The 57671-nt window shown below is 59.1% G+C and carries 42 protein-coding genes, 2 tRNA genes and 2 rRNA genes (1 of these 46 only partly in view); 16 read left to right on the top strand and 30 right to left on the bottom strand.

Features of this window, described 5'->3' with window-relative positions; all coding sequences use genetic code 11:
* Both AMK00_RS00550 and AMK00_RS00545 read left to right on the top strand, forming a co-directional pair.
* Positions 1–814, top strand: the 3' portion of a protein-coding gene (locus tag AMK00_RS00550) for a DUF4747 family protein (protein ID WP_335720560.1). It extends 53 nt beyond the left edge of the window; only the last 814 of its 867 coding nucleotides appear in the window; its start codon lies off the left edge, out of view; the stop codon is at positions 812–814.
* Position 815: 1 nt separating this feature from the next.
* On the top strand, positions 816–1376 hold the full coding sequence (locus AMK00_RS00545) for a hypothetical protein (protein ID WP_064809202.1): 561 nt from the start codon (positions 816–818) through the stop codon (positions 1374–1376).
* A gap of 87 nt (positions 1377–1463) precedes the next feature.
* Here the strand turns inward: AMK00_RS00545 and AMK00_RS00540 are convergent, their stop codons facing one another.
* From AMK00_RS00540 to AMK00_RS00510, 7 genes are all read right to left on the bottom strand, one after another.
* The gene (locus AMK00_RS00540) at positions 1464–4145 is read right to left on the bottom strand and encodes a DEAD/DEAH box helicase family protein (protein ID WP_064809201.1); all 2682 of its coding nucleotides are present in this window, start codon (positions 4143–4145) and stop codon (positions 1464–1466) included.
* Positions 4145–6430: a site-specific DNA-methyltransferase gene (locus AMK00_RS00535; RefSeq protein ID WP_064809200.1), complete on the bottom strand. Its 2286-nt coding sequence runs from the start codon at positions 6428–6430 to the stop codon at positions 4145–4147. Before AMK00_RS00535 ends, AMK00_RS00540 begins: the two co-directional genes overlap by 1 nt.
* Positions 6431–6785: 355 nt before the next feature.
* Entirely contained in the window at positions 6786–7121 is a 336-nt protein-coding gene (locus tag AMK00_RS00530; RefSeq protein ID WP_064809199.1) for a DUF2958 domain-containing protein, read from the bottom strand.
* Positions 7122–7969: 848 nt separating this feature from the next.
* On the bottom strand, positions 7970–8812 hold the full coding sequence (locus AMK00_RS00525; protein WP_064809198.1) for a DUF3800 domain-containing protein: 843 nt from the start codon (positions 8810–8812) through the stop codon (positions 7970–7972).
* Between the two features lie 125 nt (positions 8813–8937).
* On the bottom strand, positions 8938–9813 hold the full coding sequence (locus AMK00_RS00520) for a TIR domain-containing protein (protein ID WP_190241289.1): 876 nt from the start codon (positions 9811–9813) through the stop codon (positions 8938–8940).
* A gap of 143 nt (positions 9814–9956) precedes the next feature.
* A tRNA-Ala gene (locus AMK00_RS00515) sits at positions 9957–10032 on the bottom strand.
* Between the two features lie 151 nt (positions 10033–10183).
* Positions 10184–10567: a TIGR02300 family protein gene (locus AMK00_RS00510; RefSeq protein ID WP_038686030.1), complete on the bottom strand. Its 384-nt coding sequence runs from the start codon at positions 10565–10567 to the stop codon at positions 10184–10186.
* Positions 10568–10945: 378 nt separating this feature from the next.
* On the opposite strand from AMK00_RS00510, the gene cmk reads away from it, so the two are divergent.
* Both cmk and rpsA read left to right on the top strand, forming a co-directional pair.
* On the top strand, positions 10946–11593 hold the full coding sequence (gene cmk / locus AMK00_RS00505; RefSeq protein ID WP_064805815.1) for a (d)CMP kinase: 648 nt from the start codon (positions 10946–10948) through the stop codon (positions 11591–11593).
* Positions 11594–11768: 175 nt separating this feature from the next.
* Positions 11769–13472, top strand: coding sequence for a 30S ribosomal protein S1 (gene rpsA / locus AMK00_RS00500; RefSeq protein ID WP_064800204.1), 1704 nt, complete (start codon positions 11769–11771; stop codon positions 13470–13472).
* A gap of 76 nt (positions 13473–13548) precedes the next feature.
* Here the strand turns inward: rpsA and AMK00_RS00495 are convergent, their stop codons facing one another.
* From AMK00_RS00495 to AMK00_RS00485, 3 genes are all read right to left on the bottom strand, one after another.
* On the bottom strand, positions 13549–15066 hold the full coding sequence (locus AMK00_RS00495; RefSeq protein ID WP_064809196.1) for a hypothetical protein: 1518 nt from the start codon (positions 15064–15066) through the stop codon (positions 13549–13551).
* Between the two features lie 225 nt (positions 15067–15291).
* On the bottom strand, positions 15292–15918 hold the full coding sequence (locus tag AMK00_RS00490) for a ribonuclease D (protein ID WP_064800202.1): 627 nt from the start codon (positions 15916–15918) through the stop codon (positions 15292–15294).
* Between the two features lie 84 nt (positions 15919–16002).
* Complete coding sequence (locus AMK00_RS00485; protein WP_064800201.1) at positions 16003–16812, bottom strand: MerR family transcriptional regulator; 810 nt, start codon at positions 16810–16812, stop codon at positions 16003–16005.
* A gap of 158 nt (positions 16813–16970) precedes the next feature.
* On the opposite strand from AMK00_RS00485, the gene AMK00_RS00480 reads away from it, so the two are divergent.
* Both AMK00_RS00480 and AMK00_RS00475 read left to right on the top strand, forming a co-directional pair.
* Positions 16971–18251, top strand: coding sequence for a 4-aminobutyrate--2-oxoglutarate transaminase (locus AMK00_RS00480; RefSeq protein ID WP_064800200.1), 1281 nt, complete (start codon positions 16971–16973; stop codon positions 18249–18251).
* 63 nt (positions 18252–18314) lie between these two features.
* Positions 18315–19796, top strand: coding sequence for an NAD-dependent succinate-semialdehyde dehydrogenase (locus tag AMK00_RS00475; RefSeq protein ID WP_064800199.1), 1482 nt, complete (start codon positions 18315–18317; stop codon positions 19794–19796).
* A 47-nt stretch (positions 19797–19843) separates the two neighbouring features.
* On the opposite strand, the gene AMK00_RS00470 is transcribed toward AMK00_RS00475, so the two are convergent.
* The gene (locus tag AMK00_RS00470; protein WP_064805813.1) at positions 19844–20053 is read right to left on the bottom strand and encodes a SlyX family protein; all 210 of its coding nucleotides are present in this window, start codon (positions 20051–20053) and stop codon (positions 19844–19846) included.
* 180 nt (positions 20054–20233) lie between these two features.
* Between AMK00_RS00470 and uxaC the strand changes: the two genes are divergently transcribed.
* Both uxaC and AMK00_RS00460 read left to right on the top strand, forming a co-directional pair.
* Positions 20234–21649: a glucuronate isomerase gene (gene uxaC / locus AMK00_RS00465; RefSeq protein ID WP_064809195.1), complete on the top strand. Its 1416-nt coding sequence runs from the start codon at positions 20234–20236 to the stop codon at positions 21647–21649.
* Positions 21646–23103: a mannitol dehydrogenase family protein gene (locus AMK00_RS00460; protein WP_064809194.1), complete on the top strand. Its 1458-nt coding sequence runs from the start codon at positions 21646–21648 to the stop codon at positions 23101–23103. Before uxaC ends, AMK00_RS00460 begins: the two co-directional genes overlap by 4 nt.
* A gap of 66 nt (positions 23104–23169) precedes the next feature.
* On the opposite strand, the gene AMK00_RS00455 is transcribed toward AMK00_RS00460, so the two are convergent.
* The 7 genes from AMK00_RS00455 to AMK00_RS00425 form a co-directional block, all read right to left on the bottom strand.
* Positions 23170–25620 (bottom strand): GcvT family protein, encoded by a 2451-nt coding sequence (locus tag AMK00_RS00455; protein WP_064809193.1) that lies wholly within the window; start codon positions 25618–25620, stop codon positions 23170–23172.
* Positions 25621–26496: a phosphotransferase gene (locus AMK00_RS00450; RefSeq protein WP_064800195.1), complete on the bottom strand. Its 876-nt coding sequence runs from the start codon at positions 26494–26496 to the stop codon at positions 25621–25623.
* A gap of 109 nt (positions 26497–26605) precedes the next feature.
* Positions 26606–27682, bottom strand: a complete 1077-nt coding sequence (locus AMK00_RS00445; RefSeq protein WP_064800194.1) for an ABC transporter ATP-binding protein — start codon at positions 27680–27682, stop codon at positions 26606–26608.
* Between the two features lie 27 nt (positions 27683–27709).
* Positions 27710–28807, bottom strand: a complete 1098-nt coding sequence (locus AMK00_RS00440; RefSeq protein ID WP_189636989.1) for a Gfo/Idh/MocA family protein — start codon at positions 28805–28807, stop codon at positions 27710–27712.
* Entirely contained in the window at positions 28807–29694 is an 888-nt protein-coding gene (locus tag AMK00_RS00435; RefSeq protein ID WP_088396864.1) for a carbohydrate ABC transporter permease, read from the bottom strand. Before AMK00_RS00435 ends, AMK00_RS00440 begins: the two co-directional genes overlap by 1 nt.
* On the bottom strand, positions 29687–30646 hold the full coding sequence (locus AMK00_RS00430) for a carbohydrate ABC transporter permease (RefSeq protein WP_064800191.1): 960 nt from the start codon (positions 30644–30646) through the stop codon (positions 29687–29689). Before AMK00_RS00430 ends, AMK00_RS00435 begins: the two co-directional genes overlap by 8 nt.
* A gap of 6 nt (positions 30647–30652) precedes the next feature.
* Positions 30653–31939: an ABC transporter substrate-binding protein gene (locus tag AMK00_RS00425; RefSeq protein ID WP_064809192.1), complete on the bottom strand. Its 1287-nt coding sequence runs from the start codon at positions 31937–31939 to the stop codon at positions 30653–30655.
* Between the two features lie 263 nt (positions 31940–32202).
* Here AMK00_RS00425 and AMK00_RS00420 point away from each other — a divergent pair, with 263 nt between their 5' ends.
* The 5 genes from AMK00_RS00420 to AMK00_RS00400 all read left to right on the top strand — a co-directional run bounded on the left by AMK00_RS00420 (position 32203) and on the right by AMK00_RS00400 (position 37510).
* Positions 32203–32880, top strand: a complete 678-nt coding sequence (locus tag AMK00_RS00420) for a TetR/AcrR family transcriptional regulator (protein ID WP_064809191.1) — start codon at positions 32203–32205, stop codon at positions 32878–32880.
* Between the two features lie 131 nt (positions 32881–33011).
* On the top strand, positions 33012–34160 hold the full coding sequence (locus AMK00_RS00415) for a Gfo/Idh/MocA family protein (RefSeq protein WP_064809190.1): 1149 nt from the start codon (positions 33012–33014) through the stop codon (positions 34158–34160).
* Positions 34161–34163: 3 nt separating this feature from the next.
* A complete protein-coding gene (locus tag AMK00_RS00410) occupies positions 34164–35327 on the top strand; it encodes a dihydrodipicolinate synthase family protein (RefSeq protein WP_064809189.1) in 1164 nt (387 codons plus the stop codon).
* 29 nt (positions 35328–35356) lie between these two features.
* Positions 35357–36187 carry a sugar phosphate isomerase/epimerase family protein gene (locus AMK00_RS00405; RefSeq protein WP_064809188.1) on the top strand — a complete coding sequence of 277 codons (831 nt, stop codon included), beginning with the start codon at positions 35357–35359 and terminating at the stop codon, positions 36185–36187.
* A 45-nt stretch (positions 36188–36232) separates the two neighbouring features.
* Positions 36233–37510: a Gfo/Idh/MocA family protein gene (locus tag AMK00_RS00400; protein ID WP_064809187.1), complete on the top strand. Its 1278-nt coding sequence runs from the start codon at positions 36233–36235 to the stop codon at positions 37508–37510.
* A gap of 18 nt (positions 37511–37528) precedes the next feature.
* Here AMK00_RS00400 and AMK00_RS00395 read toward each other — a convergent pair whose 3' ends face one another.
* From AMK00_RS00395 to AMK00_RS00385, 3 genes are read right to left on the bottom strand one after another with little or no spacing between them, the layout of a single operon-like run.
* Positions 37529–38539 carry a hydroxyacid dehydrogenase gene (locus AMK00_RS00395; RefSeq protein ID WP_064809186.1) on the bottom strand — a complete coding sequence of 337 codons (1011 nt, stop codon included), beginning with the start codon at positions 38537–38539 and terminating at the stop codon, positions 37529–37531.
* Positions 38536–40392 (bottom strand): DUF2264 domain-containing protein, encoded by a 1857-nt coding sequence (locus tag AMK00_RS00390; RefSeq protein WP_064809185.1) that lies wholly within the window; start codon positions 40390–40392, stop codon positions 38536–38538. The genes AMK00_RS00395 and AMK00_RS00390 overlap by 4 nt, the downstream gene beginning before the upstream one ends.
* 9 nt (positions 40393–40401) lie before the next feature.
* Positions 40402–41430, bottom strand: coding sequence for a LacI family DNA-binding transcriptional regulator (locus AMK00_RS00385; protein WP_064809184.1), 1029 nt, complete (start codon positions 41428–41430; stop codon positions 40402–40404).
* 143 nt (positions 41431–41573) lie between these two features.
* Here AMK00_RS00385 and AMK00_RS00380 point away from each other — a divergent pair, with 143 nt between their 5' ends.
* Positions 41574–42860, top strand: coding sequence for an ABC transporter substrate-binding protein (locus tag AMK00_RS00380; RefSeq protein WP_064809183.1), 1287 nt, complete (start codon positions 41574–41576; stop codon positions 42858–42860).
* Positions 42861–42926: 66 nt separating this feature from the next.
* Here AMK00_RS00380 and AMK00_RS00375 read toward each other — a convergent pair whose 3' ends face one another.
* From AMK00_RS00375 to AMK00_RS00355, 5 genes are read right to left on the bottom strand one after another with little or no spacing between them, the layout of a single operon-like run.
* A complete protein-coding gene (locus AMK00_RS00375) occupies positions 42927–43898 on the bottom strand; it encodes a glycoside hydrolase family 26 protein (RefSeq protein ID WP_064809182.1) in 972 nt (323 codons plus the stop codon).
* A gap of 3 nt (positions 43899–43901) precedes the next feature.
* The gene (locus AMK00_RS00370) at positions 43902–44420 is read right to left on the bottom strand and encodes a DUF995 domain-containing protein (RefSeq protein ID WP_064800179.1); all 519 of its coding nucleotides are present in this window, start codon (positions 44418–44420) and stop codon (positions 43902–43904) included.
* Between the two features lie 36 nt (positions 44421–44456).
* On the bottom strand, positions 44457–46316 hold the full coding sequence (locus AMK00_RS00365) for a glycosyltransferase family 2 protein (RefSeq protein ID WP_064809181.1): 1860 nt from the start codon (positions 46314–46316) through the stop codon (positions 44457–44459).
* Positions 46313–47296, bottom strand: a complete 984-nt coding sequence (galE, locus tag AMK00_RS00360) for a UDP-glucose 4-epimerase GalE (RefSeq protein WP_064800177.1) — start codon at positions 47294–47296, stop codon at positions 46313–46315. The genes AMK00_RS00365 and galE overlap by 4 nt, the downstream gene beginning before the upstream one ends.
* Position 47297: 1 nt before the next feature.
* Complete coding sequence (locus tag AMK00_RS00355; RefSeq protein WP_064809180.1) at positions 47298–48320, bottom strand: UDP-glucuronic acid decarboxylase family protein; 1023 nt, start codon at positions 48318–48320, stop codon at positions 47298–47300.
* A gap of 383 nt (positions 48321–48703) precedes the next feature.
* On the opposite strand from AMK00_RS00355, the gene AMK00_RS00350 reads away from it, so the two are divergent.
* Entirely contained in the window at positions 48704–49027 is a 324-nt protein-coding gene (locus AMK00_RS00350) for a hypothetical protein (RefSeq protein ID WP_064809179.1), read from the top strand.
* 96 nt (positions 49028–49123) lie between these two features.
* On the opposite strand, the gene AMK00_RS00345 is transcribed toward AMK00_RS00350, so the two are convergent.
* Positions 49124–49906, bottom strand: a complete 783-nt coding sequence (locus tag AMK00_RS00345) for a helix-turn-helix transcriptional regulator (protein ID WP_064809178.1) — start codon at positions 49904–49906, stop codon at positions 49124–49126.
* A gap of 638 nt (positions 49907–50544) precedes the next feature.
* Between AMK00_RS00345 and AMK00_RS00335 the strand changes: the two genes are divergently transcribed.
* Complete coding sequence (locus tag AMK00_RS00335; RefSeq protein WP_064809176.1) at positions 50545–53964, top strand: DEAD/DEAH box helicase; 3420 nt, start codon at positions 50545–50547, stop codon at positions 53962–53964.
* A 48-nt stretch (positions 53965–54012) separates the two neighbouring features.
* Here the strand turns inward: AMK00_RS00335 and AMK00_RS00330 are convergent.
* The 3 genes from AMK00_RS00330 to AMK00_RS00320 form a co-directional block, all read right to left on the bottom strand.
* Positions 54013–54089 (bottom strand) — tRNA-Met (locus tag AMK00_RS00330).
* Between the two features lie 105 nt (positions 54090–54194).
* A 5S ribosomal RNA gene (gene rrf, locus AMK00_RS00325) occupies positions 54195–54309 on the bottom strand.
* 214 nt (positions 54310–54523) lie between these two features.
* Positions 54524–57402 (bottom strand): 23S ribosomal RNA (locus AMK00_RS00320).
* Between the last annotated feature and the right edge of the window lie 269 nt (positions 57403–57671).

The following is a 57671-nucleotide window of genomic DNA, read 5'->3' as shown; positions in this document are numbered from 1 at the left end:
TCACCCACACTCGCCTAAAATCTATTCTGATTTCATACACGACGTTTATCGATTGAAGGTTCCAGTGAATATCCATGGCGACCGCTACGCCATGATATCGATGCTCGATAGATCGAGCGAAGAGAGCAACGAAGTTTCTGGAACCATCACGACGTTTACCCGCATAGAAACGGACGGATCATGGTTCGATGCTGCAAATCTGCAGGAGGCAACGAGCAATCAGGTTTCTGAAATTAGCATCCCTGATAATTTGTATCCCAACGCTGCTGGCTTCTATTTTTTGTTCGACACCAAGGATCACAAGATATACGTACAGCAGTATTCTAAGGGAAAACAAATGACCTCAAACTCCGTTTTGAGGTTCTTTCAGAATCTTTCTCAAAATCTAGAAATACTTTCGAAATACAACAGCGCAAAGGTATCGATTGTTCAAAGTAAAGCAGGGCTAGACGCGATTTTTGATCTAAAGAAAATCAACGAGATCAAAATTACGATCATGAAGCCAAATTCCGATATTTTTGCCGATGACTTCGAAGCGAAGGTAGAAGCACATTTGGCTGCGACTCACTCGCAGAAGCTCGTGTTGACGTACGACGCGGAACCTGGTCATTCCATCGTCCCAAATGATGAGATTAGGAGCGTAAGCGGAGCCGCGCTTGAGAATGGAAGCGTTCAGGTCAAGGGTCGAGACGACACGGGGGCGGTGACGAGGTCGACCGAACAGTTTCCCAAAATTCTCCAAGACACCTATGATCCTGATGAGATTTCTGAGAAGGAAGCTTTCCGCCGTATCCTGGCGGGTAAGGGTAAATAATTTGTCCTTCCTCAACCAATTTGTCGCATTCGGTCGACGCATTCGCCGGTACTTCAAGGGGTATGGTGGATGGGGCGCGGTGTTTGGGTCGCCGCTTTTCCTGATTTCTTTGGCCGTAACCGGCGTTAGCTATTCCAATTGGATTGAGCCCAAATGGGTCTCAAAGTCCTTTGACATGATCCCTGACCTTCTCGGCTTCAGCCTGGGCACGTATGCGATACTGTTTAGCCTAATGACAGGTCGCCTCAAGAGAGCGCTGAAGGCGGTAAAAAACCCCCAGGGCGTGAACTACCTTGAGGAAATAAACGCCACCTTTTTTCATTTCATTTTTGTGCAAATCTTATGCCTGATGTGGGCGTTCCTGTTCGACGGAACCGTTCTTTATGACGTCGCCCGCTTCATGGTCAGTTATTATAGTGGATCGATGAAATTGTTCCGGGTTGCAATGCTAACGGGTTCATTCACGGGCTACCTTCTTTTGGTCTATTCATTCCTTCTCATGCTCGCGGCAGCCCTCGCAGTGTACCGGATCGCGTCGATTACCGATCCGGCGGACGAATAAACGGTTCTGAGATTTCTAACTATCGACACGCCAGTCATGTGCCCCCTCCATTCCGAAATGCGGCAATACCGCAGATGTTCGGCAAGTTTACACCTTATGTTGTGTGAAGTTTTTCATAAGCTCTGAAAATGATTTGGGTCCGTATTTTTCAAAACTTTGCTGGTCCACGTAAACAAAATCGTAAGTCACGGCGGATTGTACCCGATTGATGTCCTCGCACCACTGCCGCAGGCGCTCCATTTTCAGCGGCACGTCTAAGTCTTGAAGGCCCTTGGTTTCGACGATCACAATGCGCTTGTCCGTCAGCTTCACAAGAAAATCGGGGTAGTAGTTTGAAATGCTCCCTTCGGCATTGACATAGTCAATCTTGAAATGCACCGCGAGGTAGTTCTTTCCGTAGGCCACGACGTCGGCGCAGGACTCAAGGAAGCTGGCGAAGACAAGCTCAAGATGGCTGTCGCCGATAATTCGATTGAAGACACTCTTCTTCGGCACTAGATAACCCTGCTCCTTTGTCACGAATGGGCGGGTCTGCCGCAGCTTGATGGTGTCGCGGATTTCCGCGTCGCCCTTATCCCTTACCGTCAGGGCGTTAATGGCCTTCTTAAAATTCTCGATCAGCGTTTTCGTCGCGGACAATTCGGATAGATTCCGCAAGGTGTTCGCGCTGTCGAGGTCAACTTCGCAGTCAAACAATTCCGATTGCACGAAGGCTTTAATTTTCCCGTATAGAACGTCGTACCCGCTGATCAGCCGCAATTCCTTCATCACGGTCTGGGCGAAATATCCCAAGACACTGCGGTAATCGGCGATCCCAGCCGTGTCGAGTACGGTGGTGTGCGTTATCGCCCCGGTCGTGATGTCCTTGAACACAATCTCGCGCTGTTCCTCCTCGCTGAAAGCTCGATAAGGAACGCGCTCATGGCCGAAGGCTGTTATATCAAGGTCGCCGAGTGACTTGTACTCGCGGTAGATGCGCGGGGTCATCACCGGTATCTCTATGTCGAGGGCGTCCATGTCCTTCTTGTCGTTGTCCTTCTCGACCTCGATTACCAGGGGGGTCTTGGGCTTTGTTCCTTCGCCCATTGCCTTGCGCTCAAGTTCGACGCCCTCGGCTTGGATGGACTCTACAAATTCCATGAAGGCGTCAGTGCCGATAACGCTGACATATTCCTCGATGCCGCCCGGATACATTTTTCTTAGGCCGCGTCCTAGCGTCTGCTCTGGGAGAATGTTGCTCTTGGCGGTATAGGCCCGTAGCCCGACAATGGTAGTGACGTTCCGTACGTCCCACCCCTCTTTCAGCATTAGGACTGATACAATGGCCTTGTAGGGGCTAGTGACATCGTCGATTTCATTCGCCTGCTTGCGGAGTTTTTCTAGTTCTTCCTTGGCCTTACCTGAGGTGGATTCGGAGATTTCGCCGTTGGCTTTGGTGTGGATGACCAGAACTGCGCCTTTGAGATCGGGGTAGTTACCTTCAAGGTAATCCGCAACATCATCGCAGTTGCGCGTGTCGTCAGTCATGATGAACAGGATAGCTTTCTTGCCCACCTTCTCGTGTTCAGCATGGGCCTTACGCCATTCGATCACGCCGAGGTCGATATAGTCAGCGTGTTTCTCGGTGTATTTTGCGCTCTGGCGCTCGGACAACTTGGCTCGACTGGCAGCGTCTGGAAGCACGGGATGCTTCACGACATTCTGCGAAATGGCCTCGACTAGCGGATAATCGGCTACGGTCTGCACAAAGATCGCGCCGTTGCTGTGCTTCGGGGTCGCCGTCACGTCGACCTGCAGCGACAGAGCGGACCCTTTCTGCAAGAGTCGGTTGTGAATGTCCTGAATCGACTTGAACCATGCAAGGCGCGAGTCATGAATATGATGGGCCTCGTCGTTCAGCACCATCAGTTCATCAATGTCACGGACGATCATACCAAGGTCCACCTTGGAATCCGTCGTCGCACCGGTCGGCCGGGTGCCAAGGAAATAATCCATCGAGTTGTCGTCGTCTGGCGATGCAGGGATATCCTCGCCCCCGTAAACCCGATGAATGTTGGTGAGGAAGATGTTGCCGGTCGGGTGCGTAATGCGCACCTCGTCCTGCACATGCAGCGTTAGTTGGAAATCATCGCGCCAGCTACGGCCATCAAAACCGTTGTCGGGAACAACCGGATCATCGAAAAACAACCGCAACCCCTGGAAGTCCTTATAGATGCGGTCCAGCACGATGATATTAGGCGCGATCACAAGGAAGTTGCGGGCCAGCCGAGAGTCCGGCTCGTAGAGCTTGTGGTAGAAGCTCCACGCGAGGGCCAAACTAAGCACCTTGGTTTTGCCCGCGCCGGTCGCCATTTTCACGACGAAGCGCCGCCATGTCTCGTCGAACATGCTGGCTGAAATCGCCCCACTGCTATCGAAGCGCATCAGATCAAATTTATCGCTCACGCCCACAACGTCATGAAGAAAGACAATCGTTTCGACCGCCTCCCTCTGGGCGAAGAAATACTGAAACTCGACCATGTTGCCGTCAGCCTGATGTGTTAGATGGGGCGTTTTGAACCACCAATTAAGCAGGCTCCGGCTGGTGTCGGTTGCGCCGACATAACCGCCGTCACGAAAGTCCTTCACCTTCTGACGAAGCGCCGCCACTAGCGGCGGCATGAGTTTGTCCATGCTGGTTTCGCGCATAGTTTCGTCGGCCGGAAACCATCGGATCGAAGGGTCGAGAACGGTGTGTGGATCGTTCGGAAAGTCCGGATGCAGCGCCATTATTTCCTCGCTCCCACTGTCACTTCGGCAATAGTCATTGTGTCGTTGCCAAAGATGTCCACGACCTTGACACCGATCTTGCGCCGTCCTTGCGGGCACTCGTGAAAAACGCTGATCATCTCAAGCTTACGGTCTTTCTTAGTGCGGAAAGACTGCCATTCATTCTCGAAAATGTAGTCCCCGGTCCACGCCTCTTCCCATTCCTTCGTGTCGGGATTCTGAGTGCGGATGATTTCACGCTTGTTTTCAAAATCGAAGTCCACGGACCAGTAGTCAATCCAGTCGGTCCAATTCTGGGTTAGCGTTTCGCGGGTGACGATACCATTCTTGTCCTTGCTGACTTTGACAATCTGACCTTTTTCAACGACGATTTTACTGCCCTTGTCCTTGAGGGTAGCTTCGGCGTTGGCGATGGAATCTTGCGAATAGAAGACAGAAAAATCCGTGAGTTCGACCGCAACACTGCCGCTTTTGACGTGCGGCTTCACCTCAATGAACGAAACGTCATGGAACACGACCTGATTCTTTTCGACAGCCCGCTTGTCGAAGACGTCGGCTGGAATATACTTCGGGGCGATGTCGATCCCCTTGCCGCGAGCCTCATCCAGCACATTCGGGAAGAGGCCCATTTCAAACTCGAAGCCGAGAATGTCGACCTTAGTGATATGTTTCTTTCGGCATTCAAGAATGACTTCTTCGACGAATAGCCGCGATACCGGCATGTTGACTGGACCTACAGCGACAAGTCGTCCAGCTCTTTTGCCGTGGAAACTTGCGAATCCATCAGTCCGCTCCGCGCGATAGGCTCGCAAAATAAGGTCCAGGAAGGCTGCTTCCTTTTCCTCAAGTTGCTTTTGACGTTGTTCGTCGCGTAAATTCGGATTCACACCAACATAATGCTGGCGCTCGTATCGGCCCAAGTTGAGTATTTCAAAGGCACGGTAGTCCTTGCCCTCAGCCTTCAGCGCACGCTGTATGCCAATCATACGCTTGCGTGTTGTGTGTATTCCAAATTTACCGAGGTCACCCGCAATCCATTTGCGGCCCAATCTTTCGGCGACCGCGACCGTCGTCCCCGATCCAACAAAGAAATCTGCAACGAGATCGCCCTCTCTGGACGAGGCTCTTATAATTCTTTCAAGTAGTGCCTCTGGCTTCTGGGTCGGATAGTCAACATTTTCCCCGCTCTGCTTCACGGAGTTTCCGCTAATGTCAGACCAGACGTTAGGTCGCTGCTTACCTTTTTCTAGGCGTTCCAAAAGATAGTATTTTTCTCTGATTGAGCTTTCTGTGAAATACAATCGATTGTCATCGTCTAATTGTCGCATTCTACTTTCGTTAAAACGCCATCCTTTCGTGGGCGGTGGAACGCTGCGGCCATTGTTAGCGACGTATGTATATTTCAGATTTTCTCGATGAGCCGGATTGATGATTGGTTGTGTATTGTAAGGTCCGCGACCATCATCGTCGTCAAGCGTGAATGTCTTAACATCTTGGTCCGACAAGCCCTCAATCATGGGTGTGAAAACATACTGATCGCTTTTCGTGTACCACATTATGTAGTCTGCATTTTTCGGCAGGTTGTTATAAACGGGTTTTCCCGCAGACGTGCGTTGCCAAATGATCTCGTTGCGAAATCTTTGCTCCCCAAAAATCTCGTTTAAGACCAGCCTTAAATGTGCACTAAGGCGTGAGTCGCAATGCACGTAGATGCTTCCATCACTGGCAAGAAGGTCGCGCATAAGGACCAGGCGTTCATAAATCATAGCGATGAATGAATCTGCGCCTTTCCCCCAAGTATCCCGGTAGGCTATTTCTTCGAGAATGTTCGGCTTCTTGGTGAATGTGTCGCCGCCAACTTCAATATCTACGGAAAAATCGGCTCCAACGTCAAACGGCGGGTCAATATAGATCAACTTCAAGCCACCCTGGCGCTCGATTTCCTCGCGAAGCGGCCCGTTTTTCAGAGATGACAAGATAAGTTTGTTGTCACCCCAGATGAGTTTGTTGGTCCAACCCCTAAGTTGCCGCCCTCGGCTATCCGTTGAAAACAAGTCTTGTTGCGCAGCGGTATCTTCGGGCTTCTCGGCCCGAGGCTCATCTACCTGTTCAATAGTCTGGAAGGGGAGAACGACATTGCAGACCTCATTAGTCTTGCCATTCCATACAAGCTCCACCTCTCGTTTGCCATCGAAAAGCAGGAAGCGGTACTTTTCCGGCAAAGGCTTATCGGCTTCGATGAAGCGAATGATTTCTTGCTGTTCTTGCTCTGTCAATCGCGCCACAGAATCACCTTTTCAAATCGCCCGAGGGAGCTTCTTTAGATCAAGGATTTCATCGACAATGCAACCCTCGAATAGTGGCAAAGTGCCGCTTCAGCTTGCGTGGAGCGCCCTCAAGTTGGGCCTCGTTAAAGTGAGCATATCGGAGCGCTGAGCATAGCGGCGGCAAAAGCCGCAGCGCGGGAATTCGCGCATGCAGAAATCGGAAATAAGGAAGCCGCAGGAGATGCCAAGTGAGTATCGGGACCGACTGCCGTCGATTTTGCATTCCGTATCTACCACGCGGGTTGAGTGGTCTGGCCTGCTTGCTCGGCTGTTCGGAGTTTTGTCGCGTTAATATGGCAAAGTGGATCGCCGACTAGGCGACGATCCTGCCACGAGTGCGAGCGGCCTCGGCATAAGCCGACAAAGGCTTGTCGGCTTTGAAATGGTGATCGCGCTCGACCAGAAGGCCAAGGCGTCCGCGAAGCGTCAAGATTTCGACCAAGCTTGCATAGCCCAATTCGGGGTAACCATGGCCGAGATCACAAAGGCCAAAGAGGGTGTCACCGTCTGCAGCCAATTCCGAGAAAAGCCAGGTCGCATTCGCGTCCGGGGTGAAGAATTTGACGGCCGGTTTATGGTCACGCTGCTCGGCCTCCGAGATATCTGCGTTTCGACGCAGTTGGTTGGTGATTTCGCGAGTTAGAAGCATGTCCTTAACCTCCGTTCTCGGTCGCACCTTGCGACCGCTCTGGAGGCGGAAAAAACATCGGACTTAGGAGAGACTAGCTGGATGCCTTAGGCACGCTTGCGCTTGTCCATGAGCGGCAAATCCGGCCGATGTAAATGCTCGCAAGAAGCGGGGAGGTGCTTACGAGGGTCTCGGAGGTTAGGGTCTAAATGCGTATGCCTTCGAATTCACCTTATGCTGCGAACCCATAACTTCGCGAGAGGAGAAGCGTCTGCTCAATCGAGTCTGGAGATGCGGTGAGCCACGATGGAAATCTATCACCTTTCGCACCGGAGCTTCTTACCTTGACCGGTTGTCAGCGGACAATTTGGTAGGGAGAAACCGAACTACGAATAGAAATAGGTTAGCCGTGGTTGGATACCGACACCACCCTCTTGGGTCACGTTTCAGGGCTTGCACGAGCGCCTTCGCTATTCTCTTCTATGCAAGGTCACAATCGCGAGTCTTCAGGGCAGAATTGATGAACGCCCTTTGATCAAAAGGCGCAGCTTGGTCGCGTGCCGAATAAACCCCTCGTCAGCGGTCCCGCCGATAATATCGCAATCTCGGCGGAGCAGTCCACCGCCCAATGCCCATGCTTTATGCTCAGTACCATTCGATGTTTCTGTTAATTCGGCTTGATTTTGAAGCCGCTGAATTTTCCACAAAGAAAAGCTCCAACAAAACGAATCGGTTAGGCTGGATTTAAGTAGAGTCAAGGGTCAAGCAATTGAAACTTTGCGTGATTCGCACTATGTTTTTGTGGAAGCCCTGCCATTTCCGAAGCCTCGCGTTTATACGTGGGGTACTGATGTAGGATTTGGTGGGGCTTACTTTTTTCCCTTAGCGCGTTTCAAATCCTGGACGCTGTTGTTCGGTTTGAAAAGCCAGTGCCTGTACGGGTGCAGCCATCTATCAGTCGGCGTCTCGGTACCCGTGCTCGCGCCTATGTTGAAATTTGGATAGATGTCCCAAATCTCGTCCTTTACTGCCTTATATACTGCTTCTTTTCCGCGTGCCCGCTTAGAGCGCCGCTTGGCTGGGGGGACCGGCTTGGTATGCTTTTCGTTTAACCGAGACTGAATCGCGCCAAGAGTGATATCCAGGCCTTGTAAGATCGGATGCTGCTTGGAGTTGATCGAGGTGATGCCATCGCGCGGCAACTTAATCTTCGCGGCGTTCCATATTGGGAAAGTCGAGAGCGAGGACATGTAGTCTTTAAACGACTCGAATTTCGCGCTCGTCTGAGGGACGTCGTCCATCAGGAGTTGGACAACCGCCGAACCGCCATCTTCGTTGCAGTATCGCAGACCAAATGCGTGCTTGACGAACTGATAGTAAAGAAGAAAGTAATCATTTCCAATGTGCTCGTCTGTCAGGCCGACTACCTGATTGATGTTCTGAGTGAACATAATCCGCAGCTTAATCCGGCCATCCTTAACGAATGAGAAGAAGTATTTGATGAACTCGATGTATTTTTTCGCATATGGCGCAGTTACCCTGTCCCACTTCATCTCAGCGGCGATATTCAGCTCGGCTTTCTTTTGATTCAATAGACGATCCAACTCCGCTTGATCGCGAGCATTGATCAGTGCCCCACCATAAAAATGGGAAAAGAAAATGCCTTTGTCGTCGGACTCGTCGCAATAGAGAACAAAAGATTTGTTGGCCATTCTTTTCGACTCGGTTTCCGGCCACATTGCGCAGATGTCCGAGCCAAGGCAAGCCTCAGTATCGGCAGTGTTGACCAGGCGTGTCTCTTGGGGGTACCGGGATTCGTCTGATAATAGAGCCACCGTCACAGCTTGTCGCTATCGAACCTCAGTCCTGCTTCCCTTAATTCATTGGCAAGCTTCAACTTCCAGCCGCCATGTGCATCGAACGGTTCCCAAGCAACTCCCACAACATCAGTCGGCAGTGAAATGTCCCCCTTCTTTAGGGCGATGACATTCTGTCGGCCGAGCTTTCCAATGAAGTAACCCCACTCCAGAATAACATTCTGGCGAGCGCGGGGCTCCATTTCGGAGGATTCTGCCAGTCCGCCCAAGTCGTCTGCGGAGAGCAACACGACGGCGAAGGCTACTTCGCTTGATGCAATAAATTTTTCGATAATTGTAGCGCCTCGATTCGCTTGCTCATGAAGAATGATTGGCTCGAAACCCAACCGTTCTAAAAACCGGGCTATCTCAAGCTTCATCGCCTCGTCCCGGCCGTGAACAATGAAAATCTTAGAATTCGCCACTGAGCTGGTGCCTTGTTTTGACGTTGCAAGCTGAGAAACAAAGGAGGCCTTCTGCACCTCGGCCGGTCTGTCAATCGGTGGCGCTAACGAAGAAACGGTAGCAATTTCTGTCGTGAGAGACTGAACAAATTTTTCGCGCTCCTCGTGAGACACGTTATTCAACTGTATCTGTTGCGGACGACCGCGTTCCAACTCTATAGCGCGATCCACAATAGCGTTCCAAAGCAGCTCGCCCTCGGCCGTCTCTTCTGCGGGATTGTCAATCGCATATTTGGCAAGAGCGTTGGCCCGGTCTTGCAGGCTGCCCATGTCGAGCGAAGAACCACTTATCCCGAATTCCAGTATCAGTTTCTGAAAGCCAGAATGCCCCAAGCTTTTAAGAATGTTCGATCCTGCCAACATTGCTTTTCGCGAAAATTTTTTGTCCGTCATAAGCGTATACCCCCGCTTGGCTTGATATTCCCACCAAGGTCTTAATTTTCGGGGCCACGCTTCCCCGGTGCTTCCCCACCAATTAGCAGGGAGGAAAAGCGCCTTCAGGTTCAAGATAAGTAATTGATATAACGAAGAAGATTTGGTGGAGCTAAGCGGGATCGAACCGCTGACCTCTTGCATGCCATGCAAGCGCTCTCCCAGCTGAGCTATAGCCCCATCAAGATGGTCCGGCTCAGGGCCGGTCCTGGGATGCTCCGAAGGCGCGTGCCCTGCGGAGTGGCGGCTTATTACTTCCGGTTTTCGGAGATAGCAAGCCTAAAAAATTCGGCCCGGAGAATTTTTTCCTCGCCGGGCCGGAATGCAGCCGTCAGACTTCGTCTTCGTCGCCGGTTACGCCGATGATGTCGCTCATGTCGTCATCGTCGTCGTCTTCGTCGGGCGTGAGGAAGGTGTCGTCATCGTCGTCGCCTTCGATTTCGACGTCGTCGTCGCCCATATCGGGGATGTCGTCGCCGCCGGCGGCGTCATCGGCATCCTCGAGCGAAACCAGTTCGACTTCGGTGTTTTCCGTATCGACTTCCGCAACCTCGTCTTCCTCGGCAACATCAGCGATCGCCGAGGTTTCCTCGAAGAAGGACAGGGGATAGGACTTGCCGGTATAAGGGGAAACGATCGGATCCCGGTTCAGATCATAAAACTTCTTGCCGGTTTCCGGATCGGTGCGCTTGGTTCCAAGTTCCGCTTTCGCCACTATAAGCCTCGTGAGAATGGCCGAATCCGCGATTCGGCAAAATGCCGTGCAAGCCGGCGTTCCATCGGAATTTATAAGCCGGTCCCCTTAATCGCTGTGGCTTCCCATGTCAAAGCCAAACTTTATCATCTCCGTGCGGCCGTTTTCGCCGGCTGGCGGGTGACCGCTGACGGCGTTTGTGGTAACGAGCCGCGGCAGGAGAAAAAGCGGGCGAAGGCAGCAGCCGGCCAAACCGAAGCTTCGGAAGAAATACTCTGCAGTTACAGGGGATTACGCGATATGCACGGCTCTGCGCCGCAGTCCGCCGCCAACTTCGAGATCTTCCGGCGCATTTCGGCAACACGGGCTCCTTCACCCATCATCGCAGGATTGATCCCCATGGCAACCAAGGCTTTCACCATCGCCATCGACGGCCCGGCGGCGGCCGGCAAGGGGACGCTCTCGCGTCTTATCGCTGAACGATACGGCTTTCACCATCTCGACACGGGGCTCACCTACCGCGCGACGGCCAAGGCGCTGCTCGACGCCGGCCTGCCGCTCGACGACGAGGCGGTGGCGGAAAAGATCGCGCGGGAGGTTGAACTTGCCGGATTGGATCGCGATATACTTTCCCGACACGAAATCGGCGAAGCCGCCTCGAAAATCGCCGTCATGCCGGCGGTGCGCCGGGCCCTGGTCGAGGCGCAGCGTCGGTTTGCGGCAAAGACGCCGGGCACGGTGCTCGACGGACGCGATATCGGCACGGTTGTATGCCCGGATGCGCCGGTGAAGCTCTATGTGACGGCGTCGCCGGAGGTGCGGGCCAGACGCCGTTACGACGAGATCCTCGGCAAGGGGGCGACGGCGGATTTCGATGCGATTTTCGAGGACGTCAAGCGGCGCGACGAACGCGACATGGGACGGGCCGACAGCCCTTTGAAACCAGCCGATGATGCACACTTGCTTGATACGTCGGAAATGAGTATAGAGGCCGCGTTTCAAGCTGCTCAATCGATCATCGATGCGGCCTTGAACCGAAATGCCTAAATTCAAGCGATTTTGCATGCTCAGACGCATGGATCGCTTTAATGCAGCCTGAAATTCCGTCCAAGCGCCGGATTGCCTTCGTGAAAGAAGGCGGACTGGGTTCAGGCCCATTCAACACGAACCAACCGGCGCATACGTGGGCCTTGAAGCTATCGTAGGCCACGCAGGAGATTTTATGTCAGTAGCAACTCCCTCTCGCGAGGATTTCGCGGCCCTTCTCGAAGAGTCCTTTGCCAAGAACGATCTGGCTGAAGGCTATGTCACTAAGGGTATCGTCACGGGCATCGAAAAGGATGTCGCCGTTGTCGACGTCGGCCTCAAGGTCGAAGGCCGCATCGCGCTCAAGGAATTCGGCGCACGCGCCAAGGACGGTTCGCTGAAGGTCGGCGACGAAGTCGAAGTCTATGTCGAGCGCATCGAAAACGCGCTTGGCGAAGCCGTTCTGTCGCGCGAGAAGGCTCGCCGCGAAGAAAGCTGGATCAAGCTCGAAGCCAAGTTCGAAGCCGGCGAGCGCGTCGAAGGCGTGATCTTCAACCAGGTCAAGGGCGGCTTCACGGTCGACCTCGACGGTGCGATCGCCTTCCTGCCGCGTTCGCAGGTCGATATCCGCCCGATCCGCGACGTAACGCCGCTGATGCACAACCCGCAGCCCTTCGAAATCCTCAAGATGGACAAGCGCCGCGGCAACATCGTGGTTTCCCGCCGTACGGTTCTGGAAGAGTCCCGTGCCGAGCAGCGTTCTGAAATCGTTCAGAACCTCGAAGAAGGCCAGGTTGTTGACGGTGTCGTCAAGAACATCACCGATTACGGTGCGTTCGTCGATCTCGGCGGCATCGACGGCCTGCTGCACGTCACCGACATGGCATGGCGCCGTGTGAACCATCCGTCGGAAATCCTGAACATCGGCCAGCAGGTCAAGGTTCAGATCATCCGCATCAACCAGGAAACCCACCGCATCTCGCTCGGCATGAAGCAGCTCGAGTCCGATCCGTGGGATGGCATCCAGGCCAAGTATCCGGAAGGCAAGAAGATTTCCGGTACCGTCACCAACATCACCGACTACGGTGCATTCGTCGAGCTGGAGCCGGGCATCGAAGGCCTGATCCACATCTCGGAAATGTCCTGGACCAAGAAGAACGTTCACCCCGGCAAGATCCTGTCCACGAGCCAGGAAGTCGAAGTCGTCGTTCTCGAAGTCGATCCGTCCAAGCGCCGTATCTCGCTCGGCCTCAAGCAGACGCTGGAAAACCCGTGGGCAGCATTCGCCCGCAGCCATCCGGCCGGCACTGAAGTCGAAGGCGAAGTCAAGAACAAGACGGAATTCGGCCTGTTCATCGGTCTCGACGGCGATGTCGACGGCATGGTGCACCTCTCCGACCTCGACTGGAACCGTCCGGGCGAACAGGTCATCGAGGAGTACAACAAGGGTGACGTCGTCAAGGCCGTCGTTCTCGACGTCGATGTCGAGAAGGAACGCATCTCGCTCGGCATCAAGCAGCTCGGCAAGGATGCTGTCGGCGAAGCCGCTGCCTCCGGCGACCTGCGCAAGAACGCCGTTGTTTCCTGCGAAGTCATCGCCATCAACGATGGCGGTATCGAAGTGAAGCTCGTCAACCACGAGGACATCACTTCCTTCATCCGTCGCGCCGATCTCGCCCGCGACCGCGACGAGCAGCGTCCTGAGCGCTTCTCGGTCGGCCAGGTCGTCGACGCCCGCGTCACCAACTTCTCCAAGAAGGACCGCAAGATCATGCTGTCCATCAAGGCTCTGGAGATTGCGGAAGAGAAGGAAGCCGTCGCTCAGTTCGGTTCGTCCGATTCGGGCGCTTCGCTCGGCGACATCCTGGGCGCAGCCCTGAAGAACCGCGGCGGCGAATAAGCCTCGCATCCGCTTTCGAATTGAAGAACCCGCCGGAGCGATCCGGCGGGTTTTTATTTTCAGGTAATGAAATCCGCTATTCCCAGCCGACCATGCGCTGATAGAGCGCGTAGACCGGATCGGCCGCCGTGTCGGGCCGATACGCCGAGGGCTCGGTGTCGATCATCCTCGGCGTCCTCAACTCGGGTGCCGCTTCCGCCCCTTCGGCATCCGGCTCGGCATCCTCGCCGCCGGATTGCGCCTGCTGCTCTTCCTGCGGCGCACCGTCCTGTTGATGGTGATGCTGGTGGCTCGTTTCACCCGCCTTCTCGTTCGACGGTGTATCCTTGGCGAATTGATAAGGCAGCTGGGCATAGGCAAAGCCCTCGGGCAGCTTGGCCGCCAGCGGCACATAGGAGGCCTCGGCCATCTCGGGAAGCGGCATCGGTTGCGGCTGTGCGGCGATTTCTTTCGGCTGTCGGGCGGCCGGAGCCGTGGCCCCGGTTTCCATCTGCGACGGGCGGGGCGCTGCGGATTGTCGAGCATCGGCGGCGAGGTCTGCCGGCTGTCTCGTCAACGTCTCCTTCGCTTCGCTGATGACGACCTCGTCGAGAATGGCGTCGATCGCCACCGCCGCCTCGACAGCACCAGCCTCCAGCACGTTTTCAAGGTCCTGCTCGCGGATGATGGTGACGATCATCTCGGAGACCTCTTCGGTCATCGAGGCGACGATTCCCGTCCAGTTCCGGGGAATAACCGGATCGGGTTTTTCCGACGTTGCGCGAGGCTGAATGACCGGCGGCTCCGTCACTTCGGCCGTATCGTCACCAGGCTTCCCCGGCGCCGATTGCCGAGCTTCGACCTTCGGGGAAACCTCTGCTTTTGTCACCGAAGTGGAGCGAATCCGGTTTTCAGGCGACGAAATTTCGGGATCAGCGGCCTCCACGGCTGCGGCGGTCACCGCTTCCTCGGTTATCGCAAGCAGGGCGGTCTCGATCGTTTTGCCGGCTGGTGCAGTTCGCTTTTCCGCCGGTTGGCGGATCGCGGCGGGCAGGCTGTCTTCGTGCAGCTGGATCTCGGGCCGGGCCTCGGCGCGCATTGGCGAAGCGTCGTTCTGACCATAGGATCGGACGACGGCGCGCGCGGCGAGATCGCGGTCCTTGTAGCGCACGATTTCCAGATAGGCGACGATACGCGCCGCCTCAGGCCCCGTCGGATTCTTCAAGGCTTCGGCGATCGTCCGAAGCGGCAGACTGTGCCCCTGCGTACTCAGCTGGCGTTCGACCTCATCGATCTTGGCGGCCGGCAGCCCGCGGATGGCATCGGCGAGCCGAGAGGCGAAGGCGGAATTGCTCTCGTCCTCGCCGCGATCGAGCGAGATCGAGCGGCCAGCCGCATCGATGACATCGAAAAGGGCTTCGACCATGCGCTCGCGCGCCGCAAGGAGCAGAATATTGAGTTTGCCGGCAATGGCCGAATTCAGGTCAGCGGTTTCGACCGCGTTGACGGGCGCGGGGGCAATCACCGAACGGTCAAGACCGCCGGCAACGATCGCTGCAGTCTGGCCTTGAGACGAAAAGCTTGCATTGGACGCTGCACGAACGGGGGTCAGCATGGCATGCCCTTTCGTAAAGTGACGATGAAAGCAGGCTCTATGAAAGGACCGCGCTCATCCGGTCCCTTGCATTCCGAGCAGATCCTCCCGTCCGCATGACGCAAGCGGCGCCATCGAATGCATAAAAATTAAATCGAATATTAAGAAACAGAGATTAACGAATCGCTAACGCCCGCGGATCAGTCCATCCGCGGCTGCAGACAGTGAAGACTGACGGCAATTCGCTCAACTGTGAGCGAAGATGTCGGCCTCTTCCCAGCCGAGAAGATCGAGCTTGGCGCGGGTCGGCAGGAATGCAAAGCAGGCCGTGGCATGGTCGAATCGGCCGTCGCGGATCAGGCGGGCCGTCAGCTTGTCGCGAAGCGCGTGCAGATAAAGTACGTCGGAAGCGGCATATTCGAGCTGGGCCGGCGACAGCGTCTCGGCCGCCCAATCGGAAGATTGCTGCGCCTTGGAGACATCGACGTCGAGCATTTCCTTGAGATTGTCCTTGAGGCCGTGGCGATCGGTGTAGGTGCGGCAGAGGCGCGAGGCGATCTTGGTGCAGAACACCGGGTTGGTCGTGACGCCGAAGGTGTGGAAGAGCACGGCGATATCGAAGCGGCCGTAATGAAAGATCTTCTGGTGCGTGGGATCTTCGAGAAGAGCGACGAGATTGGGTGCCTCTTTCTGGCCGGCGGCGATGCGGATGATGTCGGCGGTGCCGTCACCGGGAGAAAGCTGGACGACGCAGAGACGATCCCGCCGCGGCACCAGGCCCAGCGTCTCGGTATCGATCGCAATCGCGCCGGTGTAGCGGGCCGCGTCGGCCGCGGAAATATCGCCTTCGTGATAACGGATGGTGGCGGCCATGAGACTGTCTTTCGTTCGGATATTCTCCACTCGCGCTATAGCGCAAAGGCACACATTGCGAAACTGCTTCCTGCTGCGGCTGGTTCAGAATGTCGGCGGCGTGTTGATCCATAAAAGCACGGTTTCGCCATCGTGGCGGTTACGCCAGGAATGGTAGCGGCGGCTTTCGAAATACAGTGAATCGCCCGGGCCGAGATCGAAGAACTGATCGCTGTCGAGCACCAGTTCCAGCCGGCCGGACAGGACATGCATGAATTCCTCGCCTTCGTGGCGATAGGCGCCCTCGCTGGCAGCGCCCGGCGCCAGCACGAAACGATGGCAATCCATCATCCTGCGGCCTTCGGCAAGCAACTGCACCGTAACCCCGGGGGTTGTTTCCGGCCAGGTGCGCCACTCGCCGGCGCGTATCACTGCCGGCACCTCCTCGTTTTCCTCGCCGGAGAGGCGGGAGACGGTGGTGGCGTAATATTCGGCGAGGTCGTGCAGCGTCTTGAAACCGACGCCTTGCGAGGTGCGCTCCAGCGTCGAGAGCGTCGAAGCGGTGATGCCGATATCGCTCGCCACCTGATCGAGGGTCTTGCCTGCGGCGTGGCGGAGGCTCCGCAGTTTCCGGCCGAGGCCGGAACTCTGGCCGGTTTCGGCACCGTCGGCGGAAGGTTCCTCGCTCTCCAGCGCCTCGCGAATGGCCGCCGGATTGAGACCGCGCTCGACCCGGTACCACGAGACGCGCTTCAGCCGCGCCACGTCGTCGGCGCTGTATTGGCGATGGCCGGTTCCGGAGCGGCCGGGAACGACCAGACCCTGGCTTTCCCAGAGGCGCAGCGTCGAGGCGGAGACGCCCGCCAACCGCGCGGCCTCCGCCACCTTGTAGCGCACAGGCCCGTTGTCACTCATCAGCCAATACCCCGATTCTCGTTGCGCGAGCATTCATCAAATCGCGTGATGTTTGAAGCAAAAAATGCCGCTTGTTTTCTTGCAGAAAAAATGTAGGAATTTCTCATTACAGAAATTATGCAAGATAATTCCAAAACCTTCAACATGGGAACAGATCGATGACCGCGACAAGCCTTACCGACCGGAAGAACGCCGCGATTTCACGCGGTGTCGGCATGACCACCCAGATTTATGCGGACCGCGCAGAGAATGCCGAAATCTGGGACAAGGAGGGCCGCCGCTATATCGATTTCGCCGCCGGCATCGCCGTGCTCAACACCGGTCACCGCCATCCCAGGGTCATTGCTGCGGTCAAGGATCAACTCGACCGCTTCACCCACACCTGCCATCAGGTGGTGCCCTACGAGAGCTACGTGCATCTCGCCGAACGGCTGAATGCGCTGGTGCCCGGCGACTTCGAGAAGAAGACCATCTTCGTCACGACAGGTGCCGAAGCGGTCGAAAACGCCGTCAAGATCGCGCGCGCCGCCACCGGCCGCTCGGCCGTCATCGCCTTCGGCGGCGGCTTCCACGGCCGCACATTCATGGGCATGGCGCTGACCGGCAAGGTCGTGCCCTACAAGGTCGGCTTCGGCGCGATGCCGGGCGACGTCTTCCATGTTCCCTTCCCTGTCGAACTGCATGGCGTCTCCGTCGATCAGTCGCTTGCGGCGCTGAAGAAACTCTTCGCCGCCGATGTCGATCCGCAGCGCGTCGCGGCCATCATTCTCGAGCCGGTACAGGGCGAAGGCGGCTTCTATCCGGCGCCCGCAGCCTTCATGAAGGCCCTGCGCGAACTTTGCGACCAGCATGGCATCCTGCTGATCGCCGATGAGGTGCAGACCGGTTTTGCCCGCACCGGCAGGATGTTCGCGATGGACCACCACGAAGTGGCGGCCGATCTGACGACGATGGCGAAGAGCCTTGCCGGTGGCTTTCCGCTCGCTGCCGTCACCGGCCGCGCCGAAATCATGGACGCGCCGGGGCCGGGCGGGCTCGGCGGCACCTATGGCGGCAATCCGCTCGGTATCGCCGCTGCCCATGCCGTCCTCGACGTCATCAAGGAGGAGGATCTCTGCAACCGCGCCAACCTGCTCGGCGGGCGGCTCAAGCAGCGGCTGGAATCGCTGCGCGAGAGCGTACCGGAGATCACCGATATCCGCGGGCCGGGCTTCATGAACGCCGTCGAATTCAATGACCGGACGACGGGATTGCCGAGTGCTGATTTCGCCAACAAGGTGCGGCTGACAGCGCTCGACAAGGGGCTGATCCTGCTCACCTGCGGCGTCCATGGAAACGTCATCCGCTTCCTCGCGCCGATCACCATCCAGGACGAGGTCTTCGGCGAGGCGCTCGACATTCTCGAAACCTCGATGCTGGAGGCGAGTGCCGCCAGCTAGCGCCGATCGAACCCGGATTTCAATGGCGCCGGCGATCGGCAGCCGCTCCCAAGGAGATATGACATGGCTTTCACCACCGCTCTGACCAGGCATGTTGCCTTTTCCTCGCCCCTTCTGCGCGATGCCGGCTATATCAACGGTGTCTGGACATCGGGCGATGCCGCAAAGACCTTCGACGTGCTGAACCCGGCTACCGGCGAGCTGCTCGCGTCGCTGCCCGATATGGGCGCAGCCGAAACGCGGGCGGCGATCGATGCGGCCTATGCCGCCCAGCCGGCCTGGGCTGCCCGCCCGGCCAAGGAACGCAGCCAGATCCTGCGCAAATGGTTCGACCTGATCGTCGCCAATGCCGATGCGCTCGCGGCGATCCTGACCGCCGAGATGGGCAAGCCCTTCCCGGAAGCGCGCGGTGAGATCCTTTATGCCGCGGCCTATATCGAATGGTATGCGGAAGAGGCAAAGCGCATTTACGGCGAGACGATCCCGGCGCCGTCCCAGGACAAGCGCATGATCGTTATCAAGCAGCCGGTCGGCGTCGTCGGCACAATCACGCCGTGGAATTTCCCGGCGGCGATGATTGCCCGAAAGATCGCGCCGGCGCTTGCCGTCGGCTGCGCTGTCGTGTCGAAGCCGGCCGAGCAGACGCCGCTGACGGCGATTGCCCTTGCCGTGCTCGCCGAACAGGCCGGCATTCCCGCCGGCGTCTTCAATCTCATCGTCGGGCTCGATGGCCCGGCGATCGGCCGCGAGCTCTGCAGCAATGAAAAAGTGCGCAAGATCAGCTTCACCGGCTCGACCGAGGTCGGCCGTATCCTGATGCGGCAGTGCGCCGACCAGATCAAGAAGGTGAGCCTGGAGCTCGGCGGCAACGCGCCGTTCATCGTCTTCGATGATGCCGATCTCGACGCCGCCGTCGAGGGCGCGATCGCCTCCAAATACCGCAATGCGGGCCAGACCTGCGTTTGCGCCAACCGCCTCTACATCCAATCGAGTGTCTATGACGCTTTCGCCGCGAAGCTTGCCGCCAAAGTCGCCGAGATGTCGGTCGGCGATGGGTTCAAGCCCGGTGTCGAGATCGGGCCGCTGATCGACGAGCAGGGTCTTGCCAAGGTGGAGGACCATGTCGGCGACGCGCTGGCCAAGGGCGCCAAGGTTCTCACCGGCGGCAAACGCATCGACGGCGCCGGCACCTTCTTTGCGCCGACAGTGCTAACCGGCGTGACGCGCGGCATGACGGTGGCGCGCGAGGAAACCTTTGGGCCGGTGGCGCCGCTCTTCCGCTTCGAGACGGCCGAGGACGTCATCGCTGAGGCCAACGACACCGAATTCGGCCTTGCCGCCTATTTCTATGCCGGCGATCTGAAGAAGGTCTGGCGGGTGGCGGAAGCGCTGGAATATGGCATGATCGGCATCAATACCGGCCTTATGTCGTCCGAGACGGCGCCTTTCGGCGGCATCAAGCAATCCGGCCTCGGCCGCGAGGGTTCGCGCCATGGCGCCGACGATTACCTGGAAATGAAATATCTCTGCATCGGCGGCGTCTGATCCGTCGCCCCTAACAGGACAAGCACGCGGCATTGCGCCGCGTGCTTTTAATAATGCGGCGGACGGGTGATGGCCGGGGCTTCCAGCGACTGCTCCTCCAGCGACAGGAAGCGTTCTGTCAACCGATCAAGCTTGGTGCGCATCTGCTCCACGATCTTCCATTGTTCGGCGAGCTGATCGGAAAGCTCCTCGATCGTCTTTGCCTGATGCGCCAGCATTTCCTCCAGCCGGGTGATGCGGTTGGTCTCGTCGGACATCGATCCTCCTTTGCCGACACCGGCAGAACAGATGGTTTTTCCAAAGCCGAAATAGACCGCCGCGTCAATGTTTTCGACCCCCGGCGCGGCCATGCGCAAAACTGAACCGTTTGGTTACTAAAAGACCTTGCCGTGCCCGATGTAGTGGGGTAGGCCCTAATCCATCAGGGAGGAATACTGATGGATGCAGGCAACGGCTTTCTTCATCCGGACCGGCTCTTTCCGGCCGACCCGGCGACACGGACCATCGCGCGAGACCTCTACGAGACGGTGCGCAATCTTCCGATCGTCAGCCCGCACGGGCACACCGAACCGTCCTGGTTCGCCGACGATAAGCCCTTTGAAGACGCGGCTTCGCTGCTGGTCATTCCCGATCACTATCTCTTCCGCATGCTGCACAGCGTCGGCGTCACCTTGGACAAGCTCGGTGTTCCCAGGCTCGACGGCAAGCCGGTGGCTGAGGGGCGGGCGATCTGGCGGACCTTTGCCAGGCATTACCATCTCTTCCGCGGAACGCCTTCGAGCCTCTGGGTCGATCACGCCATGTCGGCCGTGCTCGGCTGCACCGAGCCGCTGACGGCGGATAATGCCGATGCGCTCTACGATCACATCAATGCCCAGCTCGCCCGTCCCGAATTCTGCCCGCGGGCGCTGCATCAGCGATTCGGCATCGAAACGATCGCGACGACCGAAGGTGCGCTCGACCCGCTTGTCCATCACCAGAAGATGGCGGCAGAGGGCTGGATCGGCAAGGTGCGCACCACCTACCGGCCGGACAGCGTCACCGATCCTGATGCCGTCGGCTTCCGCGACAATCTCCTCAAGTTCGGAGAGATCACCGGCGCCGACGTCACGAACTGGGACGGCCTGATCGAGGCTCATCGGCGCCGGCGCGCCTATTTCCGCCAGTTCGGCGCCACTGCGACCGATCACGGGGTGCCGACAGCCTTCACCGCCGATCTGCCGCTTGGGGAAAAACAGGCGTTGCTCGACAAGGCATTGAAGGGCCGGCTTTCGGCTGTTGATGCCGAGCTTTTCCGCGGCCAGATGATGACCGAGATGGCCGGTCTATCGGCCGAGGACGGCATGGTGATGCAGATCCATGCCGGCTCGCGACGCAATACCGACAGCGGGCTCTTTGCCACCCGCGGTCCCAATATGGGCGCCGATATCCCGACACGCACGGACTGGGTCGGCGGCCTGAATGCGCTGCTTTCCAAATATGGACATGCGCCGGGCCTGCGCATCCTGCTTTTCACGCTCGACGAGACGACCTATGCCCGGGAGCTGGCGCCGATGGCCGGCCATTGGGCCTGCCTGATGGTGGGCCCGCCCTGGTGGTTCCATGACAGCCCGCTTGGCATCCGCCGCTATCTCGACCAAGTCGTCGAGACGGCCGGTTTCGCCAATATGGCGGGTTTCAACGACGACACGCGCGCGCTGCTGTCGATCCCGGCCCGCCACGACGTCTGGCGCCGTGAAGTCTGCCGCTTCCTCGCTGGGCTCGTCGCCGAGCACCGGATTTCCGGGCAGGATGCCGAGATCGTGGCGCGCGAACTCTCCTATGACAATGCGAAGAAGGCCTACAAGCTGTGAGCGACAGACTGCAGAACGTGACCGGCCTTGCGCCGACGGCGAAGCTTCCCGCCTATAACAGGAATGCGCTGAAGGCCGGCATCCTGCATCTCGGCCCGGGCGCCTTCTTCCGCGCCCATTTCGCACCCTTCACGGATGGCGCGCTCGCAGCCGCTGGCGGCGACTGGGGCATCGAGGTGGCGAGCCTGCGCACGCCCGATGTCGCGGACAATCTCTCCGCCCAGAACGGGCTCTATACGGTGCTGATCCGCGACACGTCAGGCACGACGGCCGAAGTAATCGGCTCGATCCTGAAGGCGCATGTGGCACCGCGCGATCCGGCCGGGCTGCTGGCGCGGCTCGAGGACCCTGCCATCCGCATCGTCAGCATGACGGTGACGGAAAAGGCCTATGGTTTCGATCCCGCAACGGGCGGCCTCGACCTCAAACATCCGGATATCGTCGCCGACCTCGCCAACCGACATGCGCCGCGCGGCGTCATCGGCTATCTCGTCGAAGGCCTCGCGCGCCGCCGGCAGAAGGGCATAGCGCCCTTCACCCCACTCAGCTGCGACAACCTGCCGAGCAACGGCGCCGTGCTGAAGCGCCTCGTGCTCGAATTCACTTCGCGCATCGATGCCGAGCTGCATCGCTGGATCGAAGCGAACGTGCCCTTCCCGTCGACGATGGTCGACCGAATCACGCCCGCCAGCACCGACGCGACCTATGTCGATGCCGAGCGGCTGACGGGCCGCGCCGACATGGCGGCGATCGAGACGGAGCCCTTTACGCAATGGGTCATCGAAGACCATTTCGCCAATGGCCGTCCGGCTTGGGAAAAGGTACGCGGCGCGCTGATGGTCGAGGAAGTTTCGGCCTACGAAAAAATGAAGCTCAGGATGCTGAACGGCGCCCATTCGCTGCTTGCCTATCTCGGTTATATCGGCGGCTATGAATTCATCCGCGACGTCATGGATGACGTGGGTCTAGCGGCGCTGGCCTATCGCCACATGCATGCGGCGGCACGCACCCTCGACGCTGTGCCGGGTATCGATCTCGATGATTATGCCAATGAATTGATAGCACGCTTTGCAAACAAGGCGATCGCCCACCGCACCTATCAGATCGCCATGGACGGCACGCAGAAACTGCCGCAACGGCTGCTGGAGCCGGCATGCGAGGCGCTTGCCCTTGGCGACCGGGCGGAGACCTACGCGATCGCCGTTGCGGCATGGATGCGCTATGCGATTGGCGAACGCGGCAATGGCGAGCGCTATGAGCTGCGCGACCCCCGCGCTGCCGAGATCGCCGCGCTCATCGCCGACATCCCGCGCACTGGTCCGGCGATCTCGGCGGCTCTGTTCACCCTGCCAGGCCTTTTCCCGTCGGCTTTGACAGGGCATCGGGCCTGGACGCAGGATGTCTCGGACAAGCTCGAGATCCTCATCCAGGACGACCGACTGCCGCTGTTTTGAGAGCCTGAAGTCTTTTCAGCAGAGGGGGGTGTCCCACGGCACGCCCTCTCTTTGCGTCACTTCATGTCAGCCCTTCACGCGCGCCATTTCGGGATCATAGAGCGGCGCCAGCGACACCTTGCAGGGAATGCGTTGCCTCGCGACGTCGAGCTCATAGACGCCGGCGAGGACGAAATCTTCCGTCACACCTTCCGGGTTGCGAACATAGCCGTAGCCGATCGCCTTCCCAAGCGTATAACCGAAGCCACCGCTCGATAGCCAGCCGACACGTTTGCCGTCGCGATAGATGGTTTCGCGGCCGAGCAGCACGGTATCGGGATCATCGGGAACGAAGCAGGCGAGGCGCTTCTTCACACCTTCCTTGAGCTGCCGCTCGATTGCTTCGCGGCCGCGGAAGGGAATGTTCTTGCGGGTCTTCACCGCCCAGCCGAGGCCGGCTTCGACAGGCGTGTGATCGGGGCCGATATCGGAGCCCCAGGCGCGATAGCCCTTTTCCAGGCGGCAGCTTTCGATGGCGCGGTAGCCGGCGTTGACGAGGCCGAATTCGCCGCCTGATGCCATCAGCACGTCATAGACGGTGGTGGCATATTCGATGGGCACATGCAGTTCGTAGCCGAGTTCGCCGACATAAGTGATGCGCAGCGCCCGCACCGGGCAGCCCGATATGCCGATCGTTCTGACCTGGCCGAAGGGAAAGGCCGCGTTCGAAACATCGCTGCCGGTCACTTTTTCCAGCACGGCGCGCGCATTCGGCCCCATCAGCGACAGAACGGAATAGGCAGAGGTGACGTCGACCAGTTCGGCATGCATCTCGGCCGGAATATTGCGCGCGATCCAATCGAAGTCGTGCGTGGCGAAACCCGTGCCGGTGACGATGTAATATTCGTTCTCGGCGATCCGGGCGACCGTCAGGTCGCACTCGATGCCACCCCTGTCGTTCAGCATCTGTGTATAGATGAGCGATCCCACAGGCTTGGCGACATCGTTGGCGGCGATCCAGGAGAGCGTCGCCTCGGCATCGCTGCCCTTCAACACGAATTTGGCGAACGAGGTTTGGTCGAAGATGACCGCCCCCTCGCGCACTGCCCTGTGCTCCCGACCGACGGCCTCGAACCAGTTCTGCCTCTTGTAGCTATAGACATCCCTCGGCTCCTCATTGGCGAAGAGATCGGCAAACCAGTTCGGCCGCTCCCAGCCGAGTTTTTCACCGAAACAGGCACCCTGCGCCTTCAGCCGATCGTAAAGCGGCGATTTGCGGCAAGGGCGGCCGTTCGCATATTCCTCGAAGGGGAAGGCCAGCGTGTAGTGTTTGCCATAGGCTTCCAGCGTGCGGGTGCGCACCCAGTCGGTATCGAAATGCGGGCGTCCGAAACGGCGGATGTCGACCGGCCAGAGATCATAGGGCGGCTCGCCCTTCGTCACCCATTCGGCAAGCGCCATGCCGGCGCCGCCGGCAGACGCGATGCCGAAGGCGTTGAAGCCGGCGCCGACGAAAAAGTTCTTGAGTTCCGGCGCCTCGCCAAGAATGAAATTACCGTCGGGCGTGAAGCTTTCCGGGCCGTTCAAGAGCTGCTTGACGCCGACATTCTCCAGCGCCGGAACGCGGCCGAGCGCCTGTTCCATGATCTGCTCGAAATGCTCGAAATTGCTGTCCAGCAGCGTGTAGTGGAAATCCTCGGGAATGCCTTTCTCCGCCCAGGCGATCGGGTTCGGTTCGTAGCCGCCCATGACGATGCCGCCGACCTCCTCCTTGTAATAGGTCAGACGATCGGGATCGCGCAGCGTCGGCAGGTTGGAAGGCACGCCGAAAGATTCGGTGATGATATATTGATGTTCGACCGAGACCAGCGGCACGTTGACACCGAAGCGGGCTGCAAAGGCGCGGGTCCATTGGCCGGCGCAGACGACGACCCGCTCGCATTCGATGCGCCCCTCTGCGGTGATGACGGCGCGAATCTTCCCCTTGTCGATTTCGAGGTCGAGGACTTCGGTATCCTCGAAGATCGAAACGCCTGATATGCGGGCGCCTTTGGCGAGCGCCTGGGTGATGTCGGAAGGGTTGGCCTGACCGTCTGTGGGAAGGAAGGCGGCGCCGACCAGATCGTCAATCGTCATCAGCGGCCAGAGATCGAAGGCTTCCTGCGGCGTCAGCAACTGCATGTCGAGGCCGAAGGACTGGGCGGTGGTCGCCTGGCGCTTCACTTCCGTCCAGCGCTCCTCGTTGCAGGCAAGCCGCAGGCCGCCATTCATCTTCCAGCCGGTGCCAAGGCCGGTTTCCTCTTCCAGCCGCTTGTAGAGATCGACCGAGTAACCGAGCAGCTGGGTAATGTTGGCGCTTGTGCGCAGCTGGCCGACAAGGCCGGCGGCATGAAAGGTGGTGCCGGAGGTCAGCTTCTTGCGTTCCAAGAGAACGGTATCGGTCCAGCCGAGCTTGCCGAGATGATAGGCTGTCGAACAGCCGATGATGCCGCCGCCGATGACCACGGCCTTTGCCGTCTTCGGTAATTGTCTCGTCATTTATTGATCCCGTTCAAAGGCTTGATAGGCGCGCTCGAAACGAGCGAGATTCTCTGCCGTATAGGCGGCATAGTCGAAATCGATCGTGGAATGGATTTCCGAAATCATGCTCCAGAGCGTCTCGCGCAGCAGCGAGGCGCATTTCATCGCAGCGTAGCGTCTGATGAGTTCATCGGTTGGCGGCCGGCCGAAATAGATTTCCAGCATCATCCGCTCGGCTGCTTCCGGCAGTTCGTTGTTGGAGGCCAATCCACCGAGATCGAAAAGCGGCGTGTTGAAGCCCGCATAATCCCAGTCGATCAGCCAAAGCCGCTTGCCGTCATCGAGAAAATTGGCTGCCAGCAAGTCGTTGTGGCCGAAGGCGATGTCGAAGGGCCCTGCCGCTTCTTCCAGCGTCTCGGCCCTGGCGAGGAGTTTCGCAAGCAAGGGAAGGTGGGCGCTGCCCGCCGCCCTCAGGCTGGCGGCATAATCGCGGATGACGTGGAAGACCCAGAAGATCATCGCCGGGCCGCGGAAATGCCGGGCGATGTCGTGGTGACAGGCACGCATCAGCGGCACCACCCTGGCAAGCATGTCAGGCGCCCTGATATCTTCCGGCACAAGTGCCCTCGCCTCGATATATTCGAGCACCAGCACGCCAGGCGAATGGTGGATGACGGCCGGCGACAGGCCGGCGGCATGTGCGGCGCGGCTGGCGGCAAGCTCGTTCTGGCGGCTGATGTGATGGATCGGAATGTCGGTGCCCAATCTCACCACGCAACGCGCGACGGCATCGCTGACCAGATAGTTCCTGTTGGTGATGCCGCCCGCGATCGGCGATATTTCGATTGAGCCCTGCCAGATGCCAAGCGCATGAATCCTATCCTCAGGCGTCATGCTCACCCCTCCTTGCGGCCCCTTCCGAAATGATGGGACAGAGCAGGATCGGCTGTCAAGCAGCGGCGGCAGCGCTACGCGTCCTTCTGGACTCGCGGGAGCGCAAGAGTCAGATCGTTTTACCGGCGGCGTCGAATACGTGGCAGCGGGCGGGATCGAAGAAAGTCTTCACATTGGCGCCCCGCTCGACCTTCTGCTGGCCGTCAAGGGCGATCGTCAAGAGCTGCCCATCCGGCGTCGTGGTGTAGAGCATGGTGGCGCCGCCAAGATTTTCGACGAGATCGACATTGACCGTCGAGAGCGTGATGGCGCCCTCTGTAAGCGAAAGATGTTCGGGGCGAATGCCGAAGGTGACCTCCTGACCGGCTTCGCCTTTCAGCCGGCGCGGCAGGCGGACGGAGTTGCCGCAGACATGAATGCTGGTTTCGGCCTCGCCGACCTGTTCGATACGCGCCTTCAGGAAATTCATCTTCGGACTGCCGATGAAGCCGGCAACGAAGCGGTTGGCGGGATTGTTGTAGAGATCGAGCGGCGCACCAACCTGCTCGATTCGGCCCGAATTCAAGACGACGATCTTGTCGGCCATCGTCATGGCTTCGACCTGGTCATGAGTGACGTAGATCATGGTGTTGCCGAGCTGCCGGTGCAGGCGGGAAATCTCGACCCGCATCTGCACTCGCAGTTCGGCATCGAGGTTCGACAGCGGTTCGTCGAACAGGAAGATACGTGGCTCGCGCACGATGGCGCGGCCGATCGCGACACGCTGGCGTTGGCCGCCGGAGAGCGCCTTCGGCTTACGCTCAAGGAGCTTTTCTATCTGCAGGATCTCGGCGGCGCGTTTCACCTTCGGCTGGATATCGGCCTTCTTGTAACCGGCCGTCTCCAGGCCGAAGGCGAGGTTCTTGTAAACGGACATATGGGGATAGAGCGCGTAGGACTGGAAGACCATGGCGATGCCGCGCTTGGCCGGCGCCACCTCGTTCATGCGCTCGCTGTCGAGCAGCAGCGCGCCGCCCGAAATCTCCTCGAGGCCGGCGATCATCCGCAGAAGCGTGGATTTACCGCAGCCCGAGGGGCCGACGAAAACGACGAATTCGCCGGGATCGATCGTCAGGTCGATGCCATGGATCACATCCATTGCGCCGTAGCGCTTCTCGACCTTCTGAAGAACGACACTGGTTGCCATCGTCTCAAAACCCCTCTCTTTTACAGGTTACTTGGTTCTTGCGCGCCAATCGGCGTATTTGGGACTGTCGGGACCGACCGGCAGCGGCACTTCGGCGCCGCTGTCGGAAGACTGGTAGATGGCGGTGACGAGTTCGAGCGCGCGGCGCGCATCCTTCGTGGTCACCGGCAGGGGTCCAGTGCCGCTGAGGAAGGCGTGGAACTGACTCATCTGGGTGGTGAAGCGCGGCGCAACGGGCTGCCAGTCGCCGACCACGCGATCGATCTTTTCCTGAACGTCGTCATTGGCGGCGATGATCTTCCAGGGATCCTTGCCCGGCGTATAGGGTTCGTGGGTGCTTTCGAAGGTGACGTTTTCGAAATGCAGTCTCAGCCGGCTGATCTGCTCCTGCGAACCGAGGGTGCAGGACAGCGAGACGAAGGCACCGCTTTCCATCAGCAGGCTGGCGGAGGCGCAATCCTCCACTTCGATATCGTTGACGCGGGTGGCGACGCGGCCGAAGACCCTTGCGGCCGGGCCCATCAGGTGCATCAGCATGTCGTGCAGATGCAGGGCATGGGTGACGAGCACACCGCCGAGTTCGGTCGCCCATTTGCCCCGCCAGGGCACGGCGTAATATTCGGGCTTGCGCAGCCAGAAGGTTTCGACGGAAGCCGTATAGGGCTTGCCGGCAATGCCGGCATCGATGATCCGTTTGGCCTTCTGGATGCCGTCGCCGTAGCGGTACTGGAAGATCGGCATCAGCACGCCTTTGGCGTTCTTTTCCGCTTCCATGATCGTATCGACCCCGGCAAGGGAGCCCGTCAGCGGCTTTTCGCAGACGACATGCTTGCCGGCACCGAGAGCGGCGACCACCTGCTCCAGATGAATGCCGGGAGGGGTGCAGATATCGATGATGTCGATCGTTTCGTCGGCCAGCAGCGCCTCGAAAGAGGTGGTGCGGCGTTCGATACCGAACTCGTCGCCGACGACCGCCAGGCGTTCTTCGTTCAGATCGCAGATCGCCGTCACCTTGAACTTGTCGGAATGCGGCAGATAGCCTTCGACGATATGCGAACGGCCGATGCCGCAGCCGACGATCGCGACGGTCTTGATGCTCATGTCACTCTTTTCCATTGCTGCCATCAGCGTTTCATGCCGGTCGTGGCGATGCCCTCGATCAGCAGGCGCTGGAAGAACAGGAAGAAGAAGAACACCGGCACCAGCGTCAGGGTCGACATGGCGAACAAGCCGCCCCAATCTGAAGCGCTGGTGGAATCCACGAAGGTGCGCAGACCGAGCTGGATCGTGTAGGTGTTCATGTCGTTCAGGTAGATCAGAGGTCCGAAGAAATCGTCCCAGGTCCAGATGAAAGAAAAAATGGCGGCCGTTGCCAGCACCGGTAGCGACAGCGGCAGCATGATCTTCCAATAGATCCGCCAGGCGCTGCAGCCGTCCATCATCGCCGCCTCGTCGAGTTCGCGCGGGATGCCGCGGAAGAACTGCACCATCAGAAAGATGAAGAAGGCGTCGCTAGCCAGGAACTTCGGCACGACGAGCGGCAGGATGGTGTTGACCCAGCCAAGATTGAGGAAGAGCACATATTGCGGGATCAGCGTCACGTGATAGGGGATCATCAGCGTGCCGAGCATGATCGCGAACCAGAAGTTCCGGCCGGCAAAACGCAGCCGCGCAAAGGCGAAGGCCGTCAGCGAGCAAGCGATGACATTGCCTGTCACGACCAGCAGCGAGATGACGAGCGAATTCCAGAAGAACCGGCCGAAGCTGACGTCGAGGCCGACCCACCCGCGGGCATAAGAGGAAAAATCGATCGACGACGGAATGAGCGAGGTCGACGAGAATATCTCGGTTTCCGGCCTGACCGATGCCGAAACCATCCACAACAGCGGATAGACCATGAGAAGCGAAGCGGCGATCAGCAGGGCGTGGACAATGAGCGACCCGGGCAGGCTGCGTTTGGTGATATCCGATGGCGGCCTGGCCGCAGTGACGGAAGCGGTCATCTCAGTCATCGTAGTGCACCCAATAACGCGAGCTTAGGAAGGAGAAGGCGGTGAAGATGGCGATGATCACCACCAGGATCCAGGCGAGCGCCGAAGCGTAGCCCATGCGGAAATTGCCGAAGGCTTCCTGATAGAGGTAGAGCGTATAGAACAGCGTCGAGTTGATCGGACCGCCGGTGCCGCCCGATATGATGAAGGCGGGCGTGAAGGCCTTGAAGGCTTCGATCGTCTGGACGACGGCGTTGAAGAAGATCACCGGCGTCAGCAGCGGCAGCGTGATCTTGTAGAACTGCCGGAATTTCGAGGCGCCGTCGAGGCTTGCCGCCTCATACATATCCTGCGGGATCTGGCGCAGGCCGGCGAGAAAGATGATCATCGGCGAACCGAACTGCCAGACGGACAGCGCCACCAGTGTATAGATCGAATAATTCGGATGCGAGATCCAGCTTGGCCCCTCGATGCCGATCTGGGCCAGTGCGGCGTTGACGAGGCCGTCGCTGGCGAAGAGCTGGCGCCAGAGAACGGCGATGGCAACGCTGCCGCCAAGCAGCGACGGCAGATAGAAGATGGCACGGTAGATGGGCAGACCGCGCAGGCCGCGGTTCAGTGCCATTGCGACCAGCAAGGCAAAGGTCAGTTTGAACGGCACCGAGAAGACGACATAGGTCAGGGTGACGTGCATTGCGGCGGAAAATTTCGGATCCGCCGTGGCGATGCGCACGTAATTCGCAACTCCCACCCACCGCGGCGACTGCAGCATGTCGAAGTCGGTGAAGGACAGGTAAAGCGAAATCAGGGCCGGCCCGAGCGTCAGCCCGAAAAAGCCGATGAGCCACGGAAGGAGGAAGAGATAGCCGGGAGCATTGGCATTCCAAAGACGCCGGAAGCGTCCTTCGGCCACGGCCCCCTGATATCTTTCCACTGATATGGCCCCTGCGGGCGTGCGCATCGCATTGCTCATACGGCATCAGCCTCGTGCGAGAATCTGCGTAATTTCGGTGACAAGCTGCTTGCCGCCGTCGGAGGGAGAGAGTTGTCCGAAACCGACCTGTTCGGCAATGTTGCGCAGCATCAACTCGCCTTCGCCGGCGCCTGGCGGCGGCGGCGGCGGCAATTTGCCGGCGAGATCGCCAAGGCCGCTGACATAGGCCAAGGCAACCTTGCCGTTGTCGTCGAGCTTCGCCGCGACGACCTCGCGCATGGCAGCCGATTCCGGAATGCCGCGCTCGACATCCAGGAGCAGCACAGCCTCGGGGTTCTTGACGAAGAAGTTGATGTAATCAACCGCCTGATCGATCGACTTCGACTGCGCCGAGACCGAGAAGAACATCGAAGGCTTGCGATAATGGCCGCCCTTCGAGTCCGGCTTGATGCGCATGTAGTTGGTGAGCGCCAGCTTGTCCTTGTTCATGGCCTGATAGGCGACGAACTGGTTGGAATGGGCAAAACCGGCGGCAGCCTTGCCGAGCGACACCGTGTTGGTTTCGATATCGTTCTTGTCGAGAGCTTGGATATCGGCAGGGACGCAGGCGCCGGCCGCACGGAACTTGGCCCACATATCGTACCATTCCGATGCGTCGTCCACACCGAAACCGATCTTGCCGTCGGCGGTATAGAGCGCCTTGCCGCGCTGGCGCAGCCAGTTTTCGAACAGCGGTTCACCGCCGCTGCCGTCGGCGAGGCCGAACATGCCCTTGCGCTTGCCCGCCTTCGTGATTTCCGCACCCATGCGGGCGAATTCATCCCAGGTGGTCGCCTGCGTCGGCAGATCGACGCCCGCCTCTTTGAAGGCCGTTGTATTCAGCACCGTTGCAGCCGAATTGGCGCCCAGGCTAACGCCATAGAGATGGCCGTCGACGCTGCCGCCTTCGATCTGCGCCTTGTCGAAATCGTCGAGATTGAGCTTGGCCGGCATATAGGATTCAAGCGGCGCGAGCGCGCCGCGCCGCGCGTATTGAACGATGTAGCGATAGTCCATCTGAATGACGTCGGGCGCGTTGCGGCCCGCGACCTGGGTCGCCAGACGCGGCCAGTAATCGCCCCAGCCAAGGAATTCGCCGGTGATCGAGGTGCCCGGGTTCTTCGTCTGATAGAGCTGCGACACCTTGTTGGTGCGGTCGGCGCGCGGCTGCGAGCCCCACCACAGGAGACGCAAGCGCGTTTCCTGTGCCAAAGCGCTGGTTCCGAGCGCCGACAGCGACAGAAGTGCTGCGCTTCCTGCAACGAAATTACGTCTGCTAACACGTAGAGTCATTTTTTCCTCCTCCAAAGGGAAGCGCCTCCACACGCTTCCAATTTAGTTTTGCTTGCGCAAATAACTAATTGGTTACAAGCTACGAGCAAAGCGGCAAGCCTGTCAAGCGGTGTCGGTCAGAGCATGATGTCGAAAGCGTCAGCGGTTTTCGGCGACATCATGCTCTCAGCATTCCGTTCCAGCGGGCCGCCCTTCCAAATTCGGTTTTTACAATTTCGCACCGAAGGCTTATGAGCGCAACACGTGAAGACAGAGGTGGAGCGATGCACGACAGCGGGGGAAACAGAGAAAAGAAACCGGCCCGGCGACCGTCAACGGAGCGGACGGCGCAACGCGATCCGGAGCGGACACGCGCCGCCATCCTCGAGGCAGCAACCCGCGAATTCGCCGAAAACGGCATGGGCGGAGCCCGTGTCGACGCCATCGCCGAACGTGCCGGCACCAACAAACGCATGCTCTACCACTATTTCGGCGACAAGGAGCAGCTCTACCTCAAGGTGCTCGAAGAGGCCTATGTCGGCATCCGCACGGCGGAACGCGCGCTGCATATCGGCGACCGCAGCCCCGAGGAAGGCATCGGCGAACTGGCGCTCTTCACCTGGCGTTATTTCCTCCAGCATCCGGAATTCCTGAGCCTGCTCGGCACCGAAAACCTACACCGCGCCCGCTGGCTGCGTCAGTCCATCCGGCTCAAGGAACTGCATTCGCATCTGATCGGCGAGCTTTCCCAAGTGCTCGAGCAGGGCAAGAAGCAGGGCGTTTTCATCGAGACCGCCGATCCCCTGCATGTCTATCTGACGATCGCCTCGCTCGGCTATTTCTACCTTTCCAACCAGTATACGCTTTCGACGATCTTCGGCCGCGACCTGATCGAGCCGGCCAATCTCAGTGCCTGGGAAAGGCATATCGTCCACGTCACCCTCGCCTCGATCAAGCGCTGAATAGCGAAAGCAGGATTTGACTATTGACAGGCTCGCCGCTCTTCTGCCATCAAGTAACCGTTTAGTTACCGGCTTGGGAGGGCTGGGCCAGGACGCCCGCTCCCGCCATAAAAGATTGCAGGGAGGAAAACATGGCACGCTTGGGGATCATCTTGCACGGCGTCACCGGCCGCATGGGTTACAACCAGCACTTGGTTCGGTCTATCCTGGCCTTCCGCGACCAGGGTGGCATCACGCTGAAATCGGGCGAAAAACTCGAGATCGACCCGATCATCGTCGGCCGCAACGGCGCGAAGATGGAAGAGCTCGCGAAGAAGCATAACATCAAGCGCTGGTCGACCGATCTCGATGCCGCTCTCGCCAATCCCGACGACATGATCTTCTTCGATGCCGGCACGACGCTGATGCGCGCCGAGCTACTGTCCAAGGCGCTCGACGCCGGCAAGCACGTCTATTGCGAAAAGCCGATTTCCGACGATCTGCAGGTGGCGATCGATCTCGCCCGCAAGGCACGGCGCTCCGGCCTCAAGCACGGCGTCGTGCAGGACAAACTGTTCCTGCCGGGCCTGCGCAAGCTGGCGCTGCTGAGGGATTCCGGCTTCTTCGGCAAGATCCTCTCGGTGCGTGGCGAATTCGGCTACTGGGTCTTCGAGGGTGATTGGGGCGTGCCCGCCCAGCGCCCCTCCTGGAACTACCGCAAGGGTGACGGCGGCGGCATCATCCTCGACATGCTCTGCCACTGGCGTTACGTGCTCGACAATCTGTTCGGCGAGGTCAAGGCCGTCTCCTGCCTCGGCGCCACGCATATTCCGCGCCGCATCGACGAGCAGGGCAAACCCTATGATTGCGACACCGACGATGCGGCCTATGCAACCTTCGAACTTGAAGGCGGCGTGATCGCGCAGGTCAATTCCTCCTGGGCGGTGCGCGTGCGCCGCGACGATCTCGTCACCTTCCAGGTCGACGGCACCCATGGTTCGGCCGTCGCCGGCCTGACGAAATGCTGGAGCCAGCACCGCGTCAACACGCCGAAGCCGGTGTGGAACCCCGACCAGCCGCAGACAATCGACTTCTACAAGACCTGGGACGAGGTTCCCGATACGCAGGCCTTCGACAACGGCTTCAAGGCGCAGTGGGAAATGTTCATCCGCCATGTCGTCGAAGATGCGCCGTGGCCCTACGGGCTGGAAGCCGGCGCCAAGGGTGTGCAGCTTGCCGAACTCGGGCTGAAATCCTGGGCCGAACGCCGCTGGCTCGACGTCCCCGCACTGGAGTTCTGAGCCGTGACAACGATCAATCTCCCCCTCGACGGCAAGATCGTTCCCTATACGCTGACCGGTACGCCGATCGAACTGAAGAAGCGCGACGCCAAAAGCTTTCCGCGCATCGCCTTTGCCGCCGCCCATGTCGTCGCCGACCCGCTCGCCGACAACGACCCATGGCTGACGCCGGCGATCGACTGGGAGCGGACGCTCGCCTTCCGTCATCGGCTCTGGGATCTCGGCCTCGGGGTCGCCGAAGCCATGGATACGGCGCAGCGCGGCATGGGCCTCGGCTGGCCGGAAGCGCGCGACCTCATCCGCCGGGCGCTTGCCGAGGCGGCCGGCCGCAAGGACGCGCTGATCGCCTGCGGCGCCGGCACCGACCATTTGCCGCCCGGTCCCGATGTGACCGTCGATACGATCATCAAGGCCTATGAAGAGCAGATCGAAACGGTGGAGGCGGCCGGCGGCCGCATCATCCTGATGGCAAGTCGGGCGCTTGCCGTCGCGGCCAAGGGGCCGGACGACTATATCAGGGTCTATGACCGCATCCTTCGCCAGGTCAAGGAACCCGTCATCATCCACTGGCTCGGAGAAATGTTCGATCCGGCGCTCGAGGGATACTGGGGCAATGGCGACCACCTCAAGGCAATGGAAACCTGCCTTGGCGTGATCGAAGCCAATGCCTCAAAGGTCGACGGCATCAAGATCTCGCTGCTTTCCAAGGAGAAGGAAGTGACGATGCGCCGGCAACTGCCGAGATCCGTGCGCATGTATACCGGCGACGACTTCAACTATGCCGAACTGATCGCCGGCGACGAAGAGGGCCATTCCGATGCGCTGCTCGGCATTTTCGACGCCATCGCGCCGGCGGCTTCGGCAGCACTCGACGCGCTCGGCCGCAAGAGCAATCACGAATTCTTCGACCTGCTGGAGCCGACCGTGCCGCTGTCGCGCCACATCTTCAAGGCTCCGACCCGCTTCTACAAGACGGGCGTCGTCTTCCTCGCCTATCTCAACGGGTTGCAGGACCATTTCACCATGGTCGGCGGCCAGCAGAGCACCCGCTCGCTGACGCATCTGGCCGAACTCTTCCGGCTGGCCGACAAGGCGCGGGTTTTGGCCGATCCGGAACTCGCAACCGCGCGCATGAAACAGCTGCTTGCCGTCCACGGCGTCAACTGAAACACGACACCGCACGGGAGAAGAATGACATGAAGGTCGAAGGACTCTCGATCAACCTGGCGACGATCCGCGAGCAGTGCGGCTTCGCGGAAGCCGTCGATATCTGCCTGAAGCACGGCATTACCTCGATCGCGCCCTGGCGCGACCAGGTCGCCAAGGCCGGTCTCGACGAGGCGGTGCGGATCGTCAAGTCGAACGGCATCAAGCTGACCGGCCTTTGCCGCGGCGGCTTCTTTCCGGCGGCAACCGAGGCCGACTGGCAGAAAAACCTCGACGACAACAGACGCGCGATCGACGAGGCGGCGGCCTTTTCCGCCGACTGCCTCGTGCTCGTCGTCGGCGGCCTGCCGGGCGCTTCGAAGGATATCGTCGCCGCCCGTCAGATGGTCTTCGATGGCATTGCCGCGGTGCTGCCGCATGCGCAGGCATCAGGCGTGAAACTTGCGATCGAGCCGCTGCATCCGATGTATGCGGCCGACCGAGCCTGCGTGAACACGCTCGGCCAGGCGCTCGACATGTGCGAGCCGCTCGGCGAGGATGTCGGCGTCGCGATCGACGTCTACCATGTCTGGTGGGATCCCGATCTTGCCAACCAGATTGCTCGCGCCGGACGCATGAACCGTATCTTCGCCCATCACATCTGCGACTGGCTGGCGCCGACGAAGGACATGCTGCTCGACCGCGGCATGATGGGCGATGGCGTCATCGACCTCAAGGGCATAAGACGGATGATCGAAGCCGCCGGATTCTTCGGCGCGCAGGAAGTGGAGATCTTTTCGGCCGAAAACTGGTGGAAGCGTCCGGCCGATGAGGTGATCGCCACTTGCGTCGAGCGCTTCCGGAACTGCTGCCAGATCTGATTTCAAATCCAATTGTTTCATCACGTATGAAAGAGGAGTCATTCGATGGAGAAACGCCGTCTTGCCCTGATCGGCACCGGTAACCGCGGCACCACCATGTGGGGCAAGGACCTGCTTGCCGGCTGGCGCGAACATGTCGATCTCACAGCCATCGTCGAAAAGAACTCGCTTCGCGGCGAGCGCGCTCGCAACATGATCGGCAGCAATGCGCCGCTCTATGACAACATCGATTCCATGCTTGCCGAGCAGAGGCCGGATCTCGCCATCGTCTGCACGCCTGACCATACACATGACGATATCATCGTGCGGGCACTGGAATCCGGCATCGACGTCATCACCGAGAAGCCGATGACCACCTCGATCGAGAAAATTCGCCGGATTCTCGATGCCGAAAAGCGCACCGGCCGCCGGGTCGACGTCTCCTTCAACTACCGCTATGCGCCGACGGCCGCCAAGATCAAGGAACTGCTGAATGCCGGCGAGATCGGCCGGGTGACCTCGGTCGATTTTCACTGGTATCTCAACACCAAGCACGGCGCCGACTATTTCCGCCGCTGGCATGCCTATACGGAAAATTCCGGCAGCCTGTTCGTCCACAAAGCCACCCACCATTTCGATCTGCTGAACTGGTATCTCGACAGCGATCCGGAGTCTGTCACCTCTTTTGCCGACCTGCAGAACTACGGCCGCAAGGGCCCGTTTCGCGGGCCTCGCTGCAAGCTCTGTCCGCACGCGCATGAATGCGACTATTATCTCGATATCGAAAAGGATCCGTTCCTCGATTCACTTTACGAGGATCCTTCTGAGATCGACGGCTATTTCCGGGACGGCTGCGTCTTCCGCGAAGATATCGACATCCCCGACACGATGGTCGTGTCCATCCGCTACCGCAACAACGTCCACGTCTCCTATTCGCTGAACACCTTCCAGCCGATCGAGGGCCATCACCTGGCCTTCAACGGAACGAAAGGCCGCATCGAAATCCGCCAGTATGAGGCGCAGCCCTGGGAAGAGCCGAAGCAGGATACGATCCTGCTCATTCGCAATTTCCCGAATGGGAAGGAGGCGGTGGAGCGCATCGTCGTTCCGCATTTCACTGGCGGCCATTACGGCGGCGACGACCGGATGCGCAATATGATCTTCAAGCCCGACATGGAAGACAGGCTCGGCCAGCGCGCCGGCACACGGGCGGGCGCCATGTCCGTGCTCTGCGGCATCGCCGCGCTGACGAGCTCGCGCACCGGCAAGGTGGTCGACATCGCCGAGCTGATGCCCGAGCTCGCCAATGACGGCTCGCCCAATTCGTGGAGGACGTCGCGCTGACGCACGCCATTGGTTGCGTCAGGCGATGTTTTCGAGATCCTGACGGCGGATCTGGTAGAGCAACGGCCGGCCGGTCGTAAAACGCTCGACCTCATCCGCCGCCATCGCGCCGAGACGCGCCCGTTCCAGGCCGATGGCGCCGGCGATGTGCGGTGTCAGGAAAACATTCGGCAGATCGTAGAAGAGCGAGCCCGCCTCCGGAATTTCCGGATCGGTGACGTCGATGACCGCATCGATGCGGCCGGTCTTCAGCTCCGAAAGCAACGCGGCCTCATCGATGAGGATGCCGCGCGCGGTGTTGATCAGCGTTGCCCCGTCCTTCATCAGCGACAGTCTTCGCGCATCGATCATATGCTGCGTCGACGGCAGTGACGGCGCGTGCAGGGAAACGATATCCGCGCGCCGCATCAATTCGTCGAGATCGACCTTTTCGGCTCCCAGGCCGGCGGCTTCGGCGGCATCGAGCATGGGATCGAACAGCAGCAGCCTGTAGTCGAAAGGTTTCAGGAGCTCGATCACCCGCCTGCCGATGCGCGAGGCGCCGACGATGCCGAGGGTGCGGCCATAATTCCCGATCGCTTCACGCTGCATCGGATAGGTCCGATCACGGTTGCGGTCGCCGACGTAGAGGTCGCGGAAACGGAAGGCACGTTTGCCGGCGAAAATAATCGCGGCAAGCGTGAACTCGGCAACGGGCACGGCATTGGCCTCGGCCGCGTGGCTGACCGCTATGCCGGCTTCGAAGATGGCGTCATCGATGATACCCTTCACCGTGCCCGCCGCATGGACGATGAGGCGAAGTCGCGGCGCGGCAGCCGGAATCTCAGGCCCGACATAGGGCGCACCCCAGCCGGTAATCAGGATCTCCGCTTCTGAAAGCAGGCGCCTTGCCCGCGCGTCGTCGAGGCGCTGCAGCGGCTCGGGATCGAGAAGGCGGCCGATGGCATCGAGCCGGCGCAGGATCTCATCGGGCAGGACATGTTCCGTGCGCGACGGCTCCATGGCAAGGACGATGGCCGGACGGCTCATGGCATCTGACCCGGCGCTTCGATGGCGCTGACGGTCACGCCCTTTTCCCGCACCAGGGCCTCCAGCGCCGCAATATCAGGCGCTTTCGGCGGCCGTGTCCAGGCTGACGAAACAGCGGCGGGATCGGCGAGCGCCAGCACCGCCGTCACCAGAATGGTCTCGCCGGCCGGAATCTGCCCGCGCAGTTGCGGCACGATGGTCTTGGCGACGATCACATTGGTGTTGGGCTGGGCCTTTTGGGCAAGTCCGACACGTTTGATCGAAGAGCCGAGGTCGAGAATGCCGGTGAAATCGGCTTCGCCGATCGCATAGGCCGCCCCCTCCGAGGCCGACAGCCGATCCTGCTCGAAGTCGCGGCGGCCGATGGCAAAGCCGCCTTCGGCAATCCGCAGCGGCCGGCCCGACCTGATCCGGTGGAGGCGGATATGCCAGGGGGCGGCGGGCACGAGCCAGGTTTCGACTTCGGCATCGGGGAAGGGCGGCCATTTCGAATGAAGCACATCACCCGCGAGCCGGGCTTCCTCATTCGTTTCACGCACACGGTAGTGCAGGCCGTCATCGCTGAAGGCCAGCATGGAATCGAAGGCGGCAAGCGCAAAGCCGCGTTCGTCGGACTCGACGCTGAAGCCGTACCGCGTGGAATAGGCGAATTTTGCGTATTTCTCGGTGCCGAAACGCATCTGCAGGTTTTCCTGGCCGGAAGAAAGGGCCACGACATCGCGGCCCGCCCGCATGAGAACCACGCCGGGATGGCGCTGGGGAACGACCTCAGGCGCCTGCTCCGGCGGCTTCTCGCCGGCGCTCCAGAAGGGATGGTTCTCCGCGATCGCCAGCGGCAGGAAGGCCTTCAAGGCCCAATAGGGCGAGCCGGCGGAATTGTAGCTCTCCGACATCAGCAGGTTCGGGTAGCCGAAACCAATCGAGAGAACGCCGTCGCGGTCGGCAATCGGCTTGTCCCTCCACCAGCGCAGATGCTGCAGGCAGAGATGCTTGACCTCGCCCCAGGGTAAAGCCTCGATATCGGCAAAGGCGAGCGCCGACCAGAAGCCGGCGCAGGCAAAGCGATAGGTCAGGCTGCGGCCGAAGGGGATCGTCGCGCCGTCGGCGGCAAACCAGTGGCGGAAATCCCGCGCGAAGAGGATGGCGCGCTCGCGATAGCGTTTCGCATAATCGTCATCGACGAGCTTCGAATAGATCAGCCCATAGAAATGCATGGCAAAGGGAATGTAGTGGTCGATACGACGCACGTTTCCGTCGCGATACCAGCCGTCGCCGATATAGAAGCCTTCGAGCTCCTGCAGATATTGCCGCGTCAGGCTGCGGTCGAAATCGACGCCGAGACGATCGAGGGCGATATCGACGAAGATGCGGAAAAATTTCCAGTTGTTATCGGCATAGTCGAACTGTCTGGCATGTTTGAGATAGGCGACGACATTGCTGCGGGCGCGCGCATCAAGCGGCTCCCAGATCTTTTCCGGCACCAGCGCCAGGGCAAAGCCAAGGGCAGCAAGCTCGACCATCCGCTGATCCCGGCCATTGACTGTTCCCCAATATTCGGGATGGGCGGGGTCGGTGCCGTTTGCGAGACCTTCGGCAAATCGATGCCAATGGGCGAAGTCGCCACCCCCGGCGCCAAAAGGCGCCAATCCCCAGAGCGGGCGGGCAAAACCCTCGAGATCGGCCGCCGCCCGATCGAAATGGGCGGCTGCGCCACTGAGCCTGACGCGAGCATTGCCTTGCGAAAAACAGGGAAGCAGCGGATCGAAGAGAGCGAGCAGAGCGCGGCTCATATCGGCGCGGGTTTCCAGCGGATTGCCGGCAAGCGGATTGGCGCTGGCAGGATCATAGGTCATCGGCACCTCTTACGGGTTCTCGGCATTGGCAACGGTCCCCCCCGGAACGGGAGCGACCGCCTGGCAGATGTGGCGCGCAGCCGCTGTTCGGTTGCGGAACCGGGTCAGCATCAGCGACACGGCCTCGCGCCCGAGAGCGGCACGGTCGACGCGCATGGTGGAAAGCCGCGGATTGGTCATCAATGCGCAGGGCAGATCATCAAAACCGATAATCGCGAAATCCTCGGGCACCCGCAGGCCGGCCTCGGTGACGGCCTCCAAAACGCCGACGGCAATGAAATCATTCATGCAGAACGCCGCGGTGAAGCCGGCATTCTCGGCAAGGACTGCCGCGGTGCGTTCGTGGGCCTCGCGGCTTGCGCTGCCCTGGAGCGCCAGCGAAACGAATCGTCCTTCGGCGCCGGGGACGGCGGCGATCGCCGCCTCGAAGCCACGAATGCGCTCGCGAATCGTATGGCGGTGAGAGCCGCTCAGATGCAGGATACGGCGATGGCCGGCCCGGGTCAGCCGGCTGGCCGCCTCATAGGCACCGAAGAAATTAGCCGGCGAAACACCGTCGAACTGCATCCTGGGATCGGTGCCGTTGACAAGCACGGTCGGTGTCGTGGTGGCCTGCAGCCAGTCGCGCAAGCTTTCGATGGGGTCGATACCGACGAGAAAAAGACCCGCAGCCCCCGCGGCCTGCATATAGTCGCGCACGGCTTCCGGCGTGATCCGATCCTCGCGGACCAGCCGAATTTCGAAAGGCATGCCCGCTTCGGCGGCTCCGGTGCGCAAGCCGTCGACGATCGCTTCATAGAAGACGCTGAGCCCGCCGGTGACGCCGTCGCTAGCAATCAGCGCCAGCCCGCCGGCAACGGCTTCGGCAGCGGGCTTGACGGGATAACCGTGTTCGGCGGCCACCTTCAATATCTGCCGCCGGACGGTCTCGCTGATCCCCGGTTCGTTGGCGAGCACGCGCGACACCGTCGAGACGGAGACGCCCGCTAATGTGGCTATGTCGGCCTGTCGCAGCCGTCTGGCTTTTTCATCGCTCATAGGCAAACTTTATGCAAATCACGCAAATTTGCAACATCAACGTTATTTCTTGCAATAAATTCTTTTTTGCGTAACCTGTCTCGCGAAAATCCGACAACGCCATGGAGGATGGCAGCGGACGAATTGGGACAAGGGAGGATATCATGCAGGTCAATCGCCGTTCATTTCTGATGGGTTCAGCCGGTGCAGCCGCCGGCCTTGCCTTTGGCGCCGTAAGCGCCATCCCGGCCTTTGCCGAAGACACGCAGCTACGAGCCATGTGGTGGGGGTCGAACGACCGCGCCAAGCGGACGCTCGATGTCGCCAAACTCTACCAGTCGAAAACACCCGGTGTCACGATCGTCGGTGAATCGCTTTCGGGCGACGGCTACTGGACGAAGCTCGCCACGCAGATGGCCGGCCGCTCGATCGCTGACGTCTTTCAGCTCGAGCCGGGAACGATCTCCGATTATTCCAAGCGCGGCGCCTGCATGCCGCTCGACGAATTCGTCCCCTCGACCTTGAATGTCCAGTCCTTCGGCGCCGACGTTCTGAAACTGACCACCATCGACGGGAAACTCTATGGTATCGGCCTCGGCCTCAACTCTTTCTCAATGTTCTTCGACACGGTGGAATTCGAAAAGGCAGGCATTCCGGTGCCAACACCCGACCTGACATGGGATGAATATGCCAAACTCGCGGTGGAACTCTCCAAGTCCTCGGGCAAGGCAGGCGGCCCCTACGCGGCACGCTACGCCTATGTGTTCGACGCCTGGCTGCGCCAGCGGGGCAAAAGCCTCTTTGCCAAGGAAACGGTGGGGCTCGGTTTCACGGCCGACGATGCCACGGAGTGGTTCGACTACTGGGAGAAGCTGCGCAAGGCGGGAGGCACGGTTGCTGCCGACGTCCAGACGCTCGATCAAAACACCATTGACACCAACGCCCTCGGTCTCGGCAAATCGGTCATCGGCATGGCCTATTCCAACCAGATGATCGGTTATCAGCTGATCATCAAGAACAAAATCGGCATCACCATGCTGCCGCGGGAAAAGAAGGGCGGGCCGTCGGGCCACTACTACCGCCCTGCGCTGATCTGGAGCGTCGGCGCCACGACGAAGAACGGCGAAGCGGCCGCGAAATTCATCGACTTCTTCGTCAACGACATCGAAGCCGGCAAGATTCTCGGCGTCGAGCGTGGCGTGCCGATGTCGCCGGCCGTGCGTGAGGCCATTCTGCCGCAGCTGAACCCGACGGAGCAGGAGACGGTCAAATACGTCAACATGCTCAAGGATCAGGTCGGCGAATATCCGCCGCCGGTGCCGATGGGTGCAACCCAATTCGACCAGCGCGTGCTGCGCCCGATCTGCGACGAACTCGCCTTCGAACGGACCTCGCCCGCCGATGCGGCGACCCGGCTCGTCGAAGAAGGTAAGGCAACGCTCAAGGGATGATCGCTTGCCTTATATGAGAGGAGAGGGCCGCAAAACCCCGGCGGGCCTCTCCCTCGTTAAGCAACATCAGTTGGCCGCCAAGCTCTCGACCACGCGCCAGTCAGGCCGGCCGAGATTGAACGGCCAGGCATGCACGTCCCGGTCATTGAAATAGACCACTTCCCGAAGGTTCGGGAAGGCGCTCTGTTTCAAGGTCGCGGTTTCGATCCAGGGCCTCATATAGGCGTCGCCGCCTTCGTAGCCGAGCTCTGCGACCCAGATGGGCTTTCCATAGCCAGCGACGAGATCATAGCCCTGCCTCAGCGCTTCCGAGAAGGCCCGGTGCTTGTTGTAAGCAAGTTCATCATAGCGCTCCAGCCCGAAGACCGACAATCCGACCAGATCGACATAGTTGTCACCGGGATAGTAGTCCTGCAGGCCTGGCAGGCCCTTCGGTGACCACATGATCTCGGTGCCGGGCGCCTCCTCGCGGAGGATGTCCATCATGCGTTTGTAGGCGGCGATATAGTCTTGCGGGTTCCAGCCGGCCCACGAAAAGCGCCCGGATTTGTCTTCCATCTCCTGTCCCCAGCGGACGATCACGGGGCTTTTCAGCTGGGATATCATCTGCGCGATCGCCCGCATGTTGACATCGTAGTCGCCGCGCAGAACCTTTGCGCGAAGCTCGCCCGAGGTCAGCCGCCAATCGACATCCCAGGACCAGGGCTCCACCGTGATCAGCAGGTTGCGGCCCCTGGCCAGTGCATAGGCATCCGCAACGCGCAGCGTCTCCAGGTCAACGTCTTCCCACGGCAGGAACAGGGCTTCCGTCGAGACATTGGCCTGGGCGCCGAAATCCCCATGCGGGTCGTAGGCGCCGAACTTGATGCCGTCGGCATGGACGACCGGGCGTTTGTCGATGATCGTTCGCGCGCTCGCCGCCGGGTTCGGCGCGATGCCCGCATATTGCACCTCGCTTCGGCCCGGCAGTCCCGCGACGCACAACAGCAGCAACGCGATCGCGGCGGCCGAGAGGTGATTTTTCGTCAGCTTCTTCATGGCTCACCCTCCTTTTCGGGCTATTTCCTGATTCAGCAGGAGCTGCTTCAGTTCATACGCCTTGGCGCTGACGGTATCCGTAGAGACGAGCTTGCCGTATTCGTCATCCTGGCGCACCGAAGAATGGCGGAAGACGTACCAGTTGCCATCCGGCTGACGGCGCTGGTAGATCGTATTGCCGATCTTGCGGTGACCGAAACAGGTGCTGGCACGGGCTGCTCCCTCGGCATTCGTCCAGGTCGCGCGCATGCAGAGCTGGCCGAGATCGTCCACCACCCATTTGCCTTCGGCGAAGGACTGCTTACCCTTGTCGTTGGTCCAGGCCACGAACCGCCGGCCTTCATCGAAGAAACGGCCGCCGCCGGTGCCCCAGGTCCAGGTCTTGTCACCGTAGATGCGATAGAGTTCATAGGCGCTGAGCGGCGTCGGCGGCGTCTTGGTGGCCTCGGCAGCGTGCGCCATCACAGGCAGGCACAGGCTGAGAGCCAGGGCTATGCCATACAGTCTCGATCCGATGCTCATTATATGCTCCTCCTCGACACGTGCCGGTTGGCCGGTTCAAACACCCTGTTGGCCCCGTCCCGCGCTTCCGAATCCATTCCATCTGAGGCGAAACTTCACGGTCCTGGTCTTGCCGCCGAGGCCGGCCCCGGCGACGGCAAATTGCGATTGGCTGAAACTGATGAGCGTCTGGCCATGGGAAAGGGCTTCGAGGCCGCGCAGACCGTGGTTGCCCGCCTGCAAGCCGCCGGTGACACAGATCGCCAAACCGGTGGCCGTCGCGAACCAGAGGCCGCGCGATTGCGGCAGCAGCGGCAGGCCGTTCTCGATCGCATGGCGAATGACGATCAGCACCGTCAGTGACAGATAGAGCACGAGGTTCATCGCAGCGAAAAGGTAAAAGCCCTGAGCGGCAGCGGCCTCGCCGGCGAGCGCCATGGCCGCGGCGCAAAGCCCCGCGAGAGCAAGATAGGGCGCAACCACGCGCAGCGGCAAAGACTGCTGCTGCTGCTTTCCCTTCGGGGTGATGCGAAAGTCGACGAAAGAACCGGAGATATGGTCGCGAATGGCCGCCAGGCTGCCGGCCAGCGACCATGGCCAGCGCAGAAAGGTGAAGGCCAGCCCTTCCCATCCAAACAGTTTCGCATCGTGCGGCCGGAAGGTTCCCGTGGCCCGCCAGAAGAAAGCAAAGAGCGTCAGCACGATCGACATCGGCGCGAAATGCAGCAGAAAATCCGGATAGGTCACGTTGACGAAGACCTCGCCCGTCAACAAGGCGGCAACCGGCAGCAGGAACATCACTGCCATGACCGCGGAAAAGAGCGGATACCACAGCTGCGAAAAGACGAACTGGAATTTCAGCCGCCAGGGGAGATGGATGACGTAGCGGCGGGAATATTGCAGCAGGATGGTGACAAGGCTGCGCGACCACTGGAATTCCTGCACGGCGAGATCGACGAAATTCGCCGGGCCGTCGCCATGAGCGATCGCATCGACCGCGTGGACGCCGCGCCAGCCGCCGGCGTTCATCATCAGCGTCGTCGAATGATCTTCGGCAAGCTCGGGGCCAAGGCCACCGATCTGGCGAAGGGCTGATGTGCGGACCGCATAGTGGGAGCCGATGCAAAGGGGCGCCCAGCCATTGTTGTAACCGGTCTGCAGCGAACCGTGCAGACTTGCCTCCGCATAGAGCCTGCCGCGCGCGACCCAACTCGCCGCGGCATTCGCATCACAGATGCTGGGAGCGGAAACATAGCCGACGCCAGGATCGGCGAAGGGGCGCAGGACTTCACGGAGATAGGTCGGTGTCGGCACATGATCGGCATCGAACTGGGCGACAAAATCGTAACGCGCATAGCCGAAATGGTCGTAGAAATAGGCGAGATTGCCTTCCTTGCACCGCGTCCGGCGCGGCCAGGTCGTGCGGTGATACTCCGCCACGCCCTTTCGCGTCGAGATCAGCACGCCGTGCTCGGCGCACCAGCGTCTGGTTTCCGCGGAAGGATCCTCATCGGCCAGCCAGACATCGAACTCGACACCGGTCTGATCGAGCATCGCCTGAAGCGTGGCGCGGACGACGGCAAAGGGTTCGGACGGCGCCTTGGTGACGACCATTGCCACGCGTCCTTCCGGCAGCAGGACGCGCGAACCGATCGTTCTGGCATCGAGGAAGATCAGGATGAAATAGGCGGGTACAAGCGTTATCCAGGCAAGCACGACGGTGACGAGCACGAAGGCTGGCCAGGAAATGATGTGGGCGGACCGACACCACCAGCTCCAGAAATAGCCGAGCGCCGCCAGCCAGCAGAGGATGCCGAAAGCATAGGCGACACGCTTCCGACCCGTGAAAACCGGGTTGAATGCATCGGCGGCATTCGCCGTCCTGATCCGGTGATCGATCTCCGAAACCAGGCTCATGCCGTCATCTCCAGCCCGAAGGTGGGTCCGGCAGTGCGGATGATCGTGTCGATATCCGAAAGAGCCGGCACGAAGCCGAGCTCTGCCTTGGCCCGTGCCGTATTGGCAAACAGGATCGGCGGATCGCCGGGGCGGCGGGCGCGATAACGGACGGGGACTTCGCGGCCGCTGGCGCGATAGACCGCGTCGAGGATCTCGCGCACTGACGTGCCGCGGCCGGAACCGAGATTGACGCTCAGCGAGGCGCCGTCTGCGATCAGGTGGTTGACGGCGGCCAAATGTGCCTGCGCGAGATCGCTGACATGGATATAATCGCGAATGCAGGTTCCGTCCTCGGTCGAATAGTCGGTGCCGAAGATATCGAGCCGCTCCAGCCTGCCGGCGGCGGCGAGGAGGGCGCGAGGAATGAGATGTGTCTCGGGCTCGTGACGCTCGGCAAGCTCGCCATCCGGATCGGCGCCGGCCGCGTTGAAATAACGCAGGGCAGCGAAGCGGATGCCATAGGCAGCGGCAAAATCCTCGAGCGCCATCTCGAAGATCAGCTTGGTACGTCCATAGGGATTGACCGGCTGCTGCGGGCTTTCCTCCCGTATCGGCAACGAGGCGGGGACGCCATAGGTGGCGCAACTGCTGGAAAAGACGATCCGATCGATTTCCTGGTCGAGGCAGGCTTCGAGCAGCGTGAGACTGCCGACGACATTGTTGCGGTAATATTTCCTCGGCATATCAACGGATTCGCCGACATAGGCATTGGCGCCGCAATGGATGACGCAATCGGGCGAAAATTCGGCCATCGTCCGACGGAGCGCGATCGCATCGCCGAGTTCCCCGCGAACGAGCGGTCCCCAGCGGACGCTGTCGGCATGTCCGGTCGAGAGGTTGTCGTAGGTAACCGGGATCATCCCGGCGCGCGACAGCGTTTTGCAGATATGACTGCCTATGAAACCGGCGCCGCCGGTGACGAGAATATAGCGGGGCATCTCATACAGCCTCCGCCTGCTCCGTCCCGGCAAGCAGGCCGTCGAAATATTCAACGGTGCGCGCCAGGCCGGCTTCGAGCTCGATATGAGGCTGCCATGCCAGTTCCGTCATCGCCCGTGAGATATCCGGCCGCCGCTGGCGGGGATCGTCGATGACAGCCGGCAGGTGAACGATGCGGGAGCGCGAATTGGTGAGGTCCCGGATGATCTCCGCCAGGCGTCGAACGGTAAACTCGCCCGGGTTACCGAGATTGATCGGACCGTGGCATGCGCTGCCGGCTGCCGAGAAACGCAGGAAACCTTCGACGAGATCGTCGACATGGCAGAAAGAGCGGGTCTGCTGGCCGTCGCCGTAGATCGTCAGGTCGGCGTTGCGCAGGGCCTGCACGATGAAGTTGGAGACCACGCGGCCATCATCCAGGCGCATGCGAGGTCCGTAGGTGTTGAAGATGCGGCCGACCTTGATGTCGACGCCGTAGGTCCGGTGATAGTCGAAGAACAGGGTTTCGGCGCTGCGTTTTCCCTCGTCGTAACAGGCTCGCGGCCCGATGGAGTTGACATTGCCGCAATAGGATTCGCGCTGCGGGCTCTGGGTCGGATCGCCATAGACTTCCGACGTCGACGACTGAACGACGATCGCGCCGGTCCTGCGCGCACAGTCCAAGGTGTTGACGGCGCCGAGTACGTTGGTGAGCAAGGTGCCCACCGGATCCCGCTGATAATCGGGCGGAGAAGCAGGAGAGGCGAAGTTGAAGATCAGCGACGCTTCGATATCGAAGGGCTGACGGACATCGTGCTCGATGATGCGAAAGCTGGGATTCGACGCGAGATGCTCGACATTTGCACGGCGGCCGGTGGAAAAGTTGTCGAGGCATACGACGCTATAGCCGCGCAGCAGAAGCCTTTCGCAGAGATGCGAGCCAAGAAAGCCGGCTCCGCCATTTACAAGAGCGGTGCCCAGATTCTTGAGCACCGCTATGTTCTTTACTTCAGAATAGCCTTCGCCGGGAATGAAACTACGCATTACAAACTCCTCCCCACGTTTTAGTCTTTTGTATTATTAAGGCGCCTTACACCTCCACTACCCGGATGGATATTCATGCAACTGAGTACCCATACAGGAATAATTTCGAGGCTATTCTTCAGATAACTCATTTACTATTGAAATGATAAGACGATTGTTATCGCGGTCAACTTTAAAAACATAAAATATCCCAAATAATTACGCGGTTGTTCTTTAGAATAACAAATGATTAATCATTTTACCTATTTTTTCGCGTAAAACGGGAATCACGCCGTTGCTCAAACTTTGCTCAATAAAGATCGGATAGAAGGGGGAGAGGCCGACCGCGCAGGGCTGCGCGACCGGCCTTGCATCCGGAAGCGTCATATGCGAGGGATTTAGGCATGTTCAAAAATCGCGCCGCAGCCCAGCCGAAAGGCTGGAGTCCATTTCATTTGGCGATGCTTGCCGGGGGAGCGACGCTTCTTGCGATCGGAGCAACGGCTTGTGCGGTCGTTGACGACGACATGGCCGCCATCGCGAGAAAGAATGTTGCCGTCGTCGAGACGACACCCGTGTCGAAGACTTACACCTACCCGGAAAATCGAACCGCTCGGCCTGCTGCGGCACGAGCCCGCATCGTCGCCTATCACGGGTCCGCGCCCTATATCTGCTCTCCAAGTGGCTTCGGACAGAAGTCGCGCTGCTTTGCGCGTCCCTCGATCTGAAGCAAAAGCGCCGCTGCATATTTCTTAAATCGGAATCGATTCAAGGATAGAACCATGCGCTCGTTGCACGCCTGAAAAGGGGCGCGGCGCTGCCGATCAGTTGCGCCAACGGCTGGACATGTCTTCATCGCCGACCGGATGATCATTGAAGAAGCGGGACGCTGCTTCCGTGCGGTTTCGGACGTTCATCTTCTTATAGATGTTGCGGACGTGAACCTTCACCGTATTTTCGGAAAGGTGCAGCTTGTCGGCTATAATCTTGTTCTGCGTCCCCTTGCAGATGAGATCCAGGATCTGAACCTCCCGGGTCGTCAAGGCGGAGATGCTGTCGCGTCTCAGCTTGAGCGCATTGTTGCGGGCGGCATCAACCGATTTCGTCTGATAAAGTGAGGCCTCCAACTGGGCCCCCTTGTTGGTGAGGCGGTTGAGAAGCGCCGAGGGAAAATGCTCCCCGCCCTTCATCAGCAGATCCACCGCCGCCATGAAAACATCAAGTCGAAGATTAAGCGGCAGGACGCCGTCGATGATCCTTGCCTCCACCAAGCGGCTGACATAGGGCTCCATCATGTCTATGGCCTCGACGACAAGTCCGATCGAGGTTTCCGGATGATTTTCTCTGACCGCCTGCAGCGCGTCTTGCAGCTCAGGCGCAGGTATATGGTAAAATAAAACGAGCTTTATATCGCTAGTATCCTTTTCCAGCATCGGATTTGCGCTTGTTATGCTTGGCACATCGCAGTTTGGAAATTTCTTTGCCAGCGCCTCCACCATGCATTCTGAAAACAGATCAGCCTTGGCTACTACAAGGATAGTATCTCCGGATGGGCTAGACTTCTTCGCCTGGTCCGCATTCTCCATTCCTGAGCCTGTCATGAACATATACGCCTCCCCTAGCGGTACACTTTACTCAAACATGAAGCGATGGCAGGTATAAGATAGTATGAAATGCCGGTCCTATTGTGTCATCGCCTTTTTCTTTAGACATTTCTTAATTATGTTAATACGGATTGAGAAGGAAGGAAATGGCCCAAAGTGATTAGTTTTAGGGAGCGAGAAACAATAAGATACTACGTATCGGTTGTATTTTTACTGATACTTATACTTCAAGGTTATATTTGTTCCCACTATAGATAATTCAGTAAATGTAATATTTCAGTACAAATTGTAATATTTTTGTCATCTTCTCCCGAAGATTATGAGGCAGGCGAAACGCTCGCAGGTTGTTCAACCCGGCGCCGTTGGCGGAAGCCTCGCATTCCAGCTGCTCGCGCCCGGTCGTAATCCCTGCAGGGCCAGCACTGCTCTCGAACGTCTCCGATCGTTCGCCGAGGCCGCGCATCGCAAGGCTGATATCAGCGCCAGCAAGGCGAAAAAGAGGCAGCCGCGTCTGCGCTGACGCGCTTGCGCGGCCGTTAAATGCACGCGACCGGGCGCATCATCACCATGCTCTTTGATTTTGAGCTGCAATCGCTGCTAAAAGAGGCGTGAGCCTATTTTGCACTCCTCAGTGAGAAGTCATGCAGATCGATGCGGACAGGGTGGAACGGGAACAGCTTCTGGCCATTCTCGATTTCTGGCATAAAATCGAGTTCTTCATACCTTATGATCTCTCCAATCGTCTCGTCCTCGGCGAAGGACGGACCGTTTTCTGGCTGCGTGCAGAGACGCTCTTGCAGGACAGCGCTGCACTCAGCCGTCCCGTCATACCCGAGGAGAAGCAGATCACCGGCTTCACCTTGTTCCTCGGCGTTTTCAGCAAATCCGAGATCGCCGACATCCGCAGGCACTTCGACAGCCCTGCGATCGACTTTACCGAGTATGAGGATGCCGAACGCAGCGATCTCGATGGCGATACCTGCTTTGCCAGCCTCCAGCTTACTCCGCTCGGACAGCCGATGTTCGAAACATTTTCCGTCTCGACGCTTCCATGGGCCCTCGGACGGGTACGGAAATCTGGTCTCTCCTCGCTCAGCCATGAGGCATTTGCAGACGGCAAGCGGCAGCTGTCGGAATTGCTTCAAAACTTCCAGGCGCAGCGACAGCTGGGATCTTCATCCTTCGAGGCCGCCACCGATCAGCCGATCGATGCCGGCGAAATCCTGACGCTGCATGAATTGCTCTGCGATTGGGCGGGTTTTGCCTCACGCCAGGAAAAGCCCATCGCCGCCGTTGAAATACGCTACCGCGACAGGGCGGAAAGACCCGAGCTCATTTCGTTGCCGCCTCAACAGGAGGATCATGCAGCCAATGCCGACGAGGAAGACGAAGGTGCCAGCCTTGATGAGGACATCGGCATTCTGAACAGCTTCTTCATCGAGGATATCGAAAGGGCGATGATCTGCGTCAGGCAGGGCAATGTCCCGGAGCCCCTCCGGCGGTACCTCAACCCGCCGGCAGATGAAAATCGGGTCGACCTTTATTCGGAAGAAGGACGCCGCGCGATCATTCGGGCGCTGCATCCCGGCAATCTCAACCGTGGACGCTGGCTGAGCGAGCCTCATCTTGCAATGAGCCTCATGCAACAGTTCGCGATCAATTCGGCGATCGGCGGCCTGTCGGAAACGGGATTGTTCTCGGTCAACGGCCCGCCGGGCACCGGAAAGACCACGCTGCTGCGTGACATGTTCGCGGACAATATCGTTCGGCGCGCCCGGGTGCTCTCCTCCCTGACGACGGCGCGCGACGCCTTTGACGGCTCGCCACGTCGTGTCGGTTTTACGGATCGGAGCACCGCCTCAATATCGGCGCTGATCCCAGCCCTTGCGGGGTTCGAAATGGTCGTCGCCTCCTCTAACAATGCCGCCGTGGAGAATATTTCGCGCGACCTTCCCAAGCGGAGCTCGATCGCGAGGACGTCTTCCTTTCAATATCTGCAGACGGTCGCACACAAGATCGCCTGCCAGAAAGACAATGGATCGGTCGTCAAGCTCTCCGACAGCGACCGCCCATGGGGATTGATCGCCTGTGCCCTCGGCAATTCCAGGAACCGCCGAGCCTTCAAGGAACGTTTCGCCTTCATGGAGATCGCCGAAAGACCGAAGCCCGGCTGGTCGGGCGCCGCAAAGCCGCAGAGCATCTGGGAATGGTTGAAGAGCTATGAGGGGCCAAGCTTTGCCGAAGCGGCATCGGCTTTTCATGCCGCCGACGAGATGGTTCGCGAAAAGATCGGCCAATATGCGCGCTATGCCGATCTCCGCGATGAAATAGCGCCCGTTTCGGAGGATGCATTCTGCCGACAAGCGCTCGAGAGGGTGGCTGCCGCCGCGGACGAAGTTTTGCATGCGCAGAACCGATGCGACATGCTGGCGACCGAAATGCGCCACATCGCCGACGGGTTGTCTTACCTGAAGGAGGAGGAACAGCTGCTCGACCGCAGCGCCCCTGCGCGATGGAAGAGAGTGCTCTCGACCAACCCGGCCCGGCAGCATCGGCAAGACGTCATCGTCAATGCGCGAAAGCAGCTGGAACTGCGCAAGGCGTTGGCCGAATGCGAAGATCGGCTCGCGAAAACCGATAAACCCGCGCTGGAACGGGCTTTGCGAGAGCATGACCGGGCCGAACGAGCACTGCGGTCACGACGGAAAATCTGGTCTGCGAAAAAGGAGGAACTCGAGCGGCTGGGGGAAATTCTCGATCACCCCGCCGCACCGGAGCGTCCCGCCGATCTCGATAAGGACCGGGTGCAGATCGACGGTCTTTGGCATCAGGACGAACTGGCGGCTCTGCGTTCGGCATTGCTGGAAGCAGCGCTGACACTGCATGAAGCTTGGTTGGCCGATGTCGGCAGGAAGGGCGGAGGTTTTGGCGGAAACATCGTTGCCATCACCAAGCTGCTTTCCAACAACAATCCCGTCGATGACAAGCACATTGCATCGATCTGGCAGAGCCTTTTCATGATCGTTCCGATCGTGTCGACGACGTTCGCGTCTTTTGCCAAGCAGTTCCGCGGGCTCGGGCCCGGCTCGATCGGCTGGGTCTTCATCGATGAAGCCGGCCAGGCCGTGCCGCAAGCGGCGGTCGGGACCTTGTTGCGTGCACGTCGCGTCATGGTGATCGGCGATCCCTTGCAGATCGAACCGGTTTTCACGCTTCCGAGCGCGCTGATTTCAGGCGCTTCGGCTCTTTCACCCCACACGGCGGCAGGCCAATATTCGCCGAACAGGGCGTCGGTGCAGATGCTGGCCGATGTCGCCAATCGCTACGGAACCACACTTCAGGGCGAGGAGGCAGATGGGCTCTGGATCGGCAGCCCACTCAGAGTGCATCGACGCTGCATCGATCCGATGTTCAGCCTTGCCAATCAGATCGCCTATCAGAACAAGATGATCTTCGGGCTGCACGAGCGCCGACCGGCCGGCGACGCATCGCCCTTTTATGGCGACAGCGCCTGGATCGACGTCAAGGGCAAAGTATCGGGCAAACAGGCCGTCGCCGAGCAGACCGACTTCATCGTCGATCTCCTCGCCGCGACCTATCGCCGGGATGGTGCATTGCCGGACATCTATCTCATCTCGCCGTTCAAGGAGATCAAGACCAGTTTGAGACGGGCTCTTTCTCAGGCGGTCTGGATCGATCAAGACGGATATGCGCACGGATCTCCAGCGAAACTGCAGAAATGGCTTCAGGAACGGGTAGGCACAGTCCATACCTTCCAAGGCAAGGAAGAAGATATCGTTTTCATGGTCCTCGGCGCCGATGCCGAACATCGCGGAGCAGCTGGCTGGGCCGCATCCAAGCCAAACCTTTTGAACGTGGCGCTGACGCGCGCCAAGCGCCGTTTCTACATCGTCGGCGACCGCACGCTCTGGCAAACGCTTCCCTATTTCAGAGAGGCAGCAAATGCATTGCGGACGATCCAACCCGCGGAATTCCTGGCCCGCAATGAGCTAAACGTGAGAGATCGGACTCCGGCGCCGTTCGCTGAACGTATGTTTTGAGGTCCCGGAAAAACAAAAAGCCCGCTTTTGGCGGGCTTTTGGGACTTTTGGTTGCGGGGGCAGGATTTGAACCTGCGGCCTTCAGGTTATGAGCCTGACGAGCTACCGGGCTGCTCCACCCCGCGGAAGTATTATAACACGAAAGGCCGCTTATGAGCGGCCCTTTGTTCGGCTTTGGGCCGTTGGATTGTGATTGAGAAGATTTTTATCAACTGAGTTGCGCTTTGCAGACCTGGCAGCGACCTACTCTCCCGCGTCTTAAGACGAAGTACCATGGGCGCAGGGGCGTTTCACGGCCGTGTTCGGAAAGGGAACGGGTGCAGCCACCCCGCCATAACCACCAGGTCGGCAAAGCGCAACTTGTTGTTTGAGAAGCTGGCAGGCGTTAGCCTGTTTTGTTTTGAACACGTCTTTGATCTTTCCGGCTGCGGGTGCTTGTGGCACGCATACAGGCCAGAGGCCGTCGCGCTTTGTGGCGCGGGCCGTCCGCAGCGCCCTTGGCGCGTCAGAACAAGGTCAGGCATCATCAGCCTTTGGCTGATGAGCATGAACAATGAGAACGATCAAGCCGATCGAGCTATTAGTACCGGTAAGCTTCATGCGTTGCCGCACTTCCACACCCGGCCTATCAACGTGGTCGTCTTCCACGGCTCTGATAGGGAACACTCGTTTTCAGGTGGGTTTCCCGCTTAGATGCCTTCAGCGGTTATCCCGTCCATATATAGCTACCCTGCTATGCCCTTGGCAGGACAACAGGTCCACCAGAGATATGTCCATCCCGGTCCTCTCGTACTAGGGACAGATCCTGTCAATATTCCTACACCCACGGCAGATAGGGACCGAACTGTCTCACGACGTTCTGAACCCAGCTCACGTACCGCTTTAATTGGCGAACAGCCAAACCCTTGGGACCTGCTCCAGCCCCAGGATGCGATGAGCCGACATCGAGGTGCCAAACAACCCCGTCGATATGGACTCTTGGGGGTCATCAGCCTGTTATCCCCGGCGTACCTTTTATCCGTTGAGCGATGGCCCTTCCACGCGGGACCACCGGATCACTATGACCGACTTTCGTCTCTGCTCGACTTGTCAGTCTCGCAGTCAGGCGGGCTTATGCCATTGCACTCGACGACCGATTTCCGACCGGTCTGAGCCCACCATCGCGCGCCTCCGTTACTCTTTCGGAGGCGACCGCCCCAGTCAAACTACCCACCATACACTGTCCCGGACCCGGATGACGGGCCGCGGTTAGACATCCATGACGATAAGGGTGGTATTTCAAGGATGGCTCCACGGAAACTGGCGTCCCCGCTTCAAAGCCTACCACCTATCCTACACATGCCGACACGAATGCCAGTGTAAAGCTATAGTAAAGGTGCACGGGGTCTTTCCGTCTGACCGCAGGAACCCCGCATCTTCACGGGGAATTCAATTTCACTGAGTCTATGTTGGAGACAGCGGGGAAGTCGTTACGCCATTCGTGCAGGTCGGAACTTACCCGACAAGGAATTTCGCTACCTTAGGACCGTTATAGTTACGGCCGCCGTTTACTGGGGCTTCGATTCAAAGCTTGCACCTCTCCTCTTAACCTTCCAGCACCGGGCAGGCGTCAGACCCTATACGTCGTCTTGCGACTTCGCAGAGCCCTGTGTTTTTGATAAACAGTCGCTACCCCCTGGTCTGTGCCACCCCACAATAGTTGCCTAAAATGGGGTCACGCTTCTTCCGAAGTTACGCGTGCAATTTGCCGAGTTCCTTCAACATAGTTCTCTCAAGCGCCTTGGTATACTCTACCTGACCACCTGTGTCGGTTTCGGGTACGGTCTATACGGTGGAGCTATTTCCTGGAACCGCTCCGCTGCCCTGATAATCCAATAAACCAGAACAACTTGTGCAATCCGTCACTACCACCAGGCCCACGAATATTAACGTGGTTCCCATCGACTACGCGTGTCCGCCTCGTCTTAGGGGCCGGCTAACCCTGCTCAGATTAACTTTAAGCAGGAACCCTTGGTCTTTCGGCGAGAGGGTCTCTCACCCTCTTTATCGTTACTCATGTCAACATTCGCACTTCCGATACCTCCAGGAGCCCTCACGGGTCTCCCTTCATCAGCTTACGGAACGCTCCGCTACCACTTGCATCACTGCAAATCCTCAGCTTCGGTGCATGGCTTCAGCCCCGTTACATTTTCGGCGCAAAGACCCTTATTTAGACCAGTGAGCTGTTACGCTTTCTTTAAATGATGGCTGCTTCTAAGCCAACATCCTGGTTGTTTTGGGATCCTCACATCCTTTCCCACTTAGCCATGACTTGGGGACCTTAGCTGGAGGTTAGGGTTGTTGCCCTTTTCACGACGGACGTTAGCACCCGCCGTGTGTCTGCCGAGTAGTACTCCCCGGTATTCGGAGTTTGGTTAGGATCAGTAAGACGGTGAGTCCCCATAGCCCATCCAGTGCTCTACCCCCGGGGGTATTCGCTCGACGCTCTACCTAAATAGATTTCGCGGAGAACCAGCTATTTCCGAGTTTGATTGGCCTTTCACCCCTAGCCACAAGTCATCCCAATCTATTGCAACAGATGCGGGTTCGGTCCTCCAGTTGGTGTTACCCAACCTTCAACCTGCTCATGGCTAGATCACTCGGTTTCGGGTCTAATGCAACAAACTATATCGCCCTATTCAGACTCGCTTTCGCTGCGCCTACACCTACCGGCTTAAGCTTGCTTGTTACACTAAGTCGTTGACCCATTATACAAAAGGTACGCCGTCACCCTTGCGGGCTCCGACTGTTTGTAGGCATCCGGTTTCAGGTTCTATTTCACTCCCCTTGTCGGGGTGCTTTTCACCTTTCCCTCACGGTACTTGTTCGCTATCGGTCATGCACGAGTACTTAGGCTTGGAGAGTGGTCTCCCCATGTTCAGACAGGATTTCTCGTGTCCCGCCCTACTCTAGGACAATCGTGATATCTACGCGTACGGGGCTGTCACCCACTACGGCCGCACTTTCCAGAGCGTTCCACTTTAATCACAATTGCCACTGGCCTGGTCCGCGTTCGCTCGCCACTACTTGCGGAGTCTCGGTTGATGTCCTTTCCTGCAGGTACTTAGATGTTTCAGTTCCCTGCGTTCGCTTCTTACACCCTATTTTATTCAGGTGTAGATACCTTATCACAATACCTAGAAACCTGTTTTGTCCTCACGGCCAAAGGCCTGCGGACGGCGCGCCGGACGACCGGCGACGCGCTTTGCGCTACGAAGGAAGTCCCTCGCAACCAAAGCAACAAAACAGATTTTCTAGGTATTTAAGGTGGGTTGCCCCATTCGGAGATCCATGGATCAAAGCTCATTCGCAGCTCCCCACGGCTTTTCGCAGCGTATCACGTCCTTCATCGCCTGTGCATGCCAAGGCATCCACCAAATGCCCTTACGACACTTAATCGTTCTCATTGCCAATGCTCATCATCTCGCCACCGTCCCCAAAGGAAACGGCAACAGACCGGGTTACCTTTTACAACCCAGTCAATCCAACAATGCCATCGACGTGTTCGACCTGATCACTTTATCGGAGCTACGCCGAGCAGCTCGCTTGTGTCAGGTCTTAAGACCAGCTTCTCGAGATATGATCCGATACCGCGCGGTCAGGCAACGGTAATCCGATCGTTCATCAGACGAGGCCCGAAAGCCACGAACAACAAACGATCCAGAGCG

The sequence above is a fragment of the Rhizobium sp. N621 genome (genome assembly GCF_001664325.1).
Lineage (GTDB): Bacteria > Pseudomonadota > Alphaproteobacteria > Rhizobiales > Rhizobiaceae > Rhizobium > Rhizobium esperanzae.
The sequence above is the reverse complement of the archived record's forward strand: the minus strand, read 5'-3'. Positions and strand labels throughout refer to the sequence as shown.

What these genes read in the sequence shown, in the direction of transcription:
- AMK00_RS00355 (WP_064809180.1), bottom strand. Translation starts at nt 48,320, where the DNA reads ATGCGTAGTTTCATTCCCGGCGAAGGCTATTCTGAAGTAAAGAACATA.
- AMK00_RS00450 (WP_064800195.1), bottom strand. Translation starts at nt 26,496, where the DNA reads ATGACGCCTGAGGATAGGATTCATGCGCTTGGCATCTGGCAGGGCTCA.
- AMK00_RS00400 (WP_064809187.1), top strand. Translation starts at nt 36,233, where the DNA reads ATGGAGAAACGCCGTCTTGCCCTGATCGGCACCGGTAACCGCGGCACC.
- AMK00_RS00490 (WP_064800202.1), bottom strand. Translation starts at nt 15,918, where the DNA reads ATGGCCGCCACCATCCGTTATCACGAAGGCGATATTTCCGCGGCCGAC.
- AMK00_RS00380 (WP_064809183.1), top strand. Translation starts at nt 41,574, where the DNA reads ATGCAGGTCAATCGCCGTTCATTTCTGATGGGTTCAGCCGGTGCAGCC.
- AMK00_RS00435 (WP_088396864.1), bottom strand. Translation starts at nt 29,694, where the DNA reads ATGACTGAGATGACCGCTTCCGTCACTGCGGCCAGGCCGCCATCGGAT.
- AMK00_RS00495 (WP_064809196.1), bottom strand. Translation starts at nt 15,066, where the DNA reads ATGCTGACCCCCGTTCGTGCAGCGTCCAATGCAAGCTTTTCGTCTCAA.
- AMK00_RS00475 (WP_064800199.1), top strand. Translation starts at nt 18,315, where the DNA reads ATGGCTTTCACCACCGCTCTGACCAGGCATGTTGCCTTTTCCTCGCCC.
- AMK00_RS00425 (WP_064809192.1), bottom strand. Translation starts at nt 31,939, where the DNA reads ATGACTCTACGTGTTAGCAGACGTAATTTCGTTGCAGGAAGCGCAGCA.
- AMK00_RS00345 (WP_064809178.1), bottom strand. Translation starts at nt 49,906, where the DNA reads ATGTTCATGACAGGCTCAGGAATGGAGAATGCGGACCAGGCGAAGAAG.
- AMK00_RS00335 (WP_064809176.1), top strand. Translation starts at nt 50,545, where the DNA reads ATGCAGATCGATGCGGACAGGGTGGAACGGGAACAGCTTCTGGCCATT.
- AMK00_RS00420 (WP_064809191.1), top strand. Translation starts at nt 32,203, where the DNA reads ATGCACGACAGCGGGGGAAACAGAGAAAAGAAACCGGCCCGGCGACCG.
- AMK00_RS00525 (WP_064809198.1), bottom strand. Translation starts at nt 8,812, where the DNA reads ATGGCCAACAAATCTTTTGTTCTCTATTGCGACGAGTCCGACGACAAA.
- AMK00_RS00455 (WP_064809193.1), bottom strand. Translation starts at nt 25,620, where the DNA reads ATGACGAGACAATTACCGAAGACGGCAAAGGCCGTGGTCATCGGCGGC.
- AMK00_RS00530 (WP_064809199.1), bottom strand. Translation starts at nt 7,121, where the DNA reads ATGCTTCTAACTCGCGAAATCACCAACCAACTGCGTCGAAACGCAGAT.
- galE (WP_064800177.1), bottom strand. Translation starts at nt 47,296, where the DNA reads ATGCCCCGCTATATTCTCGTCACCGGCGGCGCCGGTTTCATAGGCAGT.
- AMK00_RS00385 (WP_064809184.1), bottom strand. Translation starts at nt 41,430, where the DNA reads ATGAGCGATGAAAAAGCCAGACGGCTGCGACAGGCCGACATAGCCACA.
- AMK00_RS00375 (WP_064809182.1), bottom strand. Translation starts at nt 43,898, where the DNA reads ATGAAGAAGCTGACGAAAAATCACCTCTCGGCCGCCGCGATCGCGTTG.
- AMK00_RS00470 (WP_064805813.1), bottom strand. Translation starts at nt 20,053, where the DNA reads ATGTCCGACGAGACCAACCGCATCACCCGGCTGGAGGAAATGCTGGCG.
- AMK00_RS00415 (WP_064809190.1), top strand. Translation starts at nt 33,012, where the DNA reads ATGGCACGCTTGGGGATCATCTTGCACGGCGTCACCGGCCGCATGGGT.
- uxaC (WP_064809195.1), top strand. Translation starts at nt 20,234, where the DNA reads ATGGATGCAGGCAACGGCTTTCTTCATCCGGACCGGCTCTTTCCGGCC.
- AMK00_RS00480 (WP_064800200.1), top strand. Translation starts at nt 16,971, where the DNA reads ATGACCGCGACAAGCCTTACCGACCGGAAGAACGCCGCGATTTCACGC.
- AMK00_RS00540 (WP_064809201.1), bottom strand. Translation starts at nt 4,145, where the DNA reads ATGGCGCTGCATCCGGACTTTCCGAACGATCCACACACCGTTCTCGAC.
- cmk (WP_064805815.1), top strand. Translation starts at nt 10,946, where the DNA reads ATGGCAACCAAGGCTTTCACCATCGCCATCGACGGCCCGGCGGCGGCC.
- AMK00_RS00365 (WP_064809181.1), bottom strand. Translation starts at nt 46,316, where the DNA reads ATGAGCCTGGTTTCGGAGATCGATCACCGGATCAGGACGGCGAATGCC.
- AMK00_RS00350 (WP_064809179.1), top strand. Translation starts at nt 48,704, where the DNA reads ATGTTCAAAAATCGCGCCGCAGCCCAGCCGAAAGGCTGGAGTCCATTT.
- AMK00_RS00430 (WP_064800191.1), bottom strand. Translation starts at nt 30,646, where the DNA reads ATGAGCAATGCGATGCGCACGCCCGCAGGGGCCATATCAGTGGAAAGA.
- AMK00_RS00485 (WP_064800201.1), bottom strand. Translation starts at nt 16,812, where the DNA reads ATGAGTGACAACGGGCCTGTGCGCTACAAGGTGGCGGAGGCCGCGCGG.
- AMK00_RS00370 (WP_064800179.1), bottom strand. Translation starts at nt 44,420, where the DNA reads ATGAGCATCGGATCGAGACTGTATGGCATAGCCCTGGCTCTCAGCCTG.
- rpsA (WP_064800204.1), top strand. Translation starts at nt 11,769, where the DNA reads ATGTCAGTAGCAACTCCCTCTCGCGAGGATTTCGCGGCCCTTCTCGAA.
- AMK00_RS00395 (WP_064809186.1), bottom strand. Translation starts at nt 38,539, where the DNA reads ATGAGCCGTCCGGCCATCGTCCTTGCCATGGAGCCGTCGCGCACGGAA.
- AMK00_RS00520 (WP_190241289.1), bottom strand. Translation starts at nt 9,813, where the DNA reads ATGACGGACAAAAAATTTTCGCGAAAAGCAATGTTGGCAGGATCGAAC.
- AMK00_RS00445 (WP_064800194.1), bottom strand. Translation starts at nt 27,682, where the DNA reads ATGGCAACCAGTGTCGTTCTTCAGAAGGTCGAGAAGCGCTACGGCGCA.
- AMK00_RS00405 (WP_064809188.1), top strand. Translation starts at nt 35,357, where the DNA reads ATGAAGGTCGAAGGACTCTCGATCAACCTGGCGACGATCCGCGAGCAG.
- AMK00_RS00440 (WP_189636989.1), bottom strand. Translation starts at nt 28,807, where the DNA reads ATGGCAGCAATGGAAAAGAGTGACATGAGCATCAAGACCGTCGCGATC.
- AMK00_RS00390 (WP_064809185.1), bottom strand. Translation starts at nt 40,392, where the DNA reads ATGACCTATGATCCTGCCAGCGCCAATCCGCTTGCCGGCAATCCGCTG.